Raw genomic sequence first — 55695 nt, forward strand, 5'->3', positions numbered from 1 at the left:
CGAAGCCCCGGATGATCAGCGCATGGCCGCCGGTGGCGAACAGCAACGTCGTCGCGAGCAGGTTGTAGAAGCGGCCGAACGGGGCGGTCTGCGTGTTGGCCATCGGGTCGTAGGCCATCGCGACCTGGAAGCCGCCGAACATGTCGATCAGGTCGCCGGCGACCTGGAACGCGGTGAACAGCAGCGCGGTGATGTAGCCCAGCGCGGCGCCGACCACGACCTGCTGGGCGGCACTGGACACGAGCGGCGCCCACTCCAGCGGCGGGGCCTGGCTCTGCACGGCCGGCCCCACCGCGAGCGCGATCGTCAGCGCCAGGATCGCTTTGATCCGCGCGGAGATCATCGGCGCCGCGAACGGCGGCACCACGATCAGCCACGCCGACGCGCGGACGGTGGCGAGTAGCAGCGCCACCAGCTGCGACCCCTCGAATTGCCAGGTCATGACCCGGACAGGAGCGTGGGTATCCGGGCGTAGATCTGGGTCGTGTACGACACCAGCTCGTGCAGCATCCAGTTGCCGCCGAGCAGCAGCGCGGCCCCCGCGGCGATGGCTTTCGGCACGAACGAGAGCGTCTGTTCCTGGATCTGGGTCACCGACTGAAACAGCGAGATCAGGAAGCCGACGCCGAGCGTCGTGAGCAGGATCGGCGCGCTGAGCTTCGCGATGATCGTCATCGTGTAGAGCCCGATCTCGATGATCTGCGCATCGGTCATGAGGTGGCCTCCTACCGGTAGCTCGCGACCAGCGCGGTCACGACGAGGGTCCAGCCGTTGGACATGACGAACAGCAGAAGCTTGAACGGCAGCGACACCATCACCGGCGGCAGCATCATCATGCCCAGCGACATCAGCGACGCCGACACGACCATGTCGACGACGATGAACGGCAGGAAGATGACGAAGCCGATGATGAACGCGGCACGCAGCTCGGACAGCACGAACGCGGGGATCAGCACCGGCAGCGAGACGTCGTCCTTGTTCTTCGGCCTGGGCTTGTCGGCGACCCGGTTCATCAGCGCGATCTCGTCCTTGCGGGTGTGCTTGAGCATGAACTCGCGCAGCGGCTGGACGCCGTCCTGGAACGCCTCGGTCTGACTCTTGGTGCCTTTCAGGTACGGCTGGACGCCCTGCGAGTTCACCTGGCTGAGCACCGGCGTCATGATGAAGATGCTGATGAACAGCGCGAGGCCGGCCAGGACCTGGTTCGGCGGGATCGTCTGCAGCCCGAGCGCGTTGCGGATGATGCTCAGCACGACGAAGACCTTCGTGAAGCACGTACAGAGCAGCATCACCGACGGGGCGATCGAGAGCACGGTCAGCGCGATCAGCAGCGTCACCGCGGTGCTGGGCTTACCGTTCGGGCCGTTGTTGACGTTCACCGTCACCTGACCGCCCGGTGGCACCGGGGGAGTGGGTGCGGCCGGTTCGACCACCGGGGTGCTCAGCGGGGCCGCGGGCGCGGGAGCCGGATCGCCCCAGATGACCAGGGCGATGACGAAGCCGAGGAGCAGTAGCCCCGCCGCCCGACGTCTCATCGTTGGCGACTCGCGCCGAATTTGGGGGGCAGGGTGCGGACGAAGCCGACCACCTGCGACCAGGTCGCCGGGGACAGCACCGACCCGGCCAGCGGCCCCGGCGCGGACTCGCGCGCGGCGTGGCGCGCCCCGCGGGCGGGCCGGGCCCGCACCGGGCGGGGCCGGTCCGGGTCGGCCGGTGCGGGGGAGACCGGCGCCCGGTCCTCGGGCCCCGAGGAGAGCACGTCGCCGACGTGGTCCGCGAGCACCGCCGAGAACGGAGCCGACCGTTCGAACGCGGCGAGCGGAGCTTCGGTGAGGTACGTGACCTGGGCGTCGGTCACCCCGAGCACCAGGGCCCGGTCGTCGACCTTGACGACGGCCACCGACGCGCCGCGGCTCAGCTGCTGGCGGGAGAGCACGGCGAGCGACGAGAGACCGCGCCCGCCCGGGCCGCGACGCACCAGCCGGGCCAGACCCCACATCAGCAGGAGCACGACGGCCAGCGAGAACACCGCGCGGAGCGTGGCTTCGATCATGAGCCGGAGGGCCGATCGCTGTCCGGCGTGATGATCTCGGTGACCCGGATCCCGAAGTTCTCGTCGATGACCACGACCTCGCCGCGGCCGATCATGCGCCCGTTGACCAGCAGGTCGGCCGGGCTGCCGGCCAGCCGGTCCAGTTCGACGACCGAGCCCGGCGTCAGCGAGAGCAGGTCGCGCACGGTCATCCGGGTCTGGCCCAGCTCCGCGGTGACGTCCATCTCGACGCCGTGCAGCAGGTCCAGCCCGTGTTGCATCGGTGCCGGCGCCCCACCACCCCCGCCGCCCGAGGCGATGCTGGTCACCGACGTGATCAGCAGGCCGATCAGCGCCCGGACCCCGCTGTCGTCGCTGAGCAGCACGAACGCGGCGTCGCCGGATTCCGAGAGCGCGGTGAGCCCGGCCTCCAGGTCGGGCACCGGGATGCCCTGCTCGACGATGACCGCGCCGAGCGTCCCGGCGGCGGCCTCGGCGACCGGCTGGAGGGCCTGGGTGAGGTCGAGCGCGCCCATCGGGCTCTCGGCCAGCGCGTCGACGAGATCCTGGCTGACCGCGACCAGGAGCTGACCCTGGGCGGCGCCGGAGAAGCTGGCGAGGACACCCTGACCGACCAGACCACCGCTGTCCGGGACGACCTGCGGCTCACCGGCGGTGAGCGGGTCGACCGCAGGCAGCAGCGGCAACGCCGCGGTGGCGGCGGCGCCGACCCGCGCGAGCACACTCGCCGCGGCCTCCGTGGATGCGGTCAACGCCTGGCGTCCTCTCTCGGGGGATCGACGACCAGACACGCCAGCCGCGCCCCGTGGTTACCGGGGACGGCGTGGGCCAGCGTGATGCCGTTGGTGCTGACCGTGAGGGGCCGGTTGACCGGGTGGCCGAGGGAGACCACGTCGCCCGGCTCGAGCGCGACGATCTGCTCCGGGTACATCTGGGTCGTGCCGAACCGCACGACCACCGGCAGCTTCGCGCCCAGCAGACCGCCGGTGAGGTTGCGCAGCGCCAGGTCCTTGGCCATCCGCTCGGCCGGGGTCAGCGCGGTCGCCTCGTCCGCCTTCTGCAGCGCCTGCATCACCGCCGCGAACGGCAGGCACATCGTGGCGATGCACTCCTGGCTGCCGACCTTCATCTCCAGCGACACGACGACCATCGGGTCCGACGGCGCCGCGGCCTGCGCGAACTGGGGGTTGTACTCGATCGCGCCCGCCTTCGGCTCGATCTTCTTGACGGTGTCGAACGAGTACCGGAACTCGCCCAGGATCCGGTCGAGCAGCCCCCGGAACAGGACCGTCTCGATCTCTGAGAGCTCGCGCTGCGGCTGCGCCCCGCCCGGCCCGCCGAGCAGGTGGTCGATGCACGCCAGCGCCATGTCGACCGGGATCTCGAGCAGCGTGATGCCGGGCAGCGGGGAGAGCGTCACCATCGTGAGCAGCGTCGGGTTGCCGATCTGGGCGATGTACTCGTCGTAGCTGAGCTGCTCGATCGAGACCAGGCTGACCTGGGAGATCGCCCGCAGGCTCGAGGTGAGCAGCGTCGTGTACTGCCGGGCGAACGTCTCGTAGGTCATCTGCAGCGTCCGGGCGTGCTCCCGGGACAGCTTCGTCGGCCGACGGAAGTCGTACGGCTGCGGACCGGCGCCCTTGGATCGCCGCGACAGCCGGCCGGCGGTGCGGGGGGCGCCGGCGGGCGCGGACGACGAAGTCACGTCGGCCCGATCGGACGTGAGCCTTGGTTTCTGAGAAGAATGCCCTGTATGTGATTGTGAACGGCGATAGCGCTCGTCACTGGATGACGAACTCCGTGAAGTACACCGCCATCACGTATTCGAGTTTCTCCTCGGTGTAGGCCTTGACCACCTTCTCGGTCAGCTCGGCCTTCTCCGCTTCGCGCTGCTTGTTCGTGGACAACTCGGCCACTTCCAGGTTGCTGAACTGCGAGATGACGATGTCCAGGGCCTTGCTGGTGTCCACGGCCTCGACGGCGTTCGTCGTGGTCTGGAGCGCGATGGCGATCTTCAGGTAGTGCCCGTCGGCCAGGTTGACCGTGATGGCCTCGGCCACCACGACGGCGCTCGGAGTCGGCTCGGGATGAGCGTTCTCCTCGCCGGAGTGGGCGAAGAAGGCGAAGTAGGCGCCGACGCCACCGCCGCCGAGCACCACCACCGCGGCCACGATGATGATGATGAGCAGCTTCTTCTTGCCGCCCTTCTTCTTCTCGTCTTTTTCGTCCTTGTCGTCCTTAGCCATCGCACGTCCTGGTCGTCATTTTTCGCACTTTAGTGGTGTGAATCGGTCTCCGTCGAGCTATCGGGGCTCGTGGCGGACCGGGGCCTCAGATCGCTTTCGCGGCGGCCGGCAGCAGCGAGCTGGTGTCGTCGGGCAGATCGGAGAGCACGATGATCTCCACCCGGCGATTCAGCTTGACCGAGCGGACGTCGCTCGGGCTGATCAGCGGTTTCGTGCCGGCGAAGCCGACCGCTCGCAGCCGGTTGGCCGCGATGCCCTCGTTGCTGATCAGGTACCGCACGACCGCGCTGGCCCTGGCTGTGGACAGCTCCCAGGCCGACGGGTAGTTGCGCGTCGGCACCGGCAGCTGGTTGGTGTGGCCGTCGACCTCGATGTCGTTGGGCAGCGACTTGAGCGTGGGGCCGACGGCGTCCAGGATCTGCTGGCCGCCCGAACGCAGGATCGCGCTGTCGCCGGAGAACACCACCGAGCTCGTCACCACGGTGACGACCAGGCCACGCGAGTCGATCGTGAACGACGCGTCGCCTTCCAGGCCGCTCTTCTTCAGCGCGGCTTTGATCTTCTTCTCGGCCTCGGTGAGGTTCTGGGCCTCGGCCTCGGCGGCCAGCATGCGGGTCTGGGCCTTGGCCAGTTCGGCCGCCGACACGGCTTTCTTGACCAGCGCCTGCTCGGACTCGGTCATCTGCCCGGCCGGGCCCGATCCGGCCGCCAGATCCAGCCCGGCGCTGTCCGAGGCGCTGCTCTGCAGGACCGAGCTCGAGCCCTGCAGCACGGCGTTGGTGCCGAACGCCTGGTTGAAGCCCTCCTGCAGCTGGATGACCTTCGTCTGGTCGACGTTGCTCATCGCGAAGAGCACCAGGAACAGGACCATGAGCAGCGTCATCATGTCCGAGTAGCTGACGAGCCACCTTTCGTGGTTCTCGTGCTCCTCGTGCTCTTCGTGCTTCTTGCGTTTGCCGCCCCCGTGGCCCCCGCCCGACATGTCAGGCGGCCGCCTTGGCGGGTGCCGGGTTCGGGAGCAGCGCCTTCAGCTTCTGGGCGACCAGACGCGGGTTCGCTCCGGCCTGGATCGCCATGATGCCCTCGATCGACAGGTTCATCTGGTCGACCTCGAGCTCGCTGACGCGCTTGACCCGCGAGGCGATCGGCAGCCACATCAGGTTCGACGACATCAGACCCCACAGGGTCGCGACGAACGCGGCCGCGATGACGTGACCGAGTTTCTCCGGCTCGGCGAGGTTCTCCAGCGCGTGGATCAGACCCGTGGTGGTACCGATGATGCCGATCGTCGGTGCGTAGGAGCCCAGGTCGGTGAAGAACTTGGCCGCCGCCTTGTCCCGCTTCTTCTTCGCCTCGATCTGGCCCTCGAGGATCTCACGCAGCTCTTCCGGGTCGGTGCCGTCGACCGCGAGCTGGAGCCCGTCCTTGAGAAACGGGTCGTTGACCTCCTTGATCGCGTCCTCGAGCGCGAGCAGACCCTCTTTACGGGCCCGCTCGGCGAGCTTGACGATCGTGTCGACCGACGCGCCGGCGTCGATCTTCTTCGCGGTCAGCGCGCCGATGAAGTTCTTCCCGAACGCGATCGTGTCCTGCATCGTCGCGCCGGTCATCGAGGCGCAGATCGCACCGCCGAACACCAGCAGCAGCGGAGCGGGCAGAAAGATCGACCCGATGTGGCCGCCCTCGAGGATGATCGTGGTGAAGACGATCGCGAACGCCACCACGATCCCGATGATGCTTGCGGGGTCCATCAGCGCTCCGGACGGTGCAGCGGGACGACGATCTGCGAGGCAGCGTCGTCCGTGGCGGTCAGGGTCGGGTTCTGCGGCTCGAGCACGGCTCGCTGGGCCTCGGCGATGACCGCGGCCCGGTACTGACGGATGAGCCGGGTGACGTCGGCCAACGACTCCAGGACGACGTACTTCGTGTTGTCCACGAGCGTGATGACCGTGTCGGGCGTGACGTCGGCGCGCTCGATCAAGTCCGGGTTCAGCGCGAACTCCTGGCCGTTCAGCCGCGTCAACACGATCACACCTGTGTCATCGGCGGGTGGCGCGCGAGGGTGAGGAAACGGTGCAGGACGGGTGCGAGCCGGGCCCGTGCCCGTCCCGCACCCGTCAGGTCACCGCTTGAGGTTGATCAGGTCGTTGAGCAGCTCGTCGGAGGTGCTGATGATCTTCGAGTTCGCCTGGAAGCCGCGCTGGGCGATGATCAGGTTGGTGAACTCGCTGGCCAGGTCGACGTTCGACATCTCCAGCGTGCCGCCCATGATCGCGCCCCGGCTGCCGCCGCCGGGCGTCCCCATCTGGGGCACGCCGGAGTTGACGGTCGTGCGGAACATCGAGCCGCCGGCCTTCTCCAGACCGGCCGCGTTGTTGAACGACGCGAGCGCGATCTGGCCGAGCGGCTTGCGCAGGCCGTTGGTGAACGACCCGACGAGCTGGCCGTCCTTGGTGATCGAGAAGCCCTGCAGCGAGCCCATCGCGTAGCCGTCCTGCTTCTGCGGCGCGACGGTCGTGGTGCCGGCGTAGTTCGTCAGGCCGGCGATGTCGACCGCGATGTCGCCGGCGGCGCCCGGGAACGTGAGGGTGGCCGGGTCGGGCGTGGTGCCGGTCGCGGAGAACGTGATGTCGCCGCCGTCGAAGTCGGTGGTGCCGTCGCTGACCTTCACCGCCCAGGTGTCGGTGGACGCGCCCTTGGTGAGCGTGAGCGTCAGCTCGGAGGCGTTGCCGGAGCCGTCGTAGACGGTCAGCGACGGGGTGATGACCGTGCCTTCCTTCGCGTCGCTCGGCAGGTTGCCGGAGAACGTCACCTCGGTGCTCTGGGACGGCGCGAGCAGCGTGTTGATCGGCAGCGACATGTCGGTCGGGGTCGTGTTCGACGCGATGACCCCGTCGGCGTCGGCCACCCAGCCCTGGACGCGGGCGCCGTCGTTGGTGACCAGGCCGCCGTTCGCGTCGAACGAGAACGAGCCGGCCCTGGTGTAAAGGGTCTCGGCGCCGGTCTTCACGGTGAAGAAGCCGTCGCCGCTGATCATCAGGTCGGTGCTGCGGCCGGTGGTCTGGGCCGAGCCCTGGGTGAAGTTCGTGGAGATGCCGGCGAGCTGGACACCCAGGCCGACCTGGGCGGGGTTCGTCCCGCCCTGGACCGCTCCCTGCGGTGAGGCCGGTGCCTTGAGCATCTGGTTCAGCGTGTCCTGGAACACCGCCTGGCTCGACTTGAAGCCGGCCGTGTTGACGTTCGCGATGTTGTTCCCGGTCACGTCCATCATCTGCTGGTGGGCGCGGAGACCGCTGATACCGGAGAAGAGCGAGCGCAGCATAGATCGGTTCCTTTGCTTCGGTAGCGCGGGCGCTAGGCGCCGGGGTCGGTGGCATCCGGCGCGGTGCCGGGTGTGGTCGGGCCGGGCGGCGTGGTCGGCGACGCGGTAGCGGGATCCGGGCTCCCGGTACTCACGCCCCCGGGAGCGGTCCCACCCGGGGCCGCGGTGCCGGGCGTCGTGGTTCCGGGTGTCGTGGTGCCCGGCGCCGTAGTGCCTGGCGCCGCGGTGCCGCCGGGCGCCGTCGTGCCCGGCGCCGTCGTGCCCGGCGACGTCGGGCCGCCCGGGGCGGTGGTGCCCGGGACCGTGGTGGGCAGCGGGGACTGGGGCGTGGTGGCGCCGGGCACCGCGTCGCCGATGGGCGTCACCATGTCTCCGGAGCCACCCGCCACCGGCGACGTGCTGGTCGCCAGCCCGACCTTCCCGACCGCGGTGACGCTCGACATCGGGATCGACAACCCGTTCACGGTGACGCTCGGGTTCGAACCCAGCGTCGCGCCCTCGACCTTCCCGGTCACCGAGTTGCCGGTCGCGTCGGTGTAGGTCACGTCCTTGCCGACGAGGTTCGCCGCGCCGAGCGTCAGCTGCGCGGTGAGCATCTGCTGCTGCACCTCGGCCAGGTCCGTGAGCTTCTCGACCGTGGTGAACTGCGCGGTCTGCGCGACGAACTCGGTGCCCTGCGCCGGGTTCATCGGGTCCTGGTACTTCAGCTGGGCGACGAGGAGCTTGAGGAACGCGTCCTTGTCCAGGTCGGCCGACGGCGGCTTCACCGGGGCGGCACCGAGCGCCTGGTTCAGCGTCGCGCCGACGTTGCTGGACTCCGAAAGCGGGGCGGTCATGACAGCTCCTCGCTACGCTCGCAGCCGTCATGACCGCGGGGCGACTCTGTTTCCCGGACCTCGCGCGAGCGCTCGCTCATGGCTACACCTGCAGGTCGAGAGCGTGGCGGCCGGCGCCGGTCGGCGTCGGCTCCGGGTATCCGCCCGGTCGCGGCGCGGCCGGGCGGCCGGTCTCGGCGCCGGGATCACCGGGCTGGCCGTTGCGGCCGGGCTGCCCACCGGGCCCCTGGCCGGTGGCCGCGAACTGGCGGTTCTGCTGGCCGGCGGGGGAGTCGCCGAAGTCGAACGCCGCCCCGCTGAACCCGGCGTCCTCGAGCTGCTGGCGCAGCTCGGGCAGCGCGGCCCTGAGCGTCTCCCTGGTCATCTCGTTCGCACCGCCGAAGTGCAGGTGGACCTGGCCGTTGCGGATCTCCGCGACGACGCTGATCGTGCCCAGGTCGTCGGGGCGCAGCTCCATCGCGATCCGGTGGACGCCGTCACCCTGCGTACGCAGCGGAATGATCTGCTCGGCCACTTGCGCGGCCGGCGGCGGGGGAGGCGCCTGGTCGGGTGCGTTCGCGCCGGTGAGGTCGAGCTGCTGGGGCTGGCTCACGTCCGGCGTGTGCAGCGGGGTGAACGCGGTCGCGTCCGGAGCCGCCGGTGCGTCGGCCGCGGCCAGCGCGTCGGTGAAGCCCTCCTCGCGGCCCCCCTCGGTGCCGCTCCCGGTACCGGCGTCGCCGGTGGTGCCCGGGCCGACGCCGAGCGCGCCCGGAACGTAGCCGGGCAGGTCGATCGGCGCCGGGATCGGTCCGCCGGGCGCCGGGACCGGCGCCGCGGTGAGCACGGGGTCGGCCGCCAGAAACTGGTCGAGCTGCGCCGCGGTGGCCTGGACCGCCGCCACCTGGGCCGCGGCGTTCTGCGCGGCGGTGGCCTGGGTCGCGGCGAGTTCGGCGGGCGAGAGCTGCCGTCCGGACTTCGTGACGACCGGTGGTCCACCCCCGGCCTCGAGGCCGGCCAGGCCGCTGAGATCGATGCCCTGGCCCAGGCCGGCCGCCTCACCGGTCGCACCGGCCCCGGGCGGGGCGGCACCGGGCCCACCGGCACTGGGCCCACCGGCACCGGGCCCACCGGCACTGGGCCCACCGGCACTGGGCCCACCGGCACCGGGCCCACCGGCACCGGGAGCGCCGGCGCCGGGGATCCCCGCCCCGGGCGCGGGCGCCGCTCCGAGCCCGTCGCCGAGCGCACCCGCCTCGCCGAGCGCGCCGGTGAACGCGGCCAGATCGACCTCGGCCAGCGACGCCGCGGCGGCCGCGCTGTCGGCGTTCGCGGTGATCGCCGCCTCGACCGCCGGCCGTGCCTCGGCCGCGCCGACCACGGTCAGCTCCGGCAGCCCGAACGCGCGGGTGCTCGGCGAACCCCCGTCCGGGGGCGCCACGCCCGGTACGTCCGGTCCGGCGAGCCCGCGGAGCCCGGCCAGGCCGGTGAAGGTCGGCGACCCCTTCGCGTTCAACCCCAGCGTCGCGGGGTTCAGCACCGGCCCGGTCGCGATACCGCCCTCGCCCTCGGTGACGACGCCGATGCCGATGACGGCGACCGGCGGGGCGTCGGCGCCGATGTCGCCGGTGGCGCCGGAGCCCAGCGCGAGCTGGCCGTGGGCGAGCAGCGCCGCGGGCAGCGCGAGCGCACCGGCGGTGTCCGACGGCGGCATTCCGGTCATCGTCGTGTGCCAGGCCTGGTTCAGCACCGCGCGCCGGCCGCTGTCCTCCTCCGGCGCCTTGCTGGGCTTCTGCTTGGTCTTCGGACCTTCCGAGGAGTCCTGCTCGGAGATCGTCGTGTCGTCGGCGCCCTTGCTGCCCGAGGCCGCCTGGAGCGCGGAGACGAACCGTTCGTCGTCGTCCTGGCCCTGCCGGGGGCCGTTGTCGCTGCCCATCTCACCGGCCGGCCGGGCGGGAGTGGTGTTGGTCGCGGCCATCAACGACATGGTCGACTGGGACGCGGGAAGGGGAGAGATGCTCACGAGGCGTCCTTTCCGAGCGCACGCAGGGCGTTCTGCACCTTGACGACGTACTGCTGGGTCTCCGCGTACGGCGGGATGCCGTCGTAGCGGCGGACCGCGCCCCCACCCGCGTTGTAGGCGGCGAGGGCCAGTGGCAGCGACCCGAACTCGTTCAGGTGCTGCTTGAGCAAGCGGGCGGCGCCGTCCACGGCCTGCCGGGCGTCGAACGGATCGACGCCCAGTTCGCGGGCAGTGGCCGGCATGATCTGCATCAGGCCGCGCGCGCCGGCGCGGCTCACGGCGTCGGGATCGTAGTTCGACTCGATCTTGGCGACCGCCGCCAGCAGCGCGGGAGAGATCCCGCGGCGGGTTCCGGCCGAGGTGAACAGGTCGGCGAACGGCACCCCGGCGAGCACCCCACCGCTGCCGGCCCCGCCGGCCGACGCGGCCGAACCGAGCGCGGCGTTACGCAGCAGGCTGCCGGCGGCGTTGAGCGCGGAGGTCTGCAACTCCTCGGCGGGCAGCACCCGGCGGATCGAGGTCGGGGTCTCGTAGACCGGGCCGATCTTCACCTGCTCGCCGGGCTCCGGCGCGTGCAGCATCTTGCCCTTGCCCAGGTAGATGCCGATGTGCTCGTAGCCGTCGAAGACCAGCAGGTCACCGGGCTTGGCCTGGCTCAGCGACGCGACCGGGGAACCCTCCAGCCGCTGGTGGCGCACCAGCCGGGGAACCTCGACGCCGAGGTCCCGGAAGACCCGCTGCACCAGCCCGGAACAGTCCAGGCCCTTGGCCGGGTCGGTGCCGCCGAACACGTAGGGCACGCCGAGGTACTTGCGGGCCGCGGTGACCACGTCGGCGCCGGTCGGGCCGCCGGGGCTGAGCGCGTTCCCGACGCGGTCGACGGTGCTGCTCCCCGCGGTGCCCCCGGTGGCCGCCGTGGCCTCGGTGGCCTCGGACGCGCTCGTCTGGGCCGCGCTGAGCGCTCCGGCGAACCCGGACGGCTGCCCCACCCCGGCGCCGAACCGCGTCGCTGTCTGCGCGATCTGGCTCTGGATCGCCAGCATTCGCGACGTGACCTCCGCCAAACCGGTCAACGATGCCCCCTCGTCCCCTGCTTCAGGAGCCTTCGTCGCCCCCGGCAGAGTTCTCCGTGTTGTCCATCGGCGGCTTCGTCCGCGACCTTCGGGTTGTGGCCAATTCGTCGACGAGCACCTGGTCCTCGGCCAGCTCGGCCGCGGCCCGTTCGGCCTTGTGACGTTCCTCGAGCTTCTCCACGGCCCGCCGGGCCTGGGACGCGTCGGTGTAGTCGCGCAACTTCGCCGCGACCGCCTCCTGCGCGTCCACCACGACGCGCTGGGCCGCGAAGAGCTCACCGGCCAGCGCCTGCCGGGCCGAGATCGCGGCCACGTACGACCGGGCCAGCGCCGACTCCGGGAGCTGCCGCCCCCGCAACGTCTCGCCGCTGCGCTCCACCATCAGCTCCGCTTCCCGTAGCGCCGCCCGCGCGGCGAGCACCTCGCCGCGCAGCGCGTCCTCCTTCGCCTGACGCGCACGCAGCACGGTGGCGAGCCGGAACCGTTTCTTCGCCATCAGCTGGAGTTCAGCAGCTGGGCCATGGCGTCCCAGGCGGCGCCGGCCGGATACGGATCCCCGAGGCTCTGCCGCAGGAACGCGGTGATCGCCGGCCAGAGCTCGCGGGCCCGGTCGGCGTCGGGGTTGGTGCCCGGCACGTACGCGCCGATCTCCAGCAACTCCCGCACGTCCCGGTACGCGGCCATCAGCCGGCGCAGCTCGCTCGCCATCGCTTTCTGCTCGCGGGTCGTGATCGCGCCGGAGACCCGGGACACCGACTCCAGCACGTCGATCGCGGGGAAGTGCCCGGAGGTCGCGAGCTTGCGGTCGAGCACGACGTGCCCGTCCAGGATCGAGCGGGCGGTGTCGGCGATCGGCTCGTTCTGGTCGTCGCCCTCGACCAGCACGGTGTAGAGCCCGGTGATCGTGCCCGCGGACCCGGGCCCGGCCCGTTCGAGCAGCCGCGGCAGCAGCGCGAACACCGACGGCGGGTACCCCCGGGTGGCCGGCGGCTCACCGGCCGAGAGCCCGACCTCGCGCTGGGCCATCGCGGTCCGGGTGAGGCTGTCCATCATCAGCAGGACGTCCTTGCCGCGGTCGCGGTACCATTCGGCGATCCGGGTCGCGACGAAACCGGCACGCAGCCGCACCAGCGGGGGCGTGTCCGAGGTCGCGACGACCACGACGGCGCGGGCCAGGCCCTCCGGCCCCAGGTCGTGTTCGAGGAACTCGCGGACCTCACGCCCGCGTTCCCCGATCAGCGCGACGACCGTGATCTCGGCCTCGGTGCCCCGGGTGATCATCGACATCAGGCTGGACTTGCCGACGCCGGAGCCGGCGAAGATGCCGATGCGCTGACCCCGGCCGCACGGCACCAGCGTGTCCAGCGCGCGGACGCCCAGCGGCAGCGGGAAGCGGATCAACCCGCGTTCCATCGCGGTCGGCGGCTCGCCCTCGACCGAGACCCACTCGGTGTTGACGAGCGGCGGCCCGTTGTCCATCGGGCGCCCCAGGCCGTCGAGCACCCGGCCGCGCAGCGACTCGCCGACCTGGATCTGCAGCGGCGACCCGGTGTTGACCGCGCGGTCACCGGCTCCGACGCCCCCCAGCGGGCCGAGGGGCAGGCAGGACAGGCGGGCGCCGTCGAGCGCCACCACCTCGGCGGCGATCGTCGTGTTGTCGCCGCGCCCGGAGCCGCTCCGGATGCCGGCCATCCCGCCGATGCCGCCGATCCGGACCAGGTCACCGACCCGCCCGGGCACACCGACGACCGACACCGACAGACCGAGCACCGAGTCGACGCGGCCGGTGACCTCCGGCTGGGCCGCGCGGATCGCGGGCGCCAGCCGGTGCTGGAGCAGCCGGCTCACCACGGCTGATCGGTCGCGTCGACCATGCCCAGCGCTTCGCCGACGCGCAGGAGAGCCGCGGAGAGCCGGGCGTCGACGACCGTCGCGTCGCTCTCGGCGATCGCGTCGCCGCTGGCCAGCGATGCGTCCGGCTCGAGGGTCACGGTGCGCCCGTCGATGACGAGCGGGCCTTCGTGGTCGGCTTCCGCGGTGAGCGTCGCGTGGTCGGCCGGGTTGACCCGCACCAGCACCGGGCGGCCGACCGGCACCAGCTCGAGCGCGCGCGCCACCGCGTCGCGCCCGGGTGAGTCGGCCAGCGCGAGCTCCCGGCCCAGTACCGCCTCTGCGAGGACGAACGCCGCGCTGACCAGCTCGTTCTCTAGCTCCATCGCGCTCGGCGCGGCCCGCTGCTCCAACGCGTTCGCGGCCGCCGCGACGGTCTGCAACGCCCGCTGCAGGCCCGCTTGCCGAGCCTGGTCGAACCGCTGGGTCTCCTCCTCGGCGAGCCGGCGGGCGGCTTCGGCCTCCAGCTTCGCCGCGCGTCGGCCCTCGGCCCACCCGGCGGCGAACCCGGCGGCCTTCGCGGCTTCTTTCGCCGCCGTGAGCTCGGCGTCGACCGCGGGGACGCGCGGCACCCGCCCCCCGGCCCGGCCGAGGTTCGTGTCGAACGACGCGCTGACGGCGACGTCGGCCGCCGCGCCGCGCAGCACGCCGGTGGCGGTCGGGTCAGGCGACGAACTCATCGTCGTCTCCCCGCCGGATCGTGATCTGGCCCGACGCTTCCAGCGCCCGGATGTTCTGGACGACCTTCGCCTGGGCCTCCTCGACCTGGCGGAGGCGGACCGGGCCGAGCATCTCGACCTCGTCGGCGAGGTTCTCGGCGGCCCGGCCGGACAGGTTGCGCATGATCTTGTCGCGCACCGCGTCGTTGACGCCCTTGAGCGCGGTGGCCAGGTCGGCCGACTCCACCTGGCGGAGCACCAGCTGGATGGACCGGTCCTCGAGCCCGATGATGTCCTCGAACATGAACATCTTGCTGCGGACCTCTTCGGCCAGCTCCGGGTTGAGCGTCTCGAGGCCCTCGAGGATCATCTTCTCGGTGCCGCGGTCGGCGCGGTTGATGATCTCGACCAGCGGTTGCAGGCCGCCGACCACCGACATCTCGGTCGGCTGGAGCACCGAGGAGAGCTTGCGTTCGAGCGTCTCCTCGACCTGCCGGATCGTGTCGGGCGACGTCCGGTCCATCACCGCGATGCGGTTGGCGACGTCGGCCTGGAGGGTGGGGGAGAGCCCGGACAGGATGCCCGAGGCCTGGGTCGCGGTCATGTGGGCCAGCACCAGCGCGATCGTCTGCGGGTGCTCGTCCTGGAGGAACGAGAGCAGCTGGCGGGCCTCGGCCCGCTGCAGGAAGTTGAACGGGACGTCCGCGATGCTCTTGGAGAGCCGCCCGATGAGGTCGGCCGCCCGTTCCGCGCCGACCGAGGCTTCCAGTAGGTCGCGCGCGTAGTCCAGGCCGCCCTGGCCGGCGTACTTGTTCGCGGTGGCCAGGTCGTGGAACTCGAACAGGACGTCGTCGGCGGTCTCGGTCTCGATCTGCCCGAGCCGCGCGATCTCCGCGGTCAGCTCCTCGATCTCGTTCTCGCGCATCTGCGCGAGGATCTTCGAGGACGCCTCCTTGCCCATCTGCACGAGCAGGATCGCGGTCTTGCGCAGCCCGGTCATGTCGGTGGTGGTGGTCATCAGCGCGACACCTCCCGGCGGTCACCGAGCCAGCTGCGGAGCAGCTGTGCCACCTCCTCGGGCTGCTTCTCCACCATCTCGGCGATCTCGCGCTGACGGGTCTCCTTGTCCGGGCCGAGACGGGTCGGACCGGCTTCGATCGCGGCGGGGCTGTTCGCCGCCTCGAGTTCGCGCATCCGCTCCCGTTCGAGCGCGGCCTGCATCTCCTCGAGCTGCAGCCGCTCGGACGGGGTGAGCGTCGTCCGCTGCTGCTTCTTGCGGTTCTTGCGGCTGACGAACGCGGCGATCAGCATCAGCAGCGCGATCAGCCCGATCGCGGCGCCGCTCTTGATCGTGCCCATCATCTGGGCCTGCTTGGCCGCGGCCTGGGACTCGGCCAGCTCCTTGGCCGCGGCCTTCGCCGCCGACTCGTCGAACGGCAGCGCGGTGACCGCGAGGCTGTCGCCGCGGGTGGTGTCGAGCGCGGCCGCGGACTGCACGAGAGTCTGGATCTTCGCGGTGTTCGCCGACGCGGGGACGTTGGAGTCCAGCAGCACCGCGATGCCCATCCGGCGGATGGCGCCCGGCGCGGAGTTGCGGGTCTCGGTCACCGAGTTCACCGCGTTGTTCTTCGTCGTCGTGCTGTTCTCGTAGTTGTTCGAGCCGTTGGACCCGCTCGGCACCTGGATGTTGTCGGGCCCGAGGACACCGCCGACCGCGTTGCCGTTGCCGGAGAACGTCTCGGTCTTCTGGGATTCGGCCAGCGGCTGGGTGTTCGCGTCGGAGTTGTAGGTCTGGGTCTTGGTCTGGGTGTTGTCGTAGTCGAGGTCGGCGGTGACCGTGACCGCGGCCTTGCCCTTGCCGACGACCTGCTCGAGCATCGTGCGGATCGAGTCCTGCATGTCGTCCTCGAAGGCCTCGGTCTGCTTCGAGCTGGAGTCGCCGCCGGCCGCGGTCGTGGTCTGACCGCCCTTGGCCAGTACGGAGCCGTCGGCGCCGGCCAGCGTCACGTCGGAGGAGTCCATGCCCTCGACGCTGGAGGAGACCAGGTTGATGATGGCCTGCACCTGGCTGTCGGTGAGGTCCTTGCCGGCCGCGGTCTTGACCAGCACGGACGCCGTGGGCCTCTGCTGGTCGTCGGCGAAGACGTCCTTCTGCGGCAGTGCGAGGTGGACGGTGGCCGCCTCCACGCCGTCGATCGAGGAGATCGTGCTCGCCAGCTCCCCTTCGAGCGCGCGCTGGTAGCTGACGTGCTGCATGAACTCCGACGTCGTCACGCCCTGCTTGTCCAGCAGCGAGTAGCCGGTGTCCTCACCGGCCGGCAGCCCCTGCCCGGCCATCTGCAGGCGCAGGTCGTAGACCTGGTCGCGCGGCACCATGATCGTGGCGCCGCCGTCGGCCAGCTCGTACTCCACGTTCGCGGCGCCGAGCTTCTCCACGATCGCCGACGCGTCGGTGGCCGACAGGTTGCTGAACAGCGAGGCCATCGTCGGCTTCGACGCCCAGGAGGCGAAGAAGTAGCCGCCGACGACCAGGGCCAGGACCGCCACGACGAGCACGGCCTTCTGCCCCGCGGAGAAGGCCTTGAAGCCTTCGACTCCGCGGCCCAGGGCACGCTTCAGGCGGTCGACCATCGGTTACTGCATCCGCATGATCTCTTGGAACGCGGCGACGGCCTTGTCCCGCACGGCGACGGTCAGCTGGGTCGCCAGCGCGGCTTCGGTCGCGGCGACCGTGTAGTCGTGGACGTCGGTGAGGCTGCCGGTGGCGGCCTTCACGGCCAGGTCGTCCTTGCGGGTCTGCAGCGCCTGGAGGTTCTGGAGGCTGTCGGCGAGCTGGGCGGCGAAGCCCTTCGCGCTCTCCGAGGTCTCCTCGGTGTTGCCGGCGGCCGGCAGCGCGCTGCTGGTGCCGCTCATCCCGATGCCGGAGACCGCGATCGGGGCGATGGGGTCACTGGCGCCGCCGGCGCCGATCGCGCCGACGGCGCTGAACGAGCCGATTGAACCGATCGGAGTCGTCACTTATCAGCCCTTCCCGAGTTGGATGGCCTGCGTGTAGGAGTCCTTCGCGCGGTCGATCACGGCCAGGTTGGACTGGTAACCGCGCTGCGCCATCAGCAGCTGGCCCATCTGGTCGGCCAGGTCGATGTCGGGCATCCGGACGTACCCCTCGGCGTCGGCCATCACGTTGTCCGGCGCGTAGACCAGGCGCCCCTCGGCCGGACCTTCGACGATGCCGCCGACCTGGACGCCGCCCTTGCCGTCGCCGTAGTCGACCGCCTGCGCGATGACCTGTTTGGCGCGGTAGGCCTCGCCGCTGGTCGGCCGGACGTCGTTGATGTTGGCGAGGTTGTCGGAGATCGCGTCCAGCCACTTGCGGTGCACGGTCACGCCGGTGCTGGAGATGCCGATGGCAGGAAAGAGGGACATTCGCACTCCTGGAGCTACGCGCCGCCGCCGGCGGCCACGGTGCGGATCGCGCCGTACTGGTCGTCCATCGCGCGGATCATCAGCTGGTACCGCAGCTGGGTGTCGATGTTCGAGATGACCTCGTGGTCGAGGTTGACGTTGTTGCCGTCGGTGCGGGTCGGCTCGAGCGACCGGGCCATCGACGGCTGGGTGGCCTCGTCGGCGAGCGCCGCGCGGCTGATCGCGGCCCTGGTCTCGCCGTCGAAGCCGGCACCGGCGTCCACGGCCTGACGCAGAGCGTCCTCGAACTGGACGCGGCCGGCCAGGAACTGGGGGGTGTTGACGTTGGCGACGTTGTCGGCCGTCACGCGCTGGCGCATCGCCAGGCCGTCCATGGCGGTCTTGATCACGCTGGAAGTGACGGTGTCGAACACATCTCCCCCTACGGCTCTCGGGAGCAGTTCCTGAGTAGTTCTGGTGCACTGCGGTCAGATCGCTTGATCCAGGTACGCCGGGCGGGCGGCGCCGCTGTCGAAGAGCTCGATCTTGCTGGTCAGCGCGGCCTGCCTCCGGTTTCCGGCCATCGCTCTGGCGATCGCCTCGGCGGCCGCGAGCTGCCGGGCCAGGATGCGGTCGGCCCGCGGCCGCAGGTCGAGCGGGAGCGGGCCGATGCCCTCCGGCGGCGCCCAGGCGTCCGACGGCGGTGTCTCACGCAGGAACTGGTCGGCGCGCAGGAGTTCCTCGATCTCCGCGACGTCGGCCTCCAGGTGGTCGAGCGCGTCCACCCAGGCCGACCGCCAGTCGGTCAATGAACTCTTTTCAATCTCACGGATTACCGCCGGCTGGGCGCCGTCCGCAGGGGTCGATCGAAAAGAATTCATCCGTCAGGCCGACCCGACGGCCATCGCGGCCTCGCGCCAGGCGTCGCGCAACTCGTTGGCCAGCTCGAGCGTCGACGCGGCCTTCCCGGCGTCCTGCTTGATGTTGGCCTGGACGAGCTCCGAGAGCATCCAGCGGTAGAGCGCGGCGACGTTCTCGGCGCCGTCCCAGGCGGTGAGGTCGAGGGTGGCCAGCAGCTCGCTGATGATGTCCTGCGCGTGCATCAGACGCTCACCGGCGAGCAGCCGGTTGCCTTCGCGGATCGCCTGTTCGCCCTGGGCGATGTCCTGGACGAGACGGTCGTAGAGCATCACCAGCAGCCGGGCCGGCGACGCGGTGCTGATGCTGTCGGCCAGGTAGCGGGCGCGTGCGGCGCCGGGTGGCGGGTACGTCATCAGGTACTCACTCCTAGGAGTTGCTCGCGTTGCTGGCCGCCGTCTGGCTGCTGAGCCAGCTGGACTGGCTGGACACCTTCGCCAGGGCGCTCTCCATCGCGGAGAACTGGCGTTGCAGCGCGGTACGGCGATCGGCCAGCTTGGTGTCCCAGTCGAGGATCTCCTTGTTCAGCCGGGAGATCATCGTCGTGCCGCTCTTGATCTTCTGGGTGAGCGTGCCGTTGATCGTGTCGGTGGCGGTCTCGCCGACCTTCTGCAGGCCACCGGCCAGCCCGTCGGTGACGGCCTTCTGCACCTTGGCCGGATCCTCGGCGTAGGCCTTGAGGAAGTCGTCCTTCTTGAACTCGAGCTTGCCGCCCTGGGTGAGCTGGACGCCCATCTGCTTGAAGCTGCCGAAGCCCGACAGGCCCTGGCTCACCGTGCTGAGGACCTGGCTGGCGAGCTGGCGCACGGTGTAGTCGCCGGCCAGCGGCCCGGCCGACGACTTGGCGCCGGGGGAGGTCGCGATGCCGGGCGCCGACGACGAACTGATCTGCGCCAGCGCGCTGTTGGCCGCGTCGACGAGGGCCTGCATCTTGTTCGCGATGCCCTCGGTGTCCTGGTTGACGCCGATCGTCACGTCGGTGGCGAGCTTGCTCGCGGTGATCGTCACGCCCGGCATCGCGCCGGTGAACGTGTTGCTGCTGCTGGAGATCTTGAAGCCGCCCTGGTCGGGGTCGCCGACGGTGAGCTCGGCGTCGGCGCCTGCGCTCATCACCTTGGCGTCCGAGGTGAGGCCGGTGACCTCGAAGGCGTTGGCCTTGCCGGTCTTCGTCGAGGCCAGCTGGAGCACCGGCCCGGAGTCCGTGGTCACGACCGAGGCGCGGACCGACAGGCCGGCCTTGTTGATCGCGTCGGCCACGCCCTGGGGTGTGTTCTCGTCCACGGTGAGGCTGGTGGTCACCGCGTCGCCGCCGGTGCCGATCGTCAGGTCGAAGGTCCCGTTCGACGTCGCCGGGGTGTCGGTGCCGGCGAAGGCCGAGGTCACCCGGTGCGCGGCGGCCAGCTTCGTGACCGAGAACGTCAGGTCGCCGGTCTGCGCGCCGGTGGACGCCGTCGCGACCACGTCGGTGGAGGAGGACGTGGCCTTCGCACCTTTGAACGCGTCGAACTTCGTCAGTTCCTTCGCCGCGTCCAGCACGGCCTTCATCTTGTTGTTGACGGTCTGATAGGCCGTGTTGTTCGTGGTGTAGTCGGAGACTTTGGTCTTGAGGTTGGTCTGGGGCGCGGCTTCGGCTGTGATCAGGGCATTGATCAGCGACGTGGTGTCCATGCCGCTGGCCAACCCGCCGAGACTGGTGACCATGGGGTTCCTCCAATGGAACAGGGGCGGTGCGCGGATGCGCACCGCCCCTGGCCGTCAGTCAGACGAATCAGCCGAGGAGCTTGAGGACGCCCTGGCCGCTCTGGTTGGCCTGCGCCAGCATCGACGTACCGGCCTGCTGCAGGATCTGGTTCTTCGAGAACTTGACCATTTCCGAAGCCATGTCGGTGTCGGTGATGCTCGACTTCGACGCGCTCAGGTTCTCGATCGCCACGTTGACGTTGTTGATCGTGTGCTCGAAGCGGTTCTGGATGGCACCGATCTGCGAGCGGACCGTGGAGACACCCTTGATCGCGGTGTCCAGCGCGTCGATCGCCGCGCTGGCGTCCGTGGTCAGGTCGAGGTCCTTCACGCCGAGACCCTCGGCGTTCAGGCCCGTCAGGCCGGCCTTGCCGAGCGCGCCGTCGGCGCTGCCGGAGGTCAGGTCGATGCTGATCTGCGCGGCGGCGTTGGTGTTCTTCGAGGCCGAGTCGACCTGGAACGCGCCGTTGTAGCTGCCGTCGAGCAGCGACTGGCTACCGAACTTCGTGCTGGAGACGATGCGGTCGAGTTCCTTGTTCAGCTCCTGGAACTCCGTGTTCGCCGCGGCCTTGGCGTCCGAGTCCTGCGAACCGGAGTTCGCGGCCTGGACGGACAGGTCACGCATGCGCTGCAGGATCGACGAGGTCTCGCCGAGCGCGCCGTCCGCGGTCTGGGCGACGTTGACGCCGTCCTGCGCGTTGCGCGCCGCGACCGTGAGGCCACCGATCTGCGACTTCAGACCTTCGCTGACGGAGAGGCCGGCCGCGTCGTCCGCGGCGCGGTTGATCCGCAGACCGGAGGACAGCTTCTCCATCGAGCCCGACACGGACTTGTCGTTGACCGACAGGTTCCGGTAGGCGTTGGCGGCCGAAACGTTGGTGTTGATGCGAAGCGACATTCTGGTGTTCCTCCTGGACGAATCGTGCTTCTGGCCGGACCTTCCGTGGACCGATCAATGACGACATCGCCCGGGGTGCCACTCGTCTGAGTGGTTTCGCGTAAAACTTTCCGGGGAAGCGCGTGAGGTAACTTCACGCGTGTTTGATGGTAATTCGGGTGCTTGCTGCCAGTATGGGCGGCATGGATCTCCGGGCGGAGCCCGACTTCGACTCGATCGCACACCTCGCCGCGGAGATCTGCGGCGCGCCGATCGGGCTCGTCACGCTCGTCGACGGCGAGCAACTGTGGTTCAAGGCCCGCGTCGGGTGCGCGCTCACCCACACCGAGCTCGACTCCTCGTTCTGCCGGTGGGCGCTCGACGTCCCGGACCTGCTCGAAGTGCCCGACGCGCTGGCCGATCCGCGGTTCGCCGACAACCCGATGGTCGCCGGCGAACCGTACGTCCGGTTCTACGCGGGCGCGCCGCTGCGGGTCGGGGACGACCGGGCGCTGGGCACGGTCTGCGTGCTCGACCACCGCCCGCGCCGGCTCACCGAGGCGCAGCAGCGGGCCCTGCGCGCGCTCGCCCGGCACGCGACCGCCGAGGTGGAGCTGCGCCGGTACGCGCGGGAGGCGTCGGGTGCCGCCGGGCGGGCCCGCGACCTGGAAGCGCTCGAGGAACGGATCCTCACCACCGTCGGGCACGAGCTGCGTACGCCGCTGTCGTCGATCCGCGGGTATCTGGAGATCCTGCTCGACGACACCGAGCCGCTGGATCCGGCGACCGCGCGCCAGTTCCTCGGCGTGATGCAGCGCAACTCCGAGCGGCTGCTCCGGCTCGTCGACGACATGCTCACCGCGGCGGAATTCAGCAACGGTGGCATCTCGCTGCGGCTGGCCGACGTGGACCTGACCGAGCTCGTCGCGTCGGTGGTCGAGCAGAGCCGTCCGCTCACCGACCACTCCGCGGTGCGATTGCTCTGGGAGGCGCCGGGCACGGTCCGGGTCACGGCGGCCCGGCGGCCGCTGGAGCAGGCGCTACGTCATCTGCTGCTGAACGCGATCCGGTTCACGTCGGCGGGGGAGATCCGGGTGCGGGTCGAACCGTCGATCCCGGCGGTCCTGGTGAGCGACACCGGAACCGGCATCGCGGCCGAGGACCTGCCCCGGCTGTTCGACCCGTTCTACCGCTCGGCGGCGGCCGAGGCGGACGCCGTGCAGGGCGCGGGCCTCGGCCTGACCGTCGTCCGGGCGATCGTCGAGGCGCACGGGGGCGCGGTGGCGATCGACAGCACGCCGGACGTCGGAACCACCGTGCGGCTGACGCTCAATGCCGTTTCTTGAGGACCCAGAAGTCGTAGGGGTGCGCGCCCGGGCCGAAGCCGTGGGTCTCGACCATCGCGGCGGCCTCGGGTAGGCCGGTGGCGAGCAGGTCGGGGCGGTGGGCGTCGCTGCCGAAGCTCACCGCGGTGCCGCCCTCCTCCCGCCACCAGCGGACGATCACCGGGTCGAGCGGGTTGCGCGTGTTCACCTCGAGCGCGCGACCGGTCCCGGCGAGGGCGCGGAGGGCGTACCGGTACTCCTCCTCGAACGCGTACGGATCGCACGGCCCGGCGGACGCCGGCCAGTAGCGGACGGCGAAGTCGATGTGCGCGAGGACGTGGAAGACGTCCGACCCGGCCGCCAGCTCGGCCACCTCGGCGAGGTACTGCCGGACGACGGCGTCGGCGGGGAGCGCGTTGAAGGCGTCCCCGGCGTCGTAGTCGAGTTCCGGGGTGTGCCGGATCGTGTGCACCGAGCCCAGCGCGCGGTCGAAGCGCCCGAGCGTGACCAGGTCGGTCGCGCTCCGGTGGTGCCAGTGCGGTTCGCTCAGTTCGACGCCGGTGAGAATGCGCAGGTCGGGAAAGAGGTCGCGGCACCGGGCGACTTCGGCGAGGTAGCCCTCGACGTCCAGCGCCGGGGGAGTGACCACGCCGTCGGCGTCGGTGTGTTTCGCCAGCCAGTCCGGCAGGTCGTGGTGCGGGTCGACGAGCGTCGTGAGGCCGAAGTCGGCGTGTTCGGTGAACGCGATCGACGGCAGCCCCAGTTCGACGGCGCGCACACACGTCCGCTCCATGTCCCCGAGCGGGGCGTCCCACGAGAACTGGGTATGCACGTGCCCATCAGGTGGATACGAGGTCATGCGTCCAGTCTTGTCACCCGGCGGCTCTGGTGGGAGTGCCGAGCGGTGTGGTGTGGGACAACCTGGTGCGCAGGTCGCCGCGGGCGGCGACGTCGGCGTAGTACGCGGCCCGACGCCGGGCGACGCATCCCTCCGGGCGGTCGGCCCCGGCGACCTGGTCCGGGTCGAGCTGGGAGTTGATGCCGTCGCGGAGCAGGGTGAGTGCTTCGGCGCGGAGTTGGGAGACGCGTGATTCGGTGACGCCGAGTTCGGTGGCGATGACGGCCATGGGGCGTTCGTCGAGGAAGTAGGACTCGACGACGGTGCGGAGGCGTTCGGGGAGGGCGGAGATGGCTTGGTGGAGGTAGCCGATTTTTTCGCGGTGGAGGAGGAGTTCTTCGGGGCCTTGGGTGCGGTCGGGGACGAGGTCTTCGGCGGTGCCGGCGGCGAAGCCTTGGAGGGAGAGGACGACGGCGCGTTGGACGTCGTCGGCGGCGGAGTGGAGTTCGGCGACGGCGACGCCGAGGGTTTCGGCGAGTTCGGTGTCGGTGGGGGTGCGGCCGAGTTGGGCGGTGAGTTCGGCGGTGGCGGTTTCGATTTTGCGGGCGCGGTGGCGGACGGAGCGGCTGGCCCAGTCGAGGCCGCGGAGTTCGTCGAGGAGGGCGCCGCGGATGCGGACGGTGGCGAAGGAGCCGAAGGGGGTGCCGCGGGTGGGGTCGAAGGAGCGGGCGGCGGCGGCGAGTGCGGCGAGGCCGGCGGAGGTGAGGTCGTCGCGGTTGACGTGGGCGGGGACGCGGCCGAGCATTTCGCGGACGAGGTGGCCGACCAGCGGCAAATGCTCACGCACCAGGTCCTCGTTGTGCCGGTTGGCGTTGGCACCGGTACTCACGGTGCCCACGGTGTCAGCGGTGAGGCGCACAGGAACGGCCCTTTCACGTTCGTCGACGGTCCCCGGGAGACCGGGATCCACCGGACGCTTCGCGCGGCTACTGATGTCACTGCGGAGCGCCCCAGTTGCAGGGTGTAACCCTGACAACCATCAAAAACACTAATCCGAACATTTGCAACAAAAGTTGCAAGAAGGTTCGCGCCCGGGTGCGACGAAACCTCTCAGGCTTTTCGCGGTGCTGCCGACGGTCAGAGCAGCAAGGGGTGCCGTTCCGGTGCTCCGCCGGAGCAGAGAAGGGTCGACCCGTGGCTTTTGCGGATCTGTCGAACATCCTCTGGCGCGGACGGGAGATGCTCGAGCTGCTGCTCTTCAAGCTGGAGGAGGAGCAGTTGGTCCTGGCGTCGGCCCGGACCCGCTGGCTCGCTCACGCCACCCGTGAGGTCGAGCTCGTGCTGGAGCAGATCCGTCAGGTCGAGGTGCTCCGGGCCGCCGAAGTCGAAGTCGTCGCCGCTCTGCTGGGCCTGCCCCCGAACCCGAGCCTGTCCGCGCTGTCCGAGGCCGCGCCGGACCCCTGGGGAAAGCTGTTCGCCGAGCACCGCAAGGCCTTCCTGACCCTGACCGCCGAGATCACCGCACTCGCCGACGCCAACCGCGACCTGCTCACGTCCGGCCACCGCGCGGTCCGCGAGACGTTGCTGACGGTCGGCGGCGCGGTCGAGACCTACGGCCCGCGCGGCGGCACCGTGACCACCGGCGCGCGTCCGCGGCTCGTGGATGAGGCGATGTAGCCGTGTCCAGCACGTTTTCCGGTATCTCGACGGCGCTGAGCTCCCTGCGGGCCCAGCGTCAGGGCCTCGACGTCTCCGGCCAGAACATCGCGAACGTCAACACCGAGGGATACAGCCGGCAGCGCACCGAGATGTCCTCGGTCGAAGGCGTCTCGAACGTCCCGACGATCTGGGCCAAGCAGGACCCGGTCGGCACCGGGGTGAACGTCGGCGACGTCACCCGCATCCGGGATGAGCTCCTCGAAGCCCGGGTGCGCACCGAGCACGGCAACAACGCCTACCACAGCGGTCAGAGCCAGATCTACGACAGCGTCCAGGCCGTGTTCAAGGAGCCCAGCGACACCGGGCTGCAGGAACGCCTCTCCTCGTTCTGGTCGGACTGGCAGGACCTCTCGAACTCGCCGGGTGACGGCGCGGTGCGCACGAAGGTCATGCAGCAGGGCGGCGCGGTCGCGACCGGGCTCAACCAGGCGCACAGCCAGCTCTCGACGATCTACAGCTCGGCCCACGCGGGGGCGGCGGCGCAGGTCAAGGACATCAACACCGCCGCGGCCGAGATCGCCAGCCTCAACAAGGGCATCATGCAGGCGAAGGTCGGCGGATTGCCGGCCAACGAACTCGCCGACCGGCGCGACGGGCTGGTGCTCAAGCTGGCCGACCTGGCCGGCGCCACCGCGACCGTCCGTGACACCGGCGCGGTCGACGTCTCGCTGTTCGGTTCGACGCTCGTCAGCGGCACCGCGGCCCGGGCGCTCGCGCTCAACGGCTCCGAGACGCTGAGCGAACAGGGCAGCAACCCGCCGTCGCTGACGTTCACCGACAACGGCCAGCCCGCGATCGTGACCTCGGGCGAGCTCGGTTCGTCGATGGACTCGCTCAACACCGTCCTGCCGAAGTACGCGAAGTCGCTCGACGACGTCGCGGCGAAGCTGGCGGCCACGGTGAACGGGATCCACCAGAGCGGGTTCGACCGCAACGGCGACGCCGGCGAACCGTTCTACACCGGCACCGACGCGGAGTCGATCACGATGGCGATCTCCGACCCCGACAAGGTCGCCGCGTCGGGCTCGGCGAACGGCCGGCTCGACGGCAGCATCGCCGACGCGCTCGGCGACGTCGCCACGTCCGGCACCGGGCCGGACGTCACCTACCGCCAGCTGGTCGCCGACCTCGGCGTCACCGCCAAGAGCGCGACGCTGAAAGCGGAGACCCAGTCGACGATCACCGCCGACCTCGACAGCAACCACCAGTCCACGTCCGGTGTGAGCCTCGATGAGGAGATGTCGAACCTGCTCCAGTACCAGCGGGCCTACGAGGCCGCCGCGAAGCTGATGAGCACGATCGACCAGACGCTCAACACCCTGATCAACAACACCGGCCGGTAGGGGACAGCGCCGTGGTCATCCGCGTCACCGAACGCTCGCTCTCCATGAACGCGATGCGCGGGCTGCAGGCGAACCAGGGCCGGCTGAGCAAGACCGAGGAACAGCTGACCAGCGGCAAGCTGATCTCGAAGCCGTCGGACTCGCCGACCGGCACGATGACCGCGATGCTGTTGCGCAGCGACATGCGCACCCAGGAGCAGTACGCGCGCAACGCCGCCGACGGCAAGAACTGGCTCAACACGATCGACTCCACGCTGGGCGCGACGCACGACAACGGCCTGCGCGTGCGTGACCTGATGCTGCAGGGCATGTCGGCCGGGGCCGGCGGCTCGGACACCGCGCGGGCGGGCATCGCCGCCGAGATCGACCAGATCCGCGACGCGATGATCGGCCTGGCCAACACCAAGTACATCGACCGGCCGATCTTCGGCGGCACCACCGAGGGCCCGTCGGCGTACGACAAGGACGGCACCTACCTCGGTGATTCCGGCGCGGTCACCCGGACGATCGCCGAGGGCACCAAGCTGCGGGTGGACGCCGGCGGCGAGGAGGTCTTCGGCACCGGCGACAACCAGGTCTTCAAGGTGCTCGCCGACATCTCCGAGCACCTGAAGAGCGACCCGTCGCAGCTCTCGGACGACCTGGACCGCCTGGACACCGCGCTGACCACGATCCGCACCGCCCAGGCCAGCGTCGGCGCGCGGTCGAACCGCGTCGACTCCATGCAGCAGACCGCCAACGACCGACATCTGGAACTTCAGACCCAGCTGACCGAGGTCGAGGACATCGACCTGCCCAAAACCATCACGGACATGACCTTGCAGCAGACCGCGTATCAAGCCGCGCTGGGCGCTACCGCCAAGGTCATCCAGCCCTCCCTGATGGATTTCCTCCGCTGACCGCGGACCACAGACGGCGCCATGCCGAAACGAGAAACCGACCGATCAGCCCCGCAGTTGAACAACCAGGAGGAGTACATGTCACCACGAACCAAGTCCGCGAAGTCTTCCACTGACATGGCAACGGACATGTCCCTCGAGGCGTCCGCGCAGAACGCGGAGGCGAAGGCCGCGGCTGCCGGCGAGCAGCTGCCGACCATCGAGTTCGTGTCGCCCATGCCCGGCTTCCCGGGACACAAGAGTTTCGTGCTGGTCCGCCTCGACGAGGTCGGCCTGCTGAACTCCCTGCGGTCGGTGGACGACCCCGAGCTGCGCTTCATCACGATCGCACCGCACCAGTTCTTCCCGGAGTACGCACCGGAGATCGACGACGAGACGCTGGCCGCGATGGGGACCAAGGACCCCAGCCAGCTGCTCGTGCTGTTGATCGTGACTGCCGGTGACACCCCGCGGGACTCGACGGCGAATCTGATGGCGCCGATCGTCGTCGACCCGATGACGATGAAGGCGGCGCAGTGCGTACTGACCGGGAGCAACCTGCCGGTGCGCGCTCCCCTCGCCTAGCCCGTCGCTCGGCTACGCTGCGGGTACTCGTCCTCGAGGGGGGATACCGCCCGTGCTCGTGCTGACCCGTCGGCCCGGTGAGAGCGTGATGGTCGGTGATGACGTCGTCATCACCGTGCTCGAAGTCCGGGGGGACGTGGTCCGGCTCGGCATCCGGGCCCCCCGCAGTGTGCCCGTGCATCGGGAAGAGGTCTTTCTCGAGTTGCGCGCCGCCAACCAGGAAGCGGCGTCGTCCAGCGAGGACGCGGTCCAGGCGCTCAGCCGCCTGATCGGCAGCGACGGCGAGAAGGGCTGACCGGAGCGGTCTCAGGGCCGCGTTCCACCACCGTGGTGGAACGCGGCCCCGCGCCCGTTTGGTCTTCGGGGCCTTCGGGGTACCAGCGCTGCATACCCGAGTGATGGAGGAGGCCCCCGGTGTCGTCTGTGACCGAGAACCCCGAGGTCGTGTCGGACAACGTCGGTCAGTCCGACGCGGTGGACGCCGTCGAGCTGGCCGAAGTCGTCGAAGAGGGCATCGCGGCCGCGTACGAGCAGGCCGCCGGTGCGCCCGTCGAGGCCGCGCTGGAGACCGTGCTCGACGAGGAACAGGCCCGTGGCGTCGAGCTGAACGAGGAGTTCGCCCGTCCCTTCGCCGAGGCGATCAGCCGCGGCGAGGATCCCCTCTCGAATTAAAGGCCGGGGCACCCGCGCCGGTACGGTGGGAGTGGGTGCCCCCACGGAATTCCGTGGCGCTCGGCTGACTTGCAACGGGTGAGCCGTGGAGGCTCCTTCGCCAGGCACCCCCGCCTGGTGACGAGCCCGCTGTCTGGAGAGGTCGCCGTCATGCCGGACCCTGCGGAGCTGTACGAGATCGTCGGCGACTGGGAACCTCCCGCGGACAGTGGGCTGGTTCTGCTGCACGCCCTCGACGGTTTCCTCGACGCCGGCTCGGCCGCACAGCTCGCCGCCAACCACCTCGTGGAGACGCTCGACGGCGAGATCGTCGCGCGCTTCGACATCGATCTGCTGCACGACTACCGGGCGCGCCGCCCCCCGATGGTGTTCGTCGAGGACCACTACGAGTCCTACACGCCGCCGCAGCTGGTCGTACACGCGCTCAAAGACTCCACCGGGGTGCCGTTCCTGCTGCTCAACGGCCCCGAGCCTGACGTCATGTGGGAGCGGTTCACCAGCGCGGTCGGCCAGATCGCCGAACGCTTCGGCGTCCGGCTGGTCGTCGGTCTCGGCGGGGTGCCGATGACCGTTCCGCACACCCGGCCCACCACGCTCACCGCCCACGGAACCCGGCCGGAGCTGGTGCGGCGCACCAACGTGTGGCGCGGCAACCTGCGCATCCCCGGTAGCGCGTCCGCGTTGCTGGAGCTGCGGCTCGGGGAGCGCGGCCAGGACGCGATCGGCTTCGTCGCGCACGTTCCGCACTACCTGGCGTCGGTGGAGTTCCCGCAGGCCTCGGCCGCGCTGCTCGACGGTGTCGCGGAGGAGACCGGGCTGCTGCTGCCGGTCGGGTCGCTGCACCAGGCCGGGGTCACCCGCCTGCGCGAGATCGACGCCCAGCTCGCGGACGACCCGCAGGCGGTCGGCGTCGTCAAGGCGCTCGAGGAGCAGTACGACTCGTTCGTGTCGAACCGCCAGCAGGCCGAACTCGGCGGCGAAATGGACGACAACGTACCCAGCGGCGAGGAGCTCGGCGCCGAACTCGAGCGCTTCCTGGCCCAGCTCGAACGCGGAGACGACGACAGCCGCTAGGTGTCACGGGGCCCGCGGCGGGGAACGGTGTTCGCATGAATCCGCTCGCCCGGGCCCGCCACCACCGGCGGCCGCGCTGGATCGCCTCGGGCTTCTTCTGGGGCGTGCTGGTGCTGGCCGACCTGGCGATCCTCAGCCTGTGGGTCACGCTCGGCACGTTGCTGCTCGGCGTGGTCTTCGCCGGCGGCTTCCTGCTGCGTCGCCGGCGGCTGCTCGCCGCCGGCGCGGCACCGGTGGTGCTGAGCCCGGCAGGCACCCCGCTGGAGGCACCGCCGGCCGGGATCGTCCCGCCGACGCCGGGTGACCCCGCGTGAGTCGTTGAGACCACGCGCGCTTCTACAGTGGCCGGGTGAACAAACCCGCGCTGGCGCAGCAACTGGACCTCGAGCCGCACCCGGAGGGCGGGTGGTACCGGCAGACCTGGCGGTCGCCGGTCTCGTTCGTCCCCGCCGGGTACCCGGGCCCGCGCGCGGCCGCGACCGCGATCTACTTCCTGCTCGCGCCGGGGGAGGAGTCCCGCTGGCACGTCGTCCGGTCCGACGAGATGTGGCTCTGGCAGAGCGGTGGTCCGCTCACCCTGCGGATCGCTTCCGCCCCCGATGCCGACGACGTGCGCTCCGTGACGCTGGGCCCGGATCTCGACGCCGGGCAGCAGCTGCAGGGGTTGGTACCCGGTGGCCAGTGGCAGGCCGCCGCCCCGGCGGGGGAGACGCCGGTGCTGGTGAGCTGCGTGGTCGCGCCCGGGTTCGAGTACGAGGACTGGCAGCTCAGCGAGTGAGCATCGCCAGCGGATAGCCCTCGGGCGTCAGCCGCAGCGCGGCCACGACCTCGAAGCCGAACCGCTGGTAGAGGCGTTGGCTGGAGGGGGTCGTGGCCTCGAGGTAGGCGGGTCCGCCGATGCGACCGAGCCGGTGGGCGAGCAGCGCGCTCCCGATCCCGGCGCGACGAGCGGCGGCCACGACCGCGATGTCGGAGAGATACCAGTGCGGCTCCTCCGGCCGGTGAGGTTGGCGGGAGTGGGTTTCGTCGGTGGGTGCTATCCAGGCGGCGACCCCGAGAAGGGGGCTGTCTTCCTCCCGCCGGGCGGTGTCCACGACCCCGGAGGCGAAGGCACCCCCCAGGAACCCCGCCGTGTAGAACGCGGTGAGCTGCCGGAGCCGATCACCCGGCCCTCTGGGCACCACCACCTCGACCACCGGATCGTCCCGTAACGCGGCCGCGACGATCGCGGCACAGGTCGGGATTTCCTCGCGCAGAGCTGGGCGGATGATCAGGCTCATCGGCGACTCCTCACCTGGTACCCCAGCGTCCCAGCCGGACGGACCCCCTTCGAGCGGCTATCCACAGATTTGTGCTGCTCCTGTTCCGGACCCGGTGCGGCGGCCAGGATGGGTGCATGAGGGATCGGGGCGCCCGAGGCGGGCCTCGGGCGGGCCGATCCCACCAGGCTGGTCAGCGACCCCTGATGGTGCTGTCCTTTCGTGCTTCGAACTCGCGGCGAAGACCCATCCTCGAGCGATCGCCGCAGACCCACCCCGAGGTGCAGCCGACCCGGATCAAGCCAGCCGGCACGATCCGCGCTCCGAGCCCAGGCCGCCCTGAACAGAGCCGACCGGCTTTCTGCCCGGAGCGGGGTTGGGTCCGAGGCCGGAGCCGGTGCTTGAGCCGGGTCGGAGTCAGAGTTGGAGCGGGATCCAAGGTCAGAACCGAGGCCGGGGCCGAAGTCAGAGCGGAGGCCTCGAGCCGGAGTTAGAGCCGGTCCTGGAGTCAGGGCCTGGAGCTGGGTCCGGAGTCGGGGCCTGGAGCTGGGTCCGGAGTCGGGGCCGGCGCCGGGCCGGAGCCAAGGCCGGGCTGGAGCCGGAGTGAGGCTGGAGCCGAAGCGGGGCCGGGCCGAGCCGCGCCGCCGGAACGGATGTGAACGGATTCCTCCGAGCCGCTGACCCTACGGTGGCTTCTAGCAGTGCATTGTCCGAAGCCGTCGCCGAGAACGGGGCCACTCGAACCCGTCCCGAAACCACACCGCCGTGCCCGCCGAAAGGAGCCCATTTCAAGGAGTCTCCCTGAGAACCCGGGCGCACCGAACCGGACTATTCGAGCGAGCGCGGAGCCGCGACCACCACGATTCACCGGCACGCGGCGATCCCAGTTCATCGTCGAGCCCTACCCCCGCTCGCCGTCGAGCCCTACCCCCGCCCGCCGTCGAGCCGCGCCTCCGCTCGCCGTGAGTGGCACCCTGGCCCGCCATCGAGTGGTGCCCGGCCCATCATCGAGTGGCACGTGGGTCGTCACCGAGCGGCGCTTGGGCCCGTCATCGGGCGGCACCCAGAGCCTCATAAGGCGGGGCTCCAGCGTGTGGCCGAGTTGTGGTGCGGCCCGTCATCGAGTGGTGTTCGGGCAGGTGGTGGGTATGTCACTGAACAGTTTTCGGGCGGCTCAGCGTGTGGGTGTGCGGTGCTCCGTGCCGTCATCGGGTGGTGTCCAGGCAGGTGGTTGGGTGGTGCCGCTGGGCTGTTATCGGGCGCGGCCCAGCGTGTGGCCGGGGAGCGCCCCAAGTCATCATCGGGAAGAGCCCTGCATGTGTCCGGGCAGCGCCCCGGCCATCGTCGGGTGGCGTTCGGGCAGGTGGTACCCCTGAGCTGTCGTCCGTCAAAGCTCCAGAGCGTGGTCGGGCGGTGCGCCGGCTCGGAATTGGGCGGTAGCCCGGCTCGGAATCGAGTGGTGTCCCGGCCAGGTGGTTCGGTGGTTCCACCGACTCGTCATTCAGCAGGGGCTCCACCATGCGATCGTGCGGTGGCCCGGCTCAAATCAAGTCGTCTACCGGCGCGGGATCGGGCGGTGCGCCGGCTGAGTGAACGAGCAGAACCTGCCCCGGCCGGGCGGCGCTCACCCCGCGCCCGGATCTCTGCGCCGACATCCGCAGGACCAGCCCACCCTCGGAGCCGACCCCGGAACAAGCGCCCGAACACGCTCGGACGCTCGGACGCTCGGACGCTCGGACGCTCGGACGCTCGGACAAGGCTCTGCGGGGGCATCGAACACCGCTACGGGCACCCGGCACACCCCCGGCGGCCGGAGGACGGAGCCGCGACCACCTACGGCGCGGCGGGACGACTCGGCCGCAGCCCACGAAGGCCGGTCGCGGAAGCGACCGGCCTTCGCCCGGCAGGCGTGATCCGAGCTTTCAGACGCCCGCCAGCCGCGACGGAGACCTGCGCAGGTACACGAACCACGTGACCGCGAAGCACACCGCGTAGAGGGCGATGAAGCCCACGTACGCCGCGTCCGCGTTCTGGTACGTGAGGAACGACTGGCGGAAGACGATCTGCACGAGCGCACCCCCGCAGGCCCCGATCGCGCCCGCGACACCGACCAGGGCGCTGGAGAGGCGCCGCGCCTCGTTGACCTCCCAGTCGGCGTCGGCGCCGTCGGCCGCGTTGCGCTGGGCCTTGGCACGGAAGATCGCCGGGATCATCTTGTAGGTCGAGCCGTTCCCGACGCCGCTCAGGACGAACAGCGCGATGAAACCGACGTAGAACAGGGCCAGCGACTTCTGCTGCGACGCCATCAGCACGAGGGCGGCGAACAGGCCCATGCCGACGAACGTCCAGAGCGTGATCCGGGCGCCGCCGAACCGGTCGGCCAGCCAGCCGCCGGCCGGGCGGGCGATCGAGCCGAGCAGCGGGCCGAGGAAGATCACTTTCAGGGCGTCCACCGGCGTGACGCCCTGGACGGCGATCAGCACCTGGCCGAACGCGAAGCTGAAGCCGATGAACGAGCCGAACGTGCCGATGTACAGCAGCGACATGATCCAGCTGTGCCGGTCGCGGACGACGTCACGCATCGCGCGCTTGTCGTTCGAGGCGTGGGTGAGGTTGTCCATGCGCACGGCCGAGAGCACGGTGACGACGAGGATCAGCGGGAGGTAGAGCCCCGGAACCAGCCGCGGTTCGACGCTCGCCGCGACGCCGCCGGCTGCCGCCAGCACGATCAGGCCGACGACCTGCACCAACGCGACGCCCAGGTTGCCGCCGGCGGCGTTCAGGCCGAGGGCCATGCCCTTGAGCCGGTTCGGGTAGAACGCGTTGATGTTGGCCATCGAGCTGGAGAAGTTGCCGCCGCCGACGCCGGCGAAGGCCGCCAGGATCAGCAGCGTGCCGAACGACACGCCTGGTTCGAGCAGCGCCGCGGTCAGGATCGACGGGACGAGCAGCAGCGACGCCGAGACGATCGTCCAGTTCCGGCCGCCGAACTTCGCCACCGCGAACGTGTAGGGCAGGCGCAGGAACGCTCCGACGAACGCCGGGACGGCGGTGAGCAGGAACTTGTCGTCGGGGGTCAGGCCGTAGGCGTCGGCCGGGAGGAACAGCACCAGAACGGACCACATGGTCCAGATCGAGAACCCGATGTGCTCGGAAAGAATCGAGAAGATCAGGTTGCGGCGGGCGATGGCCGCGCCTCCGGACGCCCAGAAGGCCGGGTCCTCGGGGCGCCAGTCGTCGATCCATCGACCGGATCGGCGTGGGGCAACTGTGGGGTCAACGGGGGTGATCGTGGGCGCAGCCATCGGGATTCCCTCTCGGTCCGGCGTCCGACCGACCGTAAAAATCCGCTGTTTCCCCGCGGTTGGCCGTGCGCGACGCCCGCGCAACATCTCCCGCACGTTGCGGAACGGTGGCGGTGCGGAGAGAACGTTGCCGACGGGCCGCGCGTGGTCGACAGGACGCTCGTGAGGGGGCGACGCGAATGACCGAACGACCTGGGCGGCTCACCCGGGCGGCCCTGCTCGGTGCCCTGCTGAGCGCGGGCTATCTCCCCCTGGCGTGGAACGCGCCGATCGGCCCGGCCTGGATCGGGTGGATCGCGCCAGGCGCCACCGTGCTCGTCGGGTTGGTGGCGGTCGCGCGCCTGGTGATCGCGACTCCACTGGAGGACGCGTCCCGGCGGTTCTGGCGCGTGCTGTGGGTGGCCGTCGGCATCATCGGCGCCGGCGGGGTCGGTCAGGCCGTGGACGCGCTGTCCGGGCCGGGAGGGCCCACCCAGATCATGTCGCTGCGCACCGCGGGTGCGTTCGTCGTCGGGCTGTTGTTCGTCCTGGCCGCGCTGCTCCTGCTGCCCGTCGGCCGGTTGTCGCGCACCCAGTGGCTGACGTTCGGCCTCGACGCCGCCACGGTCTTTGCCGGTGCAACGCTGTTCACCTGGTACTTCGCGCTGCGCACGATGGACGACTTCGAGTCGACGAACGGGTCGGCGCTGCCGCTCGTCGCGATCGTGGTGTGCGGCTTCCTCGGTGTGTTCGCGCTGCTGAAGGTCTCGTTCGCCGGGGTGCGTCAGGTCGATCCGGGGGCGCTGCAGTACCTGGCGATCGCCGCGCTCACCGGGGCGAGCACGGCCGGGCTGGCGCCGCTGCTCGCGTCCCGGCCGTACCTGAACACCTCGTTCCTGGCGTTCCCGGCCGCGTTCCTGTTCCTCACCGTCGCCGCGGAACGCCAGCGGCGGGTGGCGCTGGCGGCGTTGGACGCCCCCGTCGAGGCGCCGCGCCGGCGCACCGGGCGGGCGCTGCACCTGCTGCCGTACGTGGCGGTCGCGCTCACCGACGGGCTGCTGCTGGTGAGCTCGTCGAGCCGGCCGGTGATCGTCGGCACCGTCGTGCTCACCGCGCTGGTCGGGGCACGTCAGTGGCTCAGTTCCCGGGAGAACGGGCGGCTGCTCGGGCAGCTGCGCTCCTCGGAGAACCGGCTGAGCCACCAGGCCGGCCACGACGGGCTGACCGGGCTGGCGAACCGGACGTTGTTCGTGTCCCGGCTTGAGGAGTCGCTCGGGCCCGACGTCGCCGTCGCGCTCCTCGACCTCGACGACTTCAAACAGGTGAACGACCGGCTGGGGCACGGCGCCGGCGACGCGCTGCTGGTCGCGGCGGCCGCCCGGGTGCAGGGCGCGGTCGGACCGTCGGACACCGTGGCCCGCCTCGGCGGCGACGAGTTCGCGGTGCTGCTGCGTGGCCCGGTCGGTGACCGGCTCGACCGGATCCTGGCCGCGCTGGCCGAGCCGCTGCTCGTCGCCGGTGACGAGCTGCGCATCCGGGCGAGCATCGGGTTGGCCGAGGGCTGGGCCGGCGCGACGTCGAGCGAGCTCGTCCGCCGGGCCGACGTGGCGATGTACGCCGCCAAGGCCGGCCGCGACGGCAGCTGGGCGCGCTTCGTCCCGGCGCTCGACGCCCCGGCCGCCGACCAGGCGCGCCTCGCCGCCGGCCTGCGCGACGGGCTGGGCCGGGGTGACTTCCGGGTGCTCTACCAGCCGATCGTCGAGTTGCCCTCGCGGCGGATCACCGGTGTCGAGGCGCTGGTGCGCTGGCACGATCCGGAGCGCGGGGTCATCCCGCCCGACCAGTTCATCCCGGTGGCCGAGCGCAGCGGGCTGATCGTGCCGCTCGGGCAGTGGGTGCTGCGTGAGGCGTGCCGCGACGCGTCGGCCTGGCCGGGGGTGTACGTGTGCGTGAACGTGTCGCCGCGTCAGCTCGACGATCCGGACTTCGTGGCCGACGTCGCGGTGGCGCTGGCCGACTCGGGTCTGCCGGCGGACCGGCTGGTGCTGGAGGTGACCGAGACCGCGGTGTTCAACGGCGGCCCGGCGGTGGACGCGCTGAACCTGCTGCGCGAGATGGGCGTCCGGATCGCGCTCGACGACTTCGGCACCGGTCAGTCGTCGCTCGGGTTGTTGCTGACCTGCCCGGTCGACGTGTTGAAGGTGGACAAGTCGTTCGTCGACGGGGTCACCGAACCCGGTGAGCGGGCGGTGATCGTGCAGTTCCTCTCGCAGGTCGCGTCGGGGCTGAACCTGGACACCGTCGCCGAGGGGGTCGAGACGCCGGAGCAGGCGGAGCGGCTGCACGAGCTGGGCTACCGCAAGGCGCAGGGGTACCTGTTCTCCAAGCCGGTGCCGGCCTCGACGCTGTTCCTAGATCGGGTTCTGTCCTACCGGTGAGGTAGCGTCCCGCGACATGACGGCTGCACCGGAGATCGCGGGAATCGACCGGGGGACGCTTCCCTGGGTAGGCCGGGTGCTGGGCACCGAGGACGCCACTCCGCTGCAGTTCCACGTGGCCCTGCGCGAGGACGCCTACCTCCAGCTCGACGACGTCGTGGTCACCGTGCGGGACGTGCCCGGGCTCGGTCCGGTGCTCACCGCCGGTGTCGTCACCCAGGTCACGGCCCGGCACGAGGGCGCGCAGTTCAGCTCGGACGTGTTCCTGATCGCCGACGGCGTGCTCCCGGCCCAGGTGCAGGAGGTCGCCGAGATCGCCACCACCCGGGTGGAGCCCGAGGTGTACGTGCCGCCGCGCCCGGGGGAGCCGGTGCGGCGCGCCACCGGCGAGGAGCGCGCGATCGCGCTCTACTTCGACCGGATGGAGCGCAAGGTCCCGGTCGGCCTCGGCCGCGACGGCACGCCGATCTACGTCAACCTCGATTTCCTCGACGGCACCCGCGGCGCCCACATCTCGATCTCCGGCGTGTCCGGGGTGGCGACGAAGACGAGCTTCGCGCTCTTCCTCCTCTACGGGCTGTTCCGGTCCGGTGCGCTGGGGCGGCGCGCGGTCAACACGAAGGCGCTGATCTTCAGCGTCAAAGGTGAAGACCTGCTGTTCCTCGACCACACGAACACGAAGCTCGACGAACGTCTTCGCCAGCAGTACGCGATCATGGGCCTGCCGGCCGAGCCGTTCGCGTCCACGGGGTTCTTCGCGCCGCCGCTGCCGGGCGACCTGACCGGCCGGCCCGACGTCCGCGAGCGCGCCACCGGCGTCAACGCGTTCTGGTGGACGCTGCACGAGTTCTGCCGTGACGAGCTGCTGCCGTTCGTGTTCGCCGACGCCGAGGACGAGCGCAACCAGTACACGATGGTCGTCCACCAGGTCGCGGCCCGCCTGCGCATGGACGCGGTGCCGGCCGGCACCGACGGGGCGATCGCGGTCGACGGGCGTCAGGTGCGCACGTACGACCAGCTCGTCGACCTGATCTCCGACAAGCTCAGCGACGACAACACCCGGTCGGCGTGGGCCGGGCAGGTCACCGGTATCGGCACCGTGAACGCGTTCCTGCGCCGGCTGCGCTCGTCGCTGCGTGCGCTGCGCCCGCTGATCCGGGGCGACCTGCCGGAGCGCCCCACCCGCCGGGTGTCCACCGAGAACCAGCAGCTCACCGTCGTCGATCTGCACAACCTGCCGGAGCGGGCCCAGCGGTTCGTCGTGGGTGTCGTGCTGGCCGCCGAGACGCGGCGCAAAGAGGAGGCCGGCGCCGGCGGCCTGTTGTTCACCATGCTCGACGAGTTGAACAAGTACGCGCCGCGTGAAGGGTCGAGCCCGATCAAGGAGGTGCTGCTCGACATCGCCGAGCGGGGCCGTTCGCTGGGCATCATCCTGATCGGCGCGCAGCAGACCGCCAGCGAGGTCGAGCGGCGCATCATCTCCAACAGCTCGATCAAGGTGGTGGGCCGGCTCGATCCGGCCGAGGCGGGGCGGCCCGAGTACGGCTTCCTGCCGCCCGGCCAGCGCCAACGCGTGACGCTGGCCAAGCCCGGCACGATGTTCGTCGCGCAGCCGGAGATCCCGGTGCCGCTCGCGGTCGAGTTCCCGTTCCCGGCCTGGGCCACCCGGTCGAGCGAGGCCGGCGAGCTGGGCGTGGCCGCGCCGCCGCCCGGAGTGAACCCGGTGACCGGCGAGATCATCGGCGGGCGCGACCCGTTCAAGCGCCTGCCGTCCGCCCCCGCCGACGACGCCCCGTTCTGAGCGGTACGCCTACGACGCGTCGGAGGGGGACGGTTCGGGGCGGAGCGAGGAGCGGGACCGCGCCACGATGTCCTCGAGGGCGGCGACGTGCCCCTCGAACGCCGCCCGCCCGGCCGGTGTGAGCCGCACGGTGGTGCGCGGCCGCTTACCGGCTAAGGCCTTGTGGATTTCCACGTACCCGGCCTCGTTCAACGTCGTGAGCTGCTTGGACAGCGCCGAGTCGGACAGGTTCAGCGAGTCGCGGAGAAACTTGAACACGACCCAGTCGGCCGCGGCCAGCTGAGCGACGATGCCGAGCCGCGTCGGGGCGTGGATGAGCTCGTCGAACCGGGGGTCGGTCATCGGGCCGCGCGGCGGAGCATGACCCCACGCAGCCGTCGGTTGAGGATCGGTCCGGTCACGGCCATCACCGCCTCGGCCGTGCCGATGCCGATCGTCGCCGCGAATCGGACGTCGGCCGACGTGAGTGCGATGGCGACCGCCGCGCCGATCGCCGCCACGCTGAGCACGAACAGGAAGACGCTCACCACGTCGGCGCCGGTGAGCAGACCACGCCGCTGCCGGACCCCGGAGTGGAACACCGCCCACAGGACCGACCCCGTCATCCCGACCGCGAACACGACACCCCCGATCGCCTGGAGCACCGGGACGTGGCTCTCGATCGCGGCGGCGTAGAGAGTCGACACGGCCGCGATGGCGGCCCAGTACCCGTCCGGCACCACCGACGCCGCGATCACCGCCCGCTGCCGGGCCCGCACCTGTGCCAACGCCTCGAACGCCTGGTTCCGATCGATCGGCATGACGCTCTCCTCGTCTGACTACTTTCCTACTAGGAAAGTAGACCTGGCTTTCCTGGTAGGCAAGTACTTTCCGAGGCGCGCTGGGCGCGTTCTGTCACAGGAGTCGGCTAGCGTCGCCAGAGACGTCGTCCTTCGACCGCGAGAGAAGAGTCGTGAAGTTCCTGCACACGTCCGACTGGCATGTGGGCAAGGTCCTCAAGGGCCGCAACCGCCTCGACGAGCAGCGCGCCGTCCTGCGCGAGATCGTGGGGCTCGCCCGCACCCACGAGGTCGACGCGGTACTGGTCGCCGGTGACCTCTACGACTCCGCGGCCCCGAGCGCCGAGGCCCAGGAACTCGTCGTCCGCGCGCTGATGGCGTTGCGCGACACCGGCGCCGAAGTGATCGCGATCGCCGGCAACCACGACCACCCCCGCACGTTCGACGCCTACCGGCCGCTGATGAACATCGCCGGCATCACGATGGTCGGGTCGGTGCGCACCGCCGAGTCCGGCGGCGTCGTGAGCTTCACCGCGCCGCACACCGGCGAACCGGTGAAGCTCGCGGTCCTGCCGTTCCTCTCGCAGCGGCACGCGGTCAAAGCGGCCGAGCTCGTCGCCAAGACCCCGGCCGAGAACAGCGCGGGGTACGACCAGCTGATCCGCGATCTGCTCAACACCCTCACCGCGGGCTTCGGCGACGACGCGGTCAACCTCGTCACCGCGCACCTCACGGTCACCGGCGGCGCACTCGGCGGCGGCGAGCGCGCGGCGCAGTCGATCTTCGAGTACCACGTCCCGGCCGGCGCGTTCCCGGCCGACGCGCACTACGTCGCGCTCGGGCACCTGCACCGTCGGCAGACGCTCCCGGCGGCGTGCCCGGTGGTCTACTCCGGAGCACCGATCGCCGTCGACTTCGGCGAGCAGGACAACACGCCGACGGTGTGCCTGGTCGAGGCCACCCCGTCCACCCCGGCGCGCACCACGGATCTCCCGCTCACCAGCGCGAAACGGCTCCGCACGCTGCACGGCACGATCGCCGAGCTGGGCGAGCGGGCCGCCGAGCACGCCGAGGACTACCTGCGCGTCGTCGTCCGCGAACCGGCCCGGGCCGGCCTGCGCGAGGAGGTGCAGGCGATTCTTCCGGGCGCGCTCGAAGTACGCATCGACCCGGAGTTCGCGGCCCCGCTGCAGACCACCCGGCCCGACCGGCGCGACGATCAGAGCGGCCCGGCCGAGCTGTTCGCCGAGTTCCTCACCGAACGCAAGATCGTCGACGAGCGGGTGCAGAGCCTCTTCACCCGCCTGCACGACGAAGTCACCACGGGCTAGGAGGTACCGATGCGCCCCGTGCTCCTCGCCATGGACGGGTTCGGTTCGTTCCGGGAACCCACCACCGTCGACTTCGCCGAAGCCGACTACTTCGCGCTGGTGGGCCCCACCGGCGCCGGCAAGTCGACGGTGATCGACGCGATCACGTTCGCGCTCTTCGGCAGCGTCCCCCGCTGGGACGACAAGCGGAAGGTATCGCTGGCGCTGGCCCCCACGGCCGCCCGCGGCACGGTCCGGCTGGTGTTCGACGTCGGGCCCGAGCGGTACGTGATCGTGCGTGAGCTGCGCCGGGCGGCGTCCGGCGCGGTCACGGTCAAGAACGTCCGGCTGGAGCACCTGGCCGATCCGGCGGCGCTCGGCGACCTCGAGGACGACACCGAGCTGGTCGCGGCGGACAAGGAAGCCACGCCGGCGGTGGAGACCCTGCTCGGGTTGACGTTCGAGCACTTCTGCACCTGCGTCGTGCTGCCCCAGGGCGATTTCGCGGAGTTCCTGCACGCCCGCGCCGGCGACCGGCAGAAGATCCTGGTCAAGCTGCTCGGCCTGGAGGTCTACGACCAGATCGCCAAGGCCGCGAACACCGAGGCGGCCCGGGAGAAGCAGAACGCCGATCTGCTGGGTGACCAGCTCCTGCGTTACGGCGACGCCACCGAGGATGCGCAGCGCGCGGCGCAGGCCCGGGTCACCGCGCTGGCCGGGGCCGAGAGCCGGGTCGCCGCCGCGCTGCCGGTGCTGGCGTCCGCGTCCGCCGAGGCCCGCACCGCCCGCGAGGCCGTGGCCCGGCTCACCGCCGAGCGGGACCGGCTCACCGCGGTCGAGGTGCCCGAGAGCCTGGGCGAGCTCGACGCGCGGCTCCGCTCCGCCCGCGCCGAGGCCACCCGGGCCCAGGAGGCCCTCGCCGAAGCCGAGAGCGCCGACTCCGCCGCCCGCGCCGCGGTGGCCGCCGCACCCGCCCGCGGCCCGTTGGAGCAGGCCCGGCGCGCCCACGCCGAACTGGCGTCGGTGCGGGCGGGCCGCGCCGCGCTGGTGGACCGGCAGGCCACCGCGGCCACCGCGCTGAGCGCCGCGGAAGCGCGGGTCGCCGCCGCCGACCAGGCCGTCGAGCAGGCCCGCACCGCGCAGCTCGAAGCCACCGCCGGGGCCGAGGCCGCCCGCGAGGCCGTGGCCCGGCTCACCGCCGAACGCGACCGGCTCGCCGCCGTGCGGGTGCCGGCCGGCCTGAACGAGCTCGACGCCCGGCTCCGCGCCGCGCGTGAGGTGGCGTCGCGGGCGGCGGCCGCGCTCACCGAGGCGGAGGCCGCCGACTCCGCGGCCCGCGCGGCGGTCAGCGTCGCCCCGCCCCGCGGCCCGGTGGAGGAGGCCCGGCGGGCCCGCCACGAGCTGGATGCCGCGGTCGACGGCCGGCCGGCGCTGGTCGAGCGCCGCTCCCGGGCGGCGGCCGGGCTGGACGCCGCCGAACGCACGGTCGCCGAGGCCAGGGAGGCGGTCGAGCAGGCCCGGGCGGCCCGGGAGTCCGACGCCCGCGCCCGCACCGCCGCCGTCCTGCGTCCGCACCTGGTGGCGGGGGAGCCGTGCCCGGTCTGCGAACAGACCGTGGCCACCCTCCCGCCGCCGCTCGACGACCAGGCCGGCACCGCCGACGCCGACCGCCGCATCGCCGCGGCCCAGCGCGCCGCCGACACCGCCGCCGCGGACCGCTCGACCGCCGCGGCGGTCCTCCGCGACGCCGAAGCCGCTCTGGCCGCCGCCGACGAGACGATCGCCCGCAGGCAGGCCGCGCTCGGCGCGGAGAGCCTGCGGGTCACCGTCCACGGCGACGGGGCCGGCTCGGTGGAGATTCTCGGGCTCGCCGACCTCGAGCGCTGGCTCACCGCGCGCGACGCGCTCGACACCGCCGCCCGCGCGGCCGACCGCGAACTCGTGGCCGCACGCAGCGCCCGCGCCGACGCCGACCGCGACGCGGCCAAGGTCGACGCGGAGTCCAGCGGCGTGCGCACCGCGCTGCGCGAGACCCGCGACGCCGTGGCCGCGCTCGGAGCACCCGCCGGGCTCGTCGAGGACGTCGCGGCCGGCTGGGACGCGCTGGCGACCTGGGCGTCGTCGGCCGCCGCCGAGCGCACCACCGCGCTCACCGCCGCCGGCCGGGCCGAAACCACCGCCGCGAAGGCACTCACCGCCGCGGAGAAGACCCTCGCGCAGACCCAACAGCAGCTGGCCGACGCCCGGCGCGCGCACACCGAGGCCACGCGGGCCGAGCAGCGCGCCGCGGCCGAACTCACCGCCGCCGACCGCACCGCCGAAACCCTCACCGCGCAGCTCGGCGACGCACCCGGCGCGGAGGAGCTGGCCCGGTCCCTGGCCGAGCTCGACGCCCTCGACACCGAGGTGCGCGCCGCCGACGAACGCCTGCGCACCGCCCGCACCGCGCTCGGCGCCGCCCAGCGCACCGCGAAGGAGGCGTACGAGCAGGTGGCGGCCACCGTCCGCGGGCTCACCGCGGTGCGCGAGCCGCTGGTGGCGCTGGGCGCCCCGGCGATCCCGTCCGACGACCCGGTCGGGGGGTGGCGGGCGTTCGCCGACTGGGCGTCGGCCGCCGCGGCCGAGCGGGTGGATCAGCTGGCGGAGGCCGAACAGACGGTGCACACGGCCGACCGCGCGCTGGCCGACCACGAACAGGCGCTGCGTGACCTGCTCGCCGACCTCGGCATCCCGCTCCCGGCCGACGGCGCCGCGCTCCCGTCGGCCCGGCCGGTCGCCGAGATCGCGCCGACGGCGGTCGCGCGGGCGCTCGCGGAGGCCCGCGCCGCCGAGGCGCGGATCACCGAGCGGCGCACGGAATGCGCCGACCTGGTCCAACGCCGCGATGCCGCGGAGACCGCCCAGCAGGTGGCCCGGCAGCTCGGCCAGCTGCTCCGGTCGGACGCCTTCCCGCGCTGGCTGGTGGCCTCCGCGCTCGACCTGCTCGTCTCCGAGGCCTCCGCGACGCTCGCCGAACTGTCCGGCGGGCAGTTCGCGCTCACCCACGAGGCCGGCGAGTTCGTCGTCGTGGACCGGGCCGACGCCGACAGCCGCCGCCCGGTCAAGACGCTCTCCGGCGGGGAGACCTTCCAGGCGAGCCTGGCGCTGGCGCTCGCGCTCTCCGCGCACCTGTCGACGATGGCCGCGTCCGGCGCCGCCCGCCTCGACTCGATCTTCCTCGACGAGGGCTTCGGCACGCTCGACGAGGCGACGCTCGAAGTGGTGGCGGCGACGCTGGAGAACCTCGCCGCCGGAGGTGACCGGATGGTCGGGCTGGTCACGCACGTGGCCGCGCTCGCCGAACGGGTGCCGGTACGGTTCGAGGTCAGCCGCGACCAGCGCACGTCCGTGGTGACGAAGGTGGTGCAATGAAGTTCTCCGTCGACGCCTGGGACCCCGGTTACGGCACCAGCACCGAGGACGACGCGGCCCGCAAGAAGTCGTCGGCCCAGCTGGACCTCGAAGTCGAGCGCCCCCAGGCCGACTGGAAGCCGATCGAGCCGCGTCCGGTCCCCGCGCCCTCCGCGGTGCTGTTCGTCGACGGCGTGCGGCGCATCGATGCCCAGCTCTGGGTGCACAGCGAGAACGCGGCGTCGCTGGCGATCTGCGCCTCCTACGCGGCCGGCGTCGTGTGCTGCACCGACTCCGGTGCCACCGTGCCCACCGTGCAGGTCCGCCGGGGTGTGTTCACCGCGGCCGAAGACGCCGCGCCGGTCTCCACGTCGGCCGGGACCTATGCCCTCTACAAGGTGCGCCGCGACGACGCCGACGCGCTCAGCCTCGGCGTGCAGAGCCAGCTCGCCGACGTCGAGATGGAGGCCGCCCGCCGCGCCCGCGAAGGCCTCGGCGAAGCGGCGTCCGGCACCGACCTGCTGGTGGTCGACGGCCCGCTCAAGGGGCGTCAACACCTGCCGCGGGCGCTCGGCTTCATCAAGACGCACAAGGCCGAGTACCTGCCCGCCCACCTCAACGGCGTGGTCGCGCGCCTGGAGGCGGCGCACCGCTCGCCGGTGTTCCGGATGGGCACCAGCTGGGACCGCTACGCCTGGTACCTGCGCCTCCCGGGCGCGGTCGGTTCCCCCTGGGCCGGCGTGGTCCGCGTCGAGTGCGCCGCCGAACTGACGGCCGCCGACGCGGTCGCACTGGCGAACCTGAGCCAGGAAACCCTGTGCCGGTACGCGTCGGTGGAGTTCAAGGATTCGCGCGCTCCCCAGAACCTGTTCCCGATCGCCGGCCTCGAACGGGCCCTGCGCCGCCGGCTGGGGGATCCGGGGCTCCTCTACCGGGCGTTGCGCACGGCCGCCCGCCCCTGATCCCCGGTCGCCGCCCCCGCGCGTTCAAGAGCGTGATCTAAAGGGTATAACCACGCATAAGCGGCTTAACTGGCGACGGAGAGGGGCTGGACCGTGCGGTCGGCGGCCACGCGGATGCGCTTCGGCTTCGCGATCGTGATCGTCTTCCTCGTGCTCGCGGCCGTCGTCGAGTTCGCCTCCGGTGCCCTGCACGGCGGGATCTTCTCGCTGGGAGGCGCGATCCTGGTCGGCCTGATCGGGGTTCGTCTCGGCCGCGAGATCGCCCAGCCGCTCGACGCCCTCGGGGACGTCCTGCACCGGGCCGCCGCCGGTGATCTCACCGCGCGTGCGCCGCTCGGCGGGCCGAAGGAGGCCGCCACCGTCTACGCGGCCGCGAACACCGTCATCGCCGAGTGCGAGCAGGCGACCTCGGTCGAGGAGACCCGCCGGCTGGTGCGCCGCCTCGCCGATCCCAACGGCGAGACCCCGAGCGCCAAGGGGCCCGAGGCCGCCCTCGCGGACGTCGTGCCCCGCGTCGGCGCCGCGCTCGCCGTCGACCGGGTGTTCGTGCGGGTCACCGCGGGGAAGACCTATGTCGCGCAGTGGCAGCGCGACGGGCTCCAGCCGGTGTCGGACGAGCTCCCGCTGCTGCCGCCCGACCCGCGCAGCTCCGAGCCGGTGGGAACTCCGGACGCCCACACGAACCTGCGCGGCGACCCGATCCTGTACGGCGACACCCCGCGTGCCCGCGCCGCCCGCACGCTCACCGAGGACGCCGATGCCCGGGCGCTCGTCACCACCCGCATCTCGGTGGCCGGCAAGCCGTGTGGCGCGCTGATGGTGATGGACAGCGGCGGCCCCCGGAGCTGGACGCCCGGCGAGCTCGACCTGCTCACCTCGGTCGCCGCCGACCTGAGCCGGATGGTGGAGAACGCGCAGCTGCGCGCCGACCAGCGTCGGCTGGAGAGCGAGAAGCAGTTGTTCATCGCGACCGCGTCCCACGAATTGCGGACGCCGCTCGCGAGCGTCCTCGGCTACCTCGAGCTGCTGGCGGTCGGCGACTTCGGCGGGCTCACCGAGGACCAGCTCAACGCGATCCGGGTCGTCGAGCGCAACACCACCCGCCTGCACGAACTGGTGCTCGACCTGCTGACGATCTCCGGCATCGGACCGGCCGGCGACCTCACCGAGCGGCCGCCGGTCGACCTCAGTGACGTCGCCATGAAGGTCATCACGGAAACCGAGGCGCTGGCCACCGAGGCTCAGCTCGAGCTGCGTTACCAGGAGAAGGACCCGGCGACCGTGCTCGGAGAGTCCCGGCAGATCGAGCGGGCGCTCACCGCGCTCGTGCACAACGCGATCGTGTTCACCCCGGCGGGCGGATCGATCACGATCACGCTGGACCGCGACACCGGGGACGGCCGACCGATCGGCACCGCGCGGCTCGCCGTCGCCGACACCGGGATCGGTATCCCGGAGGCCGAGCGCGGGCGCGCGCTCGAACCGTTCTACCGGGGGACCAACGCGCTCGAACGCGGCATCGCCGGGTCGGGGCTCGGGCTGTCCATCGTGGCGATGGTCGCGCAGCAACACGCCGGAACGGTGACGCTCACCGCCCGGCCCGGCGGCGGCACCGAAGCCACGATCCACCTGCCGCTGGCCCAGTACACCGCGGCCGCGGTGTCCGGCGCGATCATCGGTTGGAGCTAGGGCCACGTCGAAGGGAGGATACGGTTATCGTGAGCCGGTTTCGCCCTTCGACCTGAATGGACTCATGTGCCGACGTTCCGTGTGACGCGCTACGTGCTCTCCTACGGCGCGGTGAAGACTGCCGGTGAGCGGCCGTTCCCCTGGCACTCGATCATCCTCGTCTTCGACCCCGACGGACGGCCGCCGATCTCCGACGCGGTGGTGCTCTTCACGCCCAGCAACAGCCTGGGCAACATGAACACGCCCAACCGCCTGACCGCCTACCTCCCGGTCGAGGACTTCGACACCTACCACCGCATCCTGCAGACCGAGAGCCCGGTCTTCGCCGAGTGGACCGAGGACAACGGGGGCCGGTTGACCAGCTTCTACCTCAAGACGCAGGAGGAACCCGTCGGCGAGGGCCCGGTGGACCGTTCGGAAGGACCCGGCTGATCGACCGGGTCTGCGTCGTCGGCGCCGGCGCGGTCGGCGGCGTCCTGGGCACCCGGCTCGCGGCCGCCGGTGTCCGGGTCTCCGCGGTGGCCCGCGGCGCCACGCTGGCCGCGCTCCGCGAACACGGCTGGCGGCTGCGTGAGCGGAGCACCGGCGCTCTGCTCACCGCGCCCGCCGCCGCGAGCGGCGACCCGGCCGAGCTCGGCGTGCAGGACCTGGTGGTGCTCTCGGTCAAAGCCACCGCCCTGGCCGACGCCGTGCGCGCGCTCCCGCCGCTCGTCGGGCCCGACACCGTGGTGCTCACCGCGATGAACGGCGTGCCCTGGTGGTTCTTCGCCGCGGGCGCCGGTGTCCCCGCCGAGCTGCGGGGCCGGCCGCTGCGTGCGGTGGACCCGGACGGGGTCGTCGGGGCCACCGTCGCGGCCGAGCGGGTGCTCGGGGGAGTCGTGCACTACAGCGCGGCGGTGTTCGAGCCCGGAGTCGCGGTGCTCAACGCGATCGGGCACGGGCTGATCGTCGGCGAGCCCGACGGGAGCCGGTCGGAGCGTGCGGCCGGGGTCGTGCGGCTGCTGTCGGACGCCGGGATCCCGACCGTGCTCTCGACCCGGATCCAGGCCGACATCTGGTACAAGCTCTGGGGCAACATGACGATGAATCCGGTCTCGGTGCTCACCGGCGCCACCAGCGACCGGATCCTCGACGACCCACTGGTGCACGAGTTCTGCGCCGGGGTGATGCGTGAGGCGGCCGAGGTCGGTGACCGGATCGGATGCCACATCGACGAGACCGTCGCCGACCGGATGACCGTCACGCGTGGTCTCGGAGCCATGACGACGTCGATGCTGCAGGACGCGAGCTCGGGCCGCCCGATCGAGCTCGACGCGCTGGTCGGCGCCGTCCGCGAGATCGCCGCCGCCGTCGGCGTCCCCACCCCGGCGACCGACGCCCTGATGGGTCTGACCCGCCTGCACGCCCGGACACGCGGCCTGTACCCGTGACCTCGTGTCGGGCCTGCGACGCCGGAAGACGCTAGTCGGGCACGGCCCAGTGGGGGAGGCGGCTCTCCAGGAGCGCGGCGATGCCCTCGCGGGCCTCAGGAGCCTCGCAGAGCTCCGACCACAGCTTCACCATCGCCGGACCCTGCTCGTCGAGCTGCGTGCGGATCGGGCGGGTGAGCAGTTCCTTCGTCGCGGCCAGCGCCCCGGGTGAACCGGCCAGCAGGCTCGCCACCGCGAAGTCGACCGCCGCATCCAGCATCTCGTCCTCGACGACCTGGCTGACCAGCCCGATCTCCTCGGCGATCCCGGCGTCGATGGTGACTCCGGTCAGGTACGCGCGGGCGGCCGCCCGCGGGGCGAGCCGCGGCAGCGTCAGCAGCGCCGCGAGCGTCGGAGCGAGGCCGATCCGCGTCTCGGTGAAGCCGTACCACGCGCTCCGCTCCGAGATGACCAGGTCGCTCGCGCCCACCAGGCCGAGTCCGGCGGCGACCGCCTCCCCGTGGATCCGGACGACGATCGGCTTCGGCAGTCGCACCATCGACCGCAGCAGCGCGAGGTAGGCCTCCGCCCAGATCTCCGGGTGGTGTTCGCCGGGCTCGGTGAGCTCGGTCAGGTCGGCCCCGGCGCAGAACACCTCACCTTCGGCGACCAGGACGACGACCCGGACCTCGTCGTCCCGGGCCGCCGTGTCCATCGCGTCGATCAGGCCGGTCACGACCGGAAGCGAGAGCGCGTTCCGGTTGGCCGGGGAGTCGAGCATGACGACGGCGACCGCGCCGTCCAGGCGGGTCCGCACCGGCGGCCGCACCACGTCGACCGGCGCCGACGCTCCCATGGTCGATTGCTCCATATCGCCCAGCCTTGCACATTTCACGCCCTCGTGATGTGAGCGAGGCTTCTAGCGCTCCGGTGTCGCCCCACCGGCCTCGGAGAGCACGCCGCCGTCCAGGCCTAGGCGGCGGGTGATCCCGAGCGACGCCAGAAACGCTTCGTCGTGGCTGACCACCACGAACGCGCCCTGGTAGGCCTCCAGCGCGCTCTCCAGTTGCCCGACGCTCACCAGGTCGAGGTTGTTCGTGGGCTCGTCGAGCAGCAGCAGCTGCGGGGCCGGCTCCGCGTAGAGCACGCAGGCCAGCGTCGCGCGCAGCCGCTCACCCCCGGAGAGCGCCCCGACCGGCAGGTGCGCCCGGCTACCGCGGAACAGGAACCGCGCCAGCAGCGTCAGCCGCTCGGACTCGGGCCGGTCGGGGGCGAACGCGGCGAAGTTCTCCGCCACCGTGCGCTCGAGGTCGAGCAGATCCAGGCGCTGGGACAGGTACGCGACCCGCCCCGGCCCGTGGCGCAGCACCCCGGCGTCCGGCGACCCACCCGACAGCAGCCGCAGCAGCGTCGACTTGCCTGCGCCGTTCGGGCCGACCAGCGCGATCCGCTCCGGGCCCCGGATCGTCAGGTCGACGCCGTCCCCGGCGAAGAGCGAGCGGACCCGCAGACGCTCGCCGCTGAACACGGTGCGCCCGGCCGGTACCCGGGTTCCCGGCAGGTCCAGCGTGATCGTCGCGTCGTCGCGCAGCGCGCGCTCGGCGTCGTCGAGGCGGGCCTGGGCGCCCTCCAGGCGGGCGGCGTGCATGTCGTTCGCACGACCCGCTGATTCCTGGGCCCCCCGAGCCATGTTACCGGCGAAGATCTTCGGCAAGCCTGCGCTCTTGAGGTTGCGTGAGGCGGTGCTCGCGCGTCGCGCGGCCCGTTCCCGGGCCTGTTGCGCTCCCCGTTTCTCCCGCTTGACCTCCTGCTCCGCGCTGCGGACGTTCTTCTCGGCCACCTCCTGGGCGGCCGCGACCGCCTCCTCGTACGCGGTGAAGTTGCCGCCGTGCACGTGCAGTTCGCCGCGGTGGAGTTCGGCGATGCGGTCCATCCGGTCGAGCAGCGCCCGGTCGTGGCTGACGACGAGAACGCAGCCGCGCCACTCGTCGAGAACGCGGTAGAGCGCGTGCCGGGCGTCGGCGTCGAGGTTGTTGGTGGGTTCGTCGAGCAGCAGGACGTCGGGCCGGGCGAGCAGGCGCGCCGCGACGCCGAGCGAGACGACCTCGCCGCCGCTCAGCGTGTCCAGACGCTGGTCGAACGTGAGCCCGCCGAGGCCGAGCCGGTCGAGCTCGGCCCGGGTGCGGTCCTCGATGTCCCAGTCGTCGCCGATCGCGGCGAGCACCGCCTCGCCGGCGTCACCGGCCTCGAGCGCGTTCAGGGCCTGGATCACCGGTGCGACGCCGAGCACCTCGGCGACGGTCGGGTCACCGGTGAGGGGGAGTGTCTGCGGGAGGTACCCGAGCGTTCCCGAGACGGTCACGCTCCCGGCGGCCGGCCGGAGCTCGCCGACGATCAGCTTGAGCAGCGTGCTCTTCCCGGAGCCGTTGGGGGCGACGAGACCGGTGCGGCCACCGCCGAGTGTGAACGACAGGGAGTCGAAGACCGGAGTGCCGTCCGGCCAGGAAAAGGACAGGTCGGAACAGCTGACGAACGCAGTGGACATGCCAAGCCTTCACGGGGGAACGCGGGCACGCCACCGGCGGGCCCGAACGGATCAGGGAACGACGAAATGGCCACGTCGGCGCACGGCGCCGGTGGCTCACCCCCGGAACTCATCCGGAGATGTCGTCGTCTCCCGCCACGGTTCGCTCCTCGGATCACCGATCTGACGTTTCGACGGTAGCAGGGCTCAGCGCTCGCCCGCCCGGACGACGAGCCGGGTGGGGGTTCCGGTGCGGTCGCCCGCGGCGAGGGCGACCTCGTGGGGGTGGGGTGCGCGCGGGCCGGACGAGCTCGGCGGCCGGAGTCTCGGCGGGTCGGATCCGGCCGGGGGAGCGCGGTGCGTCCCGGGCGGAGGCGTCACCGGCGGCGGTGGGGTGGTCTCCCGGGCCCGGTCGTGGCGCAGCGTCGCCAGGTAGATCGCGACCTGGTCGGCGGCCCGGCTCAGGTCCAGGCCGAGCCGCTCCTCGATCCGGCCGAGCCGGTAGAGCAGCGTGTTGCGGTGGATGTGCAGGGTCGCGGCCGTGGCCGTGCGGTCGAACCCGTACGCCACCAGCGCGTGCAGCGTCGCCCGCAGGTCGTCCGGCAGCGGGTCGTAGACGCGGGCGGCCAGCGCGTCGCTCACCTCGGGGCAGAGCTCCACCAGCACCTCGGGCGCGAAGTCCGCGAGCCCGATCTGGCCGGTGCGCCCCCGCCGCATCGCGACGTCGATGACGACGTGCAGGTCGTGGCAGGCGGCGCCGAGCCGGCCGCGCGATGCGGGCGGCCCGACCGCGACCGCGACCTCGTCCAGACCGGCCAGCAGCTCCAGCGCGGACTGCGACCGGCAGATCCCGTCGATCCGCGTGCCCTCGCTGAACGCCAGCACACCACCGGCCGCGGTCAGCTCCGCGGCGAGGCGGGCGTGGTCGGCGGCGCTGCCGTCGCGTCGCGCGGCGGTGAACGGCAGGTAGGGACCGTTCGTGGAGAGCCCGATGTCGTCGGCCAGCTCGACCAGGTCGGCGGTGAGGGCGGCGGCGCCGTCCAGCGCGTCGAAGAGCCGGCGGAAGCGGCGCTCGCGCTCGGAGCGGCGCAGGTCGCGATCGTCGAGGCTGGCCTGGACGATCGCGGCCGTGGTCAGGTTGACGTAGGCCATCATCTCCTCGGTCACGGTCACGACCGCCGCGAGGTCCTCCGCCCCGGCCGCCGACCGGACCGCCCGGGAGGCCGCCTCGGCCGCGACCCGGTAGGAGCGCAGCAACTCCTCGACCGGCGACTGGGACGCCGCCGCCGCCTGCCGGACGAGGGCACGCAGTTCGGCCCGGGTCGGCTGTTCACCGGAGTGCAGCATCCGGGTGAACATCCGCACGTGGTCGCGGACCAACGGCGGCACCGCCGTCCAGCGCGGGTTGCCGGCCCGCGGTTCGGCGGAGCTGTGGCCGTCCAGCCCGCGGCTCGCCCGCAGCGCCTGCAGGACGGCATCGGCGACGGTGTCCCGGTCGAGCGCGTCGATGAGACGCCGGACGCGTGCACGATCGGACATCGAGGAGGGCTCATCGGACTCCGGCATGGGACCTGAGCTTGCCCGCCATTTCTCGATGGGACGGCCGGCGGGGACTGCGATAGGTCACCGATCGGGTTTCCTTAAGGTTTCCAGGTCGGCCTCGATTCAGCTCGTCAAGTGACGTAGAGAACCTGTCTGTCTGGGCGAATTGCGGCTCGGAGTAGCTCTCTGGCCTGCGGAGTCGCAAATGGTCGGTCCCTTGTGGAGACGAAGATCCGCACCATATTGACCGGCGGTCGTCACGCCTCTAGATTGCCGAATCACGGCCCGGCCTTATGTGTCTCACGCCACAGGGCATCGATGCCAGGAGGTTCACCGTGCGGATCCGGATGGCGTCCCTACTCGCAGGCGCGCTCGTCGCGTCGACGCTCGCCGCTTGTTCGTCGAGCGGCGGTGATTCCGAGACCGGTCCGATCCGGATCGGGTTGACCGTGCCCTTGACCGGCAACTACCAGGCGCTGGGCACCGGCGATCAGCAGGGTGCGCAGATCGCCGTCGAACAGATCAACGCCGACGGCGGGATCGACGGCCGGAAGATCGAACTCGTCATCAAGGACGACAAGACCCAGCCCGACCAGTCGGTGCTGGCGTTCAACGCGCACAAGAACGAGGGCGCGGTCGCGGTGATCGGCTCCTCGTTCTCCAACTCCGCGCTCGCGGCGATCCCGCTGGCCGAGCGCGCGTCGATGCCGTACCTGTCGCTCGCCGCGGCCGATCAGCAGGTCGATCCGGTACGCAAGTTCGCGTTCCAGATCCCGGCCCGCTCGTCCACCTACGCCGAGCAGACGCTGAAGTACCTGCAGGCCACCAAGATCACCAAGATCGCGCTGGCGCACGACACGAAGAGCTCCTACGCGGTCGCCGGGTACGACGCGGTGAAGGAAAAGGCGTCGCAGTACGGCGTGACGGTCGTCGTCGACCGGACGTTCGACACCGGCACGCAGGACTTCAGCGCGGTGTTCGCGCCGGTGCGCACGTCCGGGGCGCAGGCGCTGTTCTTCTGGGCCACCGGTCCGCCGGCCGTGATCGCCACCAAGCAGTTCGCGGCCTCGGGCCTGTCGATCCCGCTGATCCTCACCGGCGCGCAGGGCACCCCGCTGTTCAGCAAGCCGGCCGGCGCGGCGGCCGACAAGGTCGTGCTCTCCACGTCGATCGGCGTGATCGGCAAGGACCTGCCGGCCGGCGACCTGAAGCAGGCCGTCGACAAGCTCGCCGGTGACTACCAGAAGAAGTACGGCACGTACCCGCCGCAGTTCGCCGCGGACGGGTACTGCGGGGTGATCGTGCTGGCCGAGGCGATCCGCAAGGCCGGGAGCACCGACGGCAAGAAGGTGCAGGCCGCGCTGGAGAAGCTGTCGCTGCTGACGCCGAACGGGCGGTACGAGTACAGCGCCGACGACCACTCCGGCCTCTCCACCGACAACATCGCGATCGCCCGGATCACCGGTGGGGCGTTCGTTCCGACGACCTGGATGACCGAACAACTCACGACGAACCTCCCGAAGTGACGCCGCCGGTCCTGCGGCTGGAGGGGCTCTCCCGCTCGTTCGGCGGGGTGTTCGCGGTCCGCGACGTGAGCCTCTCCGTCCCCTCCGGACAGACCCGGGGCCTGATCGGCCCGAACGGCGCCGGCAAGTCGACGCTGTTCAACCTCGTCGCGGGCCTGCTCCGGCCGGACGCGGGGGTGGTGGACCTCGGTGGCGACGAGGTCACCCGGTTACCCGCGCACCGCCGGGCGGCCTCCGGCGTCGCGATCGTCTTCCAGGGCGCGCGGGTGTTCCCCGGGCTCACGACGCTCGAGAACGTGATGGTCGGCGCGCACACCCAGGTCCGGCACGGGTTCCTCGCGGCGGCGATCCGGTCGCGGCGGTGCCGGCGCGAGGAACGGGACGTACGGTCGTCCGCGCTGGCCGCGTTGGAGCGGGTCGGGCTCACCGAGTGGGCCGACGTACCGGCCACCTCGCTGCCGCTGGGCCAGCAGCGGCGCACGCAGCTGGCGCGGGCACTGTGCGCGCGGCCGCGGCTGCTGCTGCTCGACGAACCCGCGGCCGGGCTGCGCGGGGCCGAGCGGTCGGCGCTCGCGGAGGTCATCGAGGGCCTGCGTGGCGAAGGCCTGACGATGATGCTCGTCGAGCACGACGTCGGCTTCGTCTCCCGGCTCGCCGACCGGGTCACCGTCCTCGACCTCGGCGCGGTGATCGCCGAGGGCACCCCGGCCGAGGTACGCCGCGACCCCGCGGTCGTCGCCGCCTACCTGGGCCCGGAGGCCGTCGACGCCGTGGCCGGCGGAGAGGGGGAGCCGGATGCTCGAGGTGCGTGAGCTGGTGGTGCGCTACGGCACCGCCACCGCGCTCGACGGGATCGACCTGGACGTCGCGCCCGGCGAGATGGTGGCGCTCGTCGGTGCCAACGGCGCCGGGAAATCCACGCTCGTCAACACGCTGTCGGGCATCGTCCGCCCGGCGGCGGGGCGCGTCCGCCTGGACGGGCGGATGGCCCAGGTGCCGGAGGGGCGGCAGCTGTTCGCCACGCTGAGCGTCGAGGACAACCTGCGCCTCGGGGCGTGGCGCAACCAGCGGTCCCGGCGTGACCCGGCGCGTATCTACGACCTCTTCCCCGATCTCGTGCGCCTCCGGCAGCAGCTCGCCGGTTCGCTCTCCGGCGGCCAGCAGCAGATGGTGGCCGTCGGCCGCGCGCTGATGGCCGACCCCGACCTGCTCGCGGTCGACGAGCTCTCGCTCGGGCTGGCCCCGCTCGTGGTCCGTGACCTCGCCGCGCACCTCGCCGAACTCAACCGGGACCGCGGCCTTGCCGTGCTCCTGATCGAACAGGAGACGACGCTGGCGTTCGAACTCTGCGGCCGCGGTTACGTGCTCGAAGCGGGCCGCGTGGTCGCCTCCGGTCCCTCGGCCGAGCTGCGGGCCAGCCCCGCCGTGGCCGCCGCCTACCTCGGCGGGCTCGCGCCCGCGCCCACCGGCCCGGCCGACGGGGGCGACGCATGAGCGAGTTCCTGGGGTATCTCGTGGCCGGCACCGCGCTCGGCTGCACGATCGCGTTGCTGGCCAGCGGATTCGTGGTCGTGCACAGGGTCACCGGGGTGGTGAACTTCGCCCAGGGCATGTTCCCGGTGGTCGCCGGGCTGGCCGCCGGTTCGCTGCTCTCGGCGCACTGGCCGCACGGTATCGCCGAGCTCGGCGGGGTCGCGCTGGCCGGCGCGGTCGGGCTGGTCGTCGGCATCGTCGCGATCGGCAAACCCGGCACCCCGCCGCTGGCGTCGCTGGTGATCACGTTCGGGCTCGGGTTCCTCGGCTACGCGATCGAGATCATCGTCTGGGGCGACCAGCCCCGCGGCTTCGACGGCCTGTCCGGCGTCGTGACGATCGGCGAGGTCCGGATCCAGCACCAGTGGCTGCTCGTGATGCTCGTCGCGGCCGGTACGTTCGCCGCCCTCGGCGCGTTCTTCGGCCGCACCTACCTCGGCAAAGGGCTCACCGCCTGCGCGGCGAACCCCTACGCCGCCCGGCTGGCCGGCATCGACGTGCGCCGGATGGGGCTGTACGCGTTCGGGCTGGCCGGTGTGCTCGGCGGCATCGCCGGGGTCCTGCTGACCCCGCTGCAGTCGATCGCGTTCGACCGGGACGTCGCGCTGGCCGTCAACGGGTTCGCCGCGGCCGTCCTCGGTGGCCTCGACCGGCCGGGCACCGCGCTCGCCGGCGGCCTGCTGCTCGGCATCGGCCAGACCCTGTTCGCCGGCTACGTCGACGGGTCCTTCCAGACCGAGGTCGCGCTCGGCTTCATGGTGCTCGTCATGGTCGTCCGGGCCGTCCGCCAACCCCAG

Annotated in this window: 57 protein-coding genes (2 of these 57 cut by a window edge); 22 read left to right on the forward strand and 35 right to left on the reverse strand. The window is 71.6% G+C overall.

Annotated elements, in window-relative coordinates; genetic code table 11:
* From fliR to CRYAR_RS10195, 26 genes are all read right to left on the reverse strand, one after another.
* Window positions 1-442: the 5' portion of a flagellar biosynthetic protein FliR gene (gene fliR, locus CRYAR_RS10070; protein WP_035850091.1), read on the reverse strand. The gene continues 323 nt to the left of window position 1, outside the view; 442 of the gene's 765 nt are visible here — the first part of the coding sequence; it begins with the start codon at window positions 440-442; the stop codon falls past the left edge of the window.
* Window positions 439-714 carry a flagellar biosynthetic protein FliQ gene (locus CRYAR_RS10075; protein ID WP_035850093.1) on the reverse strand — a complete coding sequence of 92 codons (276 nt, stop codon included), beginning with the start codon at window positions 712-714 and terminating at the stop codon, window positions 439-441. The genes fliR and CRYAR_RS10075 overlap by 4 nt, the downstream gene beginning before the upstream one ends.
* An 11-nt stretch (window positions 715-725) precedes the next feature.
* Window positions 726-1535 carry a flagellar type III secretion system pore protein FliP gene (fliP, locus tag CRYAR_RS10080; RefSeq protein WP_035850095.1) on the reverse strand — a complete coding sequence of 270 codons (810 nt, stop codon included), beginning with the start codon at window positions 1533-1535 and terminating at the stop codon, window positions 726-728.
* Window positions 1532-2053, reverse strand: a complete 522-nt coding sequence (fliO, locus tag CRYAR_RS42915) for a flagellar biosynthetic protein FliO (protein ID WP_051569988.1) — start codon at window positions 2051-2053, stop codon at window positions 1532-1534. The genes fliP and fliO overlap by 4 nt, the downstream gene beginning before the upstream one ends.
* On the reverse strand, window positions 2050-2805 hold the full coding sequence (gene fliN, locus CRYAR_RS10090; RefSeq protein ID WP_035850097.1) for a flagellar motor switch protein FliN: 756 nt from the start codon (window positions 2803-2805) through the stop codon (window positions 2050-2052). Before fliN ends, fliO begins: the two co-directional genes overlap by 4 nt.
* Complete coding sequence (locus CRYAR_RS10095) at window positions 2802-3758, reverse strand: flagellar motor switch protein FliM (protein ID WP_035850099.1); 957 nt, start codon at window positions 3756-3758, stop codon at window positions 2802-2804. Before CRYAR_RS10095 ends, fliN begins: the two co-directional genes overlap by 4 nt.
* A 76-nt stretch (window positions 3759-3834) precedes the next feature.
* Window positions 3835-4299, reverse strand: a complete 465-nt coding sequence (locus tag CRYAR_RS10100; RefSeq protein ID WP_035850101.1) for a flagellar basal body-associated FliL family protein — start codon at window positions 4297-4299, stop codon at window positions 3835-3837.
* 85 nt (window positions 4300-4384) lie between these two features.
* The gene (locus CRYAR_RS10105) at window positions 4385-5281 is read right to left on the reverse strand and encodes a flagellar motor protein MotB (RefSeq protein WP_035850103.1); all 897 of its coding nucleotides are present in this window, start codon (window positions 5279-5281) and stop codon (window positions 4385-4387) included.
* A 1-nt stretch (window position 5282) separates the two neighbouring features.
* The gene (locus CRYAR_RS10110; protein WP_035850105.1) at window positions 5283-6050 is read right to left on the reverse strand and encodes a motility protein A; all 768 of its coding nucleotides are present in this window, start codon (window positions 6048-6050) and stop codon (window positions 5283-5285) included.
* The gene (locus CRYAR_RS10115; protein ID WP_211247370.1) at window positions 6050-6325 is read right to left on the reverse strand and encodes a flagellar FlbD family protein; all 276 of its coding nucleotides are present in this window, start codon (window positions 6323-6325) and stop codon (window positions 6050-6052) included. The genes CRYAR_RS10110 and CRYAR_RS10115 overlap by 1 nt, the downstream gene beginning before the upstream one ends.
* 96 nt (window positions 6326-6421) lie before the next feature.
* A complete protein-coding gene (locus CRYAR_RS10120; protein WP_035850109.1) occupies window positions 6422-7621 on the reverse strand; it encodes a flagellar hook protein FlgE in 1200 nt (399 codons plus the stop codon).
* A 32-nt stretch (window positions 7622-7653) separates the two neighbouring features.
* Window positions 7654-8457, reverse strand: a complete 804-nt coding sequence (locus CRYAR_RS48535) for a flagellar hook capping FlgD N-terminal domain-containing protein (protein ID WP_063725693.1) — start codon at window positions 8455-8457, stop codon at window positions 7654-7656.
* 82 nt (window positions 8458-8539) lie between these two features.
* Complete coding sequence (locus CRYAR_RS10130) at window positions 8540-10456, reverse strand: flagellar hook-length control protein FliK (RefSeq protein WP_157017558.1); 1917 nt, start codon at window positions 10454-10456, stop codon at window positions 8540-8542.
* The gene (locus tag CRYAR_RS10135; RefSeq protein ID WP_211247371.1) at window positions 10453-11529 is read right to left on the reverse strand and encodes a transglycosylase SLT domain-containing protein; all 1077 of its coding nucleotides are present in this window, start codon (window positions 11527-11529) and stop codon (window positions 10453-10455) included. Before CRYAR_RS10135 ends, CRYAR_RS10130 begins: the two co-directional genes overlap by 4 nt.
* A gap of 22 nt (window positions 11530-11551) precedes the next feature.
* Entirely contained in the window at window positions 11552-12025 is a 474-nt protein-coding gene (locus CRYAR_RS10140; protein WP_035850116.1) for a flagellar FliJ family protein, read from the reverse strand.
* Window positions 12025-13377, reverse strand: coding sequence for a FliI/YscN family ATPase (locus CRYAR_RS10145; protein WP_035861609.1), 1353 nt, complete (start codon window positions 13375-13377; stop codon window positions 12025-12027). Before CRYAR_RS10145 ends, CRYAR_RS10140 begins: the two co-directional genes overlap by 1 nt.
* On the reverse strand, window positions 13374-14099 hold the full coding sequence (locus CRYAR_RS10150; protein ID WP_051569989.1) for a FliH/SctL family protein: 726 nt from the start codon (window positions 14097-14099) through the stop codon (window positions 13374-13376). Before CRYAR_RS10150 ends, CRYAR_RS10145 begins: the two co-directional genes overlap by 4 nt.
* A complete protein-coding gene (gene fliG, locus CRYAR_RS10155) occupies window positions 14083-15096 on the reverse strand; it encodes a flagellar motor switch protein FliG (RefSeq protein ID WP_035850118.1) in 1014 nt (337 codons plus the stop codon). Before fliG ends, CRYAR_RS10150 begins: the two co-directional genes overlap by 17 nt.
* Window positions 15096-16709 (reverse strand): flagellar basal-body MS-ring/collar protein FliF, encoded by a 1614-nt coding sequence (gene fliF, locus CRYAR_RS10160; protein ID WP_035850120.1) that lies wholly within the window; start codon window positions 16707-16709, stop codon window positions 15096-15098. The genes fliG and fliF overlap by 1 nt, the downstream gene beginning before the upstream one ends.
* 3 nt (window positions 16710-16712) lie before the next feature.
* Window positions 16713-17096 (reverse strand): flagellar hook-basal body complex protein FliE, encoded by a 384-nt coding sequence (gene fliE, locus CRYAR_RS10165; protein ID WP_211247372.1) that lies wholly within the window; start codon window positions 17094-17096, stop codon window positions 16713-16715.
* A gap of 3 nt (window positions 17097-17099) precedes the next feature.
* Entirely contained in the window at window positions 17100-17504 is a 405-nt protein-coding gene (locus tag CRYAR_RS10170) for a flagellar basal body rod protein FlgC (RefSeq protein WP_035850123.1), read from the reverse strand.
* Window positions 17505-17518: 14 nt separating this feature from the next.
* Window positions 17519-17917: a flagellar basal body rod protein FlgB gene (gene flgB / locus CRYAR_RS10175; protein WP_035850125.1), complete on the reverse strand. Its 399-nt coding sequence runs from the start codon at window positions 17915-17917 to the stop codon at window positions 17519-17521.
* Between the two features lie 54 nt (window positions 17918-17971).
* Window positions 17972-18292: a hypothetical protein gene (locus CRYAR_RS10180; protein ID WP_035850127.1), complete on the reverse strand. Its 321-nt coding sequence runs from the start codon at window positions 18290-18292 to the stop codon at window positions 17972-17974.
* Between the two features lie 75 nt (window positions 18293-18367).
* Window positions 18368-18757 carry a flagellar export chaperone FliS gene (gene fliS / locus CRYAR_RS10185; protein ID WP_035850129.1) on the reverse strand — a complete coding sequence of 130 codons (390 nt, stop codon included), beginning with the start codon at window positions 18755-18757 and terminating at the stop codon, window positions 18368-18370.
* Window positions 18758-18770: 13 nt separating this feature from the next.
* Window positions 18771-20102, reverse strand: a complete 1332-nt coding sequence (gene fliD, locus CRYAR_RS10190; RefSeq protein WP_035850131.1) for a flagellar filament capping protein FliD — start codon at window positions 20100-20102, stop codon at window positions 18771-18773.
* A 67-nt stretch (window positions 20103-20169) separates the two neighbouring features.
* A complete protein-coding gene (locus CRYAR_RS10195) occupies window positions 20170-21039 on the reverse strand; it encodes a flagellin N-terminal helical domain-containing protein (protein ID WP_035850133.1) in 870 nt (289 codons plus the stop codon).
* Between the two features lie 182 nt (window positions 21040-21221).
* On the opposite strand from CRYAR_RS10195, the gene CRYAR_RS10200 reads away from it, so the two are divergent.
* Window positions 21222-22364, forward strand: a complete 1143-nt coding sequence (locus CRYAR_RS10200) for a sensor histidine kinase (RefSeq protein WP_051569990.1) — start codon at window positions 21222-21224, stop codon at window positions 22362-22364.
* On the opposite strand, the gene CRYAR_RS10205 is transcribed toward CRYAR_RS10200, so the two are convergent.
* Window positions 22348-23202 carry a PHP domain-containing protein gene (locus tag CRYAR_RS10205; RefSeq protein ID WP_035850135.1) on the reverse strand — a complete coding sequence of 285 codons (855 nt, stop codon included), beginning with the start codon at window positions 23200-23202 and terminating at the stop codon, window positions 22348-22350. The two genes, CRYAR_RS10200 and CRYAR_RS10205, sit on opposite strands and share 17 nt — an antisense overlap.
* Window positions 23203-23215: 13 nt before the next feature.
* Window positions 23216-24070 (reverse strand): sigma-70 family RNA polymerase sigma factor, encoded by an 855-nt coding sequence (locus tag CRYAR_RS10210; protein WP_035861624.1) that lies wholly within the window; start codon window positions 24068-24070, stop codon window positions 23216-23218.
* 305 nt (window positions 24071-24375) lie between these two features.
* Between CRYAR_RS10210 and flgN the strand changes: the two genes are divergently transcribed.
* The 9 genes from flgN (at window position 24376) to CRYAR_RS10255 (ending at window position 30230) form a co-directional block, all read left to right on the forward strand.
* Entirely contained in the window at window positions 24376-24858 is a 483-nt protein-coding gene (flgN, locus tag CRYAR_RS10215; protein WP_035850136.1) for a flagellar export chaperone FlgN, read from the forward strand.
* 2 nt (window positions 24859-24860) lie between these two features.
* The gene (gene flgK, locus CRYAR_RS10220) at window positions 24861-26243 is read left to right on the forward strand and encodes a flagellar hook-associated protein FlgK (protein WP_035850137.1); all 1383 of its coding nucleotides are present in this window, start codon (window positions 24861-24863) and stop codon (window positions 26241-26243) included.
* A gap of 11 nt (window positions 26244-26254) precedes the next feature.
* Window positions 26255-27142: a flagellar hook-associated protein FlgL gene (gene flgL / locus CRYAR_RS10225; RefSeq protein WP_157017560.1), complete on the forward strand. Its 888-nt coding sequence runs from the start codon at window positions 26255-26257 to the stop codon at window positions 27140-27142.
* Between the two features lie 129 nt (window positions 27143-27271).
* Window positions 27272-27706, forward strand: a complete 435-nt coding sequence (gene fliW / locus CRYAR_RS10230) for a flagellar assembly protein FliW (RefSeq protein ID WP_051569991.1) — start codon at window positions 27272-27274, stop codon at window positions 27704-27706.
* A gap of 52 nt (window positions 27707-27758) precedes the next feature.
* A complete protein-coding gene (gene csrA / locus CRYAR_RS10235) occupies window positions 27759-28001 on the forward strand; it encodes a carbon storage regulator CsrA (protein WP_035850138.1) in 243 nt (80 codons plus the stop codon).
* 119 nt (window positions 28002-28120) lie between these two features.
* Complete coding sequence (locus tag CRYAR_RS10240; protein ID WP_157017562.1) at window positions 28121-28378, forward strand: hypothetical protein; 258 nt, start codon at window positions 28121-28123, stop codon at window positions 28376-28378.
* 150 nt (window positions 28379-28528) lie between these two features.
* Window positions 28529-29452 carry a proteasome assembly chaperone family protein gene (locus tag CRYAR_RS10245; protein WP_035850141.1) on the forward strand — a complete coding sequence of 308 codons (924 nt, stop codon included), beginning with the start codon at window positions 28529-28531 and terminating at the stop codon, window positions 29450-29452.
* Window positions 29453-29487: 35 nt separating this feature from the next.
* Complete coding sequence (locus CRYAR_RS10250) at window positions 29488-29766, forward strand: hypothetical protein (protein WP_035850142.1); 279 nt, start codon at window positions 29488-29490, stop codon at window positions 29764-29766.
* 35 nt (window positions 29767-29801) lie between these two features.
* A complete protein-coding gene (locus CRYAR_RS10255) occupies window positions 29802-30230 on the forward strand; it encodes a cupin domain-containing protein (RefSeq protein ID WP_035850144.1) in 429 nt (142 codons plus the stop codon).
* Here the strand turns inward: CRYAR_RS10255 and CRYAR_RS42920 are convergent.
* Entirely contained in the window at window positions 30220-30732 is a 513-nt protein-coding gene (locus CRYAR_RS42920) for a GNAT family N-acetyltransferase (RefSeq protein WP_051569992.1), read from the reverse strand. The genes CRYAR_RS10255 and CRYAR_RS42920 overlap by 11 nt on opposite strands.
* Window positions 30733-32633: 1901 nt before the next feature.
* Window positions 32634-34016, reverse strand: coding sequence for an MFS transporter (locus tag CRYAR_RS10265; protein WP_035850146.1), 1383 nt, complete (start codon window positions 34014-34016; stop codon window positions 32634-32636).
* 179 nt (window positions 34017-34195) lie between these two features.
* Here CRYAR_RS10265 and CRYAR_RS10270 point away from each other — a divergent pair, with 179 nt between their 5' ends.
* Both CRYAR_RS10270 and CRYAR_RS10275 read left to right on the forward strand, forming a co-directional pair.
* Window positions 34196-36433 (forward strand): putative bifunctional diguanylate cyclase/phosphodiesterase, encoded by a 2238-nt coding sequence (locus CRYAR_RS10270; RefSeq protein ID WP_035850148.1) that lies wholly within the window; start codon window positions 34196-34198, stop codon window positions 36431-36433.
* A gap of 16 nt (window positions 36434-36449) precedes the next feature.
* On the forward strand, window positions 36450-38234 hold the full coding sequence (locus tag CRYAR_RS10275) for an ATP-binding protein (protein WP_051569993.1): 1785 nt from the start codon (window positions 36450-36452) through the stop codon (window positions 38232-38234).
* 9 nt (window positions 38235-38243) lie between these two features.
* Here the strand turns inward: CRYAR_RS10275 and CRYAR_RS10280 are convergent, their stop codons facing one another.
* Window positions 38244-38576 carry a winged helix-turn-helix domain-containing protein gene (locus tag CRYAR_RS10280; protein ID WP_035850149.1) on the reverse strand — a complete coding sequence of 111 codons (333 nt, stop codon included), beginning with the start codon at window positions 38574-38576 and terminating at the stop codon, window positions 38244-38246.
* Window positions 38573-39034 (reverse strand): hypothetical protein, encoded by a 462-nt coding sequence (locus CRYAR_RS10285; RefSeq protein WP_035850151.1) that lies wholly within the window; start codon window positions 39032-39034, stop codon window positions 38573-38575. The genes CRYAR_RS10280 and CRYAR_RS10285 overlap by 4 nt, the downstream gene beginning before the upstream one ends.
* Window positions 39035-39186: 152 nt before the next feature.
* Here CRYAR_RS10285 and CRYAR_RS10290 point away from each other — a divergent pair, with 152 nt between their 5' ends.
* From CRYAR_RS10290 to CRYAR_RS10315, 6 genes are all read left to right on the forward strand, one after another.
* Window positions 39187-40344 (forward strand): exonuclease SbcCD subunit D, encoded by a 1158-nt coding sequence (locus CRYAR_RS10290; RefSeq protein ID WP_035850153.1) that lies wholly within the window; start codon window positions 39187-39189, stop codon window positions 40342-40344.
* Window positions 40345-40353: 9 nt separating this feature from the next.
* On the forward strand, window positions 40354-43734 hold the full coding sequence (locus CRYAR_RS50115) for an AAA family ATPase (protein WP_035850155.1): 3381 nt from the start codon (window positions 40354-40356) through the stop codon (window positions 43732-43734).
* Entirely contained in the window at window positions 43731-44675 is a 945-nt protein-coding gene (locus CRYAR_RS10300; protein ID WP_035850157.1) for a hypothetical protein, read from the forward strand. Before CRYAR_RS50115 ends, CRYAR_RS10300 begins: the two co-directional genes overlap by 4 nt.
* A gap of 93 nt (window positions 44676-44768) precedes the next feature.
* Window positions 44769-46364 carry a GAF domain-containing sensor histidine kinase gene (locus tag CRYAR_RS10305; protein WP_157017564.1) on the forward strand — a complete coding sequence of 532 codons (1596 nt, stop codon included), beginning with the start codon at window positions 44769-44771 and terminating at the stop codon, window positions 46362-46364.
* A 66-nt stretch (window positions 46365-46430) separates the two neighbouring features.
* Window positions 46431-46796, forward strand: coding sequence for a hypothetical protein (locus CRYAR_RS10310; RefSeq protein ID WP_035850161.1), 366 nt, complete (start codon window positions 46431-46433; stop codon window positions 46794-46796).
* Entirely contained in the window at window positions 46793-47794 is a 1002-nt protein-coding gene (locus CRYAR_RS10315; RefSeq protein ID WP_035861639.1) for a 2-dehydropantoate 2-reductase, read from the forward strand. The genes CRYAR_RS10310 and CRYAR_RS10315 overlap by 4 nt, the downstream gene beginning before the upstream one ends.
* Window positions 47795-47825: 31 nt before the next feature.
* On the opposite strand, the gene CRYAR_RS10320 is transcribed toward CRYAR_RS10315, so the two are convergent.
* The 3 genes from CRYAR_RS10320 to CRYAR_RS10330 all read right to left on the reverse strand — a co-directional run bounded on the left by CRYAR_RS10320 (window position 47826) and on the right by CRYAR_RS10330 (window position 51836).
* The gene (locus CRYAR_RS10320; RefSeq protein ID WP_084700307.1) at window positions 47826-48644 is read right to left on the reverse strand and encodes an enoyl-CoA hydratase-related protein; all 819 of its coding nucleotides are present in this window, start codon (window positions 48642-48644) and stop codon (window positions 47826-47828) included.
* A 48-nt stretch (window positions 48645-48692) separates the two neighbouring features.
* Window positions 48693-50318: an ABC-F family ATP-binding cassette domain-containing protein gene (locus CRYAR_RS10325; RefSeq protein WP_035850164.1), complete on the reverse strand. Its 1626-nt coding sequence runs from the start codon at window positions 50316-50318 to the stop codon at window positions 48693-48695.
* Window positions 50319-50504: 186 nt separating this feature from the next.
* Window positions 50505-51836, reverse strand: a complete 1332-nt coding sequence (locus tag CRYAR_RS10330; RefSeq protein WP_035850166.1) for a PucR family transcriptional regulator — start codon at window positions 51834-51836, stop codon at window positions 50505-50507.
* A gap of 338 nt (window positions 51837-52174) precedes the next feature.
* On the opposite strand from CRYAR_RS10330, the gene CRYAR_RS10335 reads away from it, so the two are divergent.
* The 4 genes in view from CRYAR_RS10335 to CRYAR_RS10350 are tightly spaced (each overlapping or abutting the next) and all read left to right on the forward strand, a layout consistent with a single transcriptional unit that may run on beyond the window.
* Entirely contained in the window at window positions 52175-53365 is a 1191-nt protein-coding gene (locus tag CRYAR_RS10335; protein ID WP_211247375.1) for an ABC transporter substrate-binding protein, read from the forward strand.
* Window positions 53362-54177 carry an ABC transporter ATP-binding protein gene (locus CRYAR_RS10340; protein WP_051569994.1) on the forward strand — a complete coding sequence of 272 codons (816 nt, stop codon included), beginning with the start codon at window positions 53362-53364 and terminating at the stop codon, window positions 54175-54177. Before CRYAR_RS10335 ends, CRYAR_RS10340 begins: the two co-directional genes overlap by 4 nt.
* Window positions 54161-54859, forward strand: a complete 699-nt coding sequence (locus tag CRYAR_RS10345) for an ABC transporter ATP-binding protein (RefSeq protein WP_035850169.1) — start codon at window positions 54161-54163, stop codon at window positions 54857-54859. Before CRYAR_RS10340 ends, CRYAR_RS10345 begins: the two co-directional genes overlap by 17 nt.
* Window positions 54856-55695 carry the 5' portion of a branched-chain amino acid ABC transporter permease gene (locus CRYAR_RS10350; protein WP_035850171.1) on the forward strand. Its footprint extends 15 nt past the window's final position, so the window shows 840 of its 855 coding nt (coding positions 1-840); it begins with the start codon at window positions 54856-54858; its stop codon lies off the right edge, out of view. Before CRYAR_RS10345 ends, CRYAR_RS10350 begins: the two co-directional genes overlap by 4 nt.

This window comes from Cryptosporangium arvum DSM 44712, from assembly GCF_000585375.1.
Taxonomy (GTDB): domain Bacteria; phylum Actinomycetota; class Actinomycetes; order Mycobacteriales; family Cryptosporangiaceae; genus Cryptosporangium; species Cryptosporangium arvum.

What these genes read in the sequence shown, in the direction of transcription:
- CRYAR_RS10075 (WP_035850093.1), bottom strand. Translation starts at nt 714, where the DNA reads ATGACCGATGCGCAGATCATCGAGATCGGGCTCTACACGATGACGATC.
- CRYAR_RS10330 (WP_035850166.1), bottom strand. Translation starts at nt 51,836, where the DNA reads ATGTCCGATCGTGCACGCGTCCGGCGTCTCATCGACGCGCTCGACCGG.
- CRYAR_RS10250 (WP_035850142.1), top strand. Translation starts at nt 29,488, where the DNA reads ATGAATCCGCTCGCCCGGGCCCGCCACCACCGGCGGCCGCGCTGGATC.
- CRYAR_RS10120 (WP_035850109.1), bottom strand. Translation starts at nt 7,621, where the DNA reads ATGCTGCGCTCGCTCTTCTCCGGTATCAGCGGTCTCCGCGCCCACCAG.
- CRYAR_RS10320 (WP_084700307.1), bottom strand. Translation starts at nt 48,644, where the DNA reads ATGGAGCAATCGACCATGGGAGCGTCGGCGCCGGTCGACGTGGTGCGG.
- CRYAR_RS10285 (WP_035850151.1), bottom strand. Translation starts at nt 39,034, where the DNA reads ATGCCGATCGATCGGAACCAGGCGTTCGAGGCGTTGGCACAGGTGCGG.
- CRYAR_RS10110 (WP_035850105.1), bottom strand. Translation starts at nt 6,050, where the DNA reads ATGGACCCCGCAAGCATCATCGGGATCGTGGTGGCGTTCGCGATCGTC.
- CRYAR_RS10200 (WP_051569990.1), top strand. Translation starts at nt 21,222, where the DNA reads ATGGATCTCCGGGCGGAGCCCGACTTCGACTCGATCGCACACCTCGCC.
- fliD (WP_035850131.1), bottom strand. Translation starts at nt 20,102, where the DNA reads ATGGTCACCAGTCTCGGCGGGTTGGCCAGCGGCATGGACACCACGTCG.
- CRYAR_RS10170 (WP_035850123.1), bottom strand. Translation starts at nt 17,504, where the DNA reads ATGTCCCTCTTTCCTGCCATCGGCATCTCCAGCACCGGCGTGACCGTG.
- CRYAR_RS10100 (WP_035850101.1), bottom strand. Translation starts at nt 4,299, where the DNA reads ATGGCTAAGGACGACAAGGACGAAAAAGACGAGAAGAAGAAGGGCGGC.
- CRYAR_RS10280 (WP_035850149.1), bottom strand. Translation starts at nt 38,576, where the DNA reads ATGACCGACCCCCGGTTCGACGAGCTCATCCACGCCCCGACGCGGCTC.
- fliS (WP_035850129.1), bottom strand. Translation starts at nt 18,757, where the DNA reads ATGACGTACCCGCCACCCGGCGCCGCACGCGCCCGCTACCTGGCCGAC.
- CRYAR_RS10325 (WP_035850164.1), bottom strand. Translation starts at nt 50,318, where the DNA reads ATGTCCACTGCGTTCGTCAGCTGTTCCGACCTGTCCTTTTCCTGGCCG.
- fliO (WP_051569988.1), bottom strand. Translation starts at nt 2,053, where the DNA reads ATGATCGAAGCCACGCTCCGCGCGGTGTTCTCGCTGGCCGTCGTGCTC.
- CRYAR_RS48535 (WP_063725693.1), bottom strand. Translation starts at nt 8,457, where the DNA reads ATGACCGCCCCGCTTTCGGAGTCCAGCAACGTCGGCGCGACGCTGAAC.
- fliF (WP_035850120.1), bottom strand. Translation starts at nt 16,709, where the DNA reads ATGGTCGACCGCCTGAAGCGTGCCCTGGGCCGCGGAGTCGAAGGCTTC.
- fliP (WP_035850095.1), bottom strand. Translation starts at nt 1,535, where the DNA reads ATGAGACGTCGGGCGGCGGGGCTACTGCTCCTCGGCTTCGTCATCGCC.
- fliG (WP_035850118.1), bottom strand. Translation starts at nt 15,096, where the DNA reads ATGACCACCACCACCGACATGACCGGGCTGCGCAAGACCGCGATCCTG.
- CRYAR_RS10345 (WP_035850169.1), top strand. Translation starts at nt 54,161, where the DNA reads ATGCTCGAGGTGCGTGAGCTGGTGGTGCGCTACGGCACCGCCACCGCG.
- fliW (WP_051569991.1), top strand. Translation starts at nt 27,272, where the DNA reads ATGTCCCTCGAGGCGTCCGCGCAGAACGCGGAGGCGAAGGCCGCGGCT.
- CRYAR_RS50115 (WP_035850155.1), top strand. Translation starts at nt 40,354, where the DNA reads ATGCGCCCCGTGCTCCTCGCCATGGACGGGTTCGGTTCGTTCCGGGAA.
- CRYAR_RS10195 (WP_035850133.1), bottom strand. Translation starts at nt 21,039, where the DNA reads ATGTCGCTTCGCATCAACACCAACGTTTCGGCCGCCAACGCCTACCGG.
- CRYAR_RS42920 (WP_051569992.1), bottom strand. Translation starts at nt 30,732, where the DNA reads ATGAGCCTGATCATCCGCCCAGCTCTGCGCGAGGAAATCCCGACCTGT.
- CRYAR_RS10300 (WP_035850157.1), top strand. Translation starts at nt 43,731, where the DNA reads ATGAAGTTCTCCGTCGACGCCTGGGACCCCGGTTACGGCACCAGCACC.
- CRYAR_RS10140 (WP_035850116.1), bottom strand. Translation starts at nt 12,025, where the DNA reads ATGGCGAAGAAACGGTTCCGGCTCGCCACCGTGCTGCGTGCGCGTCAG.
- CRYAR_RS10275 (WP_051569993.1), top strand. Translation starts at nt 36,450, where the DNA reads ATGACGGCTGCACCGGAGATCGCGGGAATCGACCGGGGGACGCTTCCC.
- CRYAR_RS10245 (WP_035850141.1), top strand. Translation starts at nt 28,529, where the DNA reads ATGCCGGACCCTGCGGAGCTGTACGAGATCGTCGGCGACTGGGAACCT.
- CRYAR_RS10205 (WP_035850135.1), bottom strand. Translation starts at nt 23,202, where the DNA reads ATGACCTCGTATCCACCTGATGGGCACGTGCATACCCAGTTCTCGTGG.
- CRYAR_RS10270 (WP_035850148.1), top strand. Translation starts at nt 34,196, where the DNA reads ATGACCGAACGACCTGGGCGGCTCACCCGGGCGGCCCTGCTCGGTGCC.
- CRYAR_RS10150 (WP_051569989.1), bottom strand. Translation starts at nt 14,099, where the DNA reads ATGAGTTCGTCGCCTGACCCGACCGCCACCGGCGTGCTGCGCGGCGCG.
- CRYAR_RS10265 (WP_035850146.1), bottom strand. Translation starts at nt 34,016, where the DNA reads ATGGCTGCGCCCACGATCACCCCCGTTGACCCCACAGTTGCCCCACGC.
- CRYAR_RS10105 (WP_035850103.1), bottom strand. Translation starts at nt 5,281, where the DNA reads ATGTCGGGCGGGGGCCACGGGGGCGGCAAACGCAAGAAGCACGAAGAG.